The sequence below is a fragment of the Mesorhizobium sp. M0587 genome (assembly GCF_040320945.1).
Classification (GTDB): domain Bacteria; phylum Pseudomonadota; class Alphaproteobacteria; order Rhizobiales; family Rhizobiaceae; genus Mesorhizobium.
Genome location: NZ_JAMYQP010000031.1, coordinates 1 through 57,671 on the forward strand (window position 1 = coordinate 1; position 57,671 = coordinate 57,671).

The window sequence follows — 57,671 nt, forward strand, 5'->3', positions numbered from 1 at the left end:
AGCGTTTGAAGATCGCATTCCAATCGCCAAAGCCTTCCGGAAGATCACGCCAGGGGCTGTTCGTGCGCGCCTTCCACAGTACGGCTTCGACGAACAGCCGGTTGTCCTTGCCGCTACGCCCTGCGTCCGTCACCTTGCCAAGGCAATGCGGAGCCATCTTCTCCCATTGCTCGTCCGTCAGAACCGTTCGAATCATCAAAACCTCCAAAATGAGGCTTGAATCACTCAAAGGGCGAAAGTGGAATCCTGATTCTCAACAACCCCTAGGGTGTCGGCGAGAGTTTTTTGGGGCATGGCGATCTCCGTCGAAGCGGTTCGCCGCAACAAAGGATTATATTCCTGATATCGGTGGCGCTGGCAAGCGCTTCGGGACCCAATCCCCAGCTCAGCCCTACTGCTGGGGGCTGCGTGATGGCACCTGATCGAGGAGTGTGATGTCATCAGTCTCTTGGGTCGGATTTGCTGCTGGCAGTTCGCCGTCTGGCGTTAGCTTGTCGACCGCTTCGGGCAAATCTTTCGTGATCCTGGCAATCAACTCGTCGCGCGACAGGCCAGTCTGCATCGACAGAGAAGTGAGGGTGTCCTCGTCTATTGCCGTCTCGACGTCCTTCGGTTCGATCGGCTCGTTGGGTCCGGTACTAACCCACGAATCTACCTTCGACCCTACTCCTGCATTTCTGAAGCGGGCGAGGATGTCCCCAAGCGCCGTCCCGGTTACTCCCTTGGACAGCTGGTCCATGAGCCCACCTTGCGGGTTGTTTGGATCGCGATTTCCTGCACGGCGGATCAAGTCTCCAATCTGGTCGCGATTTTGGTAAGCCAGAATGCCAAGCATTGCGACAGCCAGTCTTCCCAGATTTGCCATTGGTTTCCTCCCTTGGATCACAGAGACAAGGTTTTGTGCTCCCAAAAGTTCCAACTGTTTGACCCGGTAGATTTTCCATGGGATTTTGCCGCGCTAGCCCGTCTCTTCCCGAAAATCCTGCAGTGAGGCGTGGCGCAAATCCTCCTCGCCCCGTAGGTGTTTCACCCGGCCAATCAGCCCCCGCTTGACCCATTGCGTCGCCGGGCGCTTCATGCCCCTGGGAGCCGTACCGGCGTGCTCCTGGACGCTCTTCCAGAGTCGTTCGCGCATATCGCGGTTCAAGGTGATGAAGGCCGACCCGACATAGCGCCCTGTGCCCCGCTCGGCCATCAGGGCAAAGGCTGGCTTGCCGGCCTCGCGCTCGACGCCGAGCAGCTCGTATTGATTGTTTGTGACAGCCTTCGTCTTTAGCCAGCCGAATTGCCACTCCGGTACTTGCTGTCCATTCGCTTCCAAACCATACTCTCAAGGCCGGCTTGGTCCACCAGATGGAAGATCGCTTTAGCGTCACCGGGAAGCGCCTGGCTGAATTGGATGCGCTGTCCTTCGGGGACCAACGCGCAGGATCTCGCGACGATCGTCCAGGGTCATGTTGCGCAGATCGTGGCCATTGAGGTGCATCAGATCAAACGCCACGAAATAGAGGTCATGCTGGCGCCGGGTGATCGCCTTCCGCAACTCGCCGAAGTCGGACAAGCCGGCATCGTTCAGAACGATGATCTCGCCGTCAATGATGGCGCTTTCCACATCGAGTTCGCCGGCAGCCTTTGCGAGGTCGCGATATTTCGACGTCCACTAGGACCGCGCTCGGTCCAGAGTGGCCGAAATTGATCACGTAACACCGCGAAGCATTTTATTCGGATTTCTCGTCAGTCTTGCTCCGCGGCGGCGGTAGTGTTTTGCTTTCCGGATGAACAGGCGTGCGCCATCTGTCACCGTCGCAATCCAACGCGGTAGCGCCGCCTAGTGCGTCGGTCCCAGGTGGCAGATGAGGGTAATTCTATGAACTATAACGATATCGACCTCAATCTTTTGCGAGTCTTTGACGTGATGATGCGTGAAAGGGGCGTGACGCGGGCGGCTACCGAATTAGGCAGAACACAATCAGCTGTAAGCCACTCCCTATCGAAGCTTCGGTATCTATTGCAGGATGAATTGTTCACCAGAGATGGGGGCGAGATGCGGCCAACTCCTCGGGCAGTTGAGCTGCTGTCAAATATTTCCGCCGCGCTTGCAACGATCCGCGCGTCGATCGACCGGCATCAGATCTTCAATCCAGCAACGACGCGACGTAACTTTCGCGTTGGACTTACAGATTATCACGCCATGGTTTTCATCCCAGGCCTCATTCGAGAATTTTCTAGGCAAGCTCCTGGCGCGACGCTGAACGTCATTCCCGCAAACGGACCCGAAATCGGTTCATCGGTCTATTTGAGACAAGTTGACTGTGCGCTGACGGGAGCAGCGATACGCGACGACCCAGGTCTCTTGAAGGTAGAGCTTGGCCAGGACCGATTGTTTTGCGCGGTGTGGAGCGGAAGCAAGATCGCCAGAAACGCAATGACACTGGAAACTTATTTGGCCAGTTCTCACCTCCAGATTTCCGCAGATGGCTTGGCAGAAGGCCTCGCGGATGCCGCCCTCACAGATGGGTCTTCGTCGCAAAGTCGTTGCGACCATCTCGAACTATCTGGTGCTGCCCTGGGCGCTTCGCGGCACTGAACTGATTACGCATTGCGGTGACGCCATCCTGCAAATGCTGGACGACAGGAGTGAGGTGACCTTGGTCCCGCCACCCCTTCCCGTATCGAATGTGAATGCCTGGCTTATTGTTCACCGCCAGATGGCGAATGACCCGGGGACCAAGTGGCTCCGGGAAATCATCATGGGCATCTACAACGAGTCGCGGACCAAGAGACACCAGGGTCGACCGTCGGAGCACCGGGGTCGGCCGTAAAATAGGTCGCGCGCGCTGTCGTCTGTTTCACCACTCAAGCAGCTTTTCCACCTGAGAGCGAGTGCTTCGCATTATGCGCGACGCTCATTTTCATCATGAGAACAATCGATTTGACGAATACTTAGCCTGGAGAGCACATTCCTTTCAACAAAAAAAGGGGAATGCCGAAATGAGATCAACGTTCAAGGGCCTTTTTGCCCTCGCTATCGCGTGCACCGCCTCCTCGGCGTGGTCCGCAACCCTCGACAATGTCAAGAAAAATGGCGTGCTGACCTGTGGCACAAATTCGGCCACGGCTGGCTTCAGCCTTCCCGACAATGAAGGCAAATGGACCGGATTTGTCGTCGATTATTGTCGCGCCGTGGCCGCTGCCGTGCTCGGGGATGCGCAAAAGGTCAAGTTCATCCCATTGACGCCAAAAGATCGCTTCACCGCCTTGCAGTCGGGAGAGATCGACATTCTCGCGCACAACGCAACCTGGACATCGTCCCGCGATACGTCGCTAGGCATACTGTTTGCCGGCACGTATTTCTATGACGGCCAGGGGTTCATGGTGCGCAAGCCGGACAACATCACGTCAGCCAAGGGGCTCGAGGGCGCATCGATATGCGTCACCCAGGGCACCACGACCGAGTTGAACCTTGCCGACTATTTTCGCTCGCAGTCGATCAAGTACACGACGGTTGGTTTCGCAGACGAGGAAGCTGTCGTGAAGGCTTATGAGGAGGGGCGTTGCGACGTCTTGTCCGCAGACACCTCCACTTTGAACGCGTCGCGGCTTCGCATGGCCAAGCCGGACGACAGCATTGTTCTTCCCGAGCTGATCTCCAAGGAGCCGCTTGGCCCGGCGGTGCGGCAGGGTGACGACCAGTGGTTCAATGTGGCGAAGTGGACGCTCTACGTCATGGTGGCCGCGGAGGAATACGGGGTCACCTCCAAGAACGTCGATGCTATGAAATCGTCGGACAATCCCAGCATCCGCCGCCTGCTTGGCGTGGAAGGCAGCATAGGCAAGGACATCGGGCTCGGCGATAACTGGCCAGTCGAGGTCATCAAACAGGTCGGCAACTACGGTGAAGTCTTTGATCGCAATATCGGCAAGGATTCGCCGCTGAAAATGGAGCGCGGCATGAACGCGCTCTGGAACAACGGCGGCGTTCAGTACGCTCCGCCGATCCGCTAGGCAAAGCATGGTTGCAAGGCGCTGGCGTGTTGCCACCAGCGCCCTGCACGGACCCGATAGGAACAGGCGATGTCCCATTTGTCGCTTCCCGCGCCGTCGCGCAGGAGCTTGTCGCTGCACGATACGAAAGTGCGGGGCGTTCTCTACCAGCTCTTGCTCGCTGGCTGCCTGCTGGCCTTGGCCCTGGGCATCGGCATGCAGACTGCATCGAATATGCGGGTCCGGGGGATTCCGCTCTCATTCGACTTTTGGAATGAGTCTGCCGGCTTCGACATCAATCAAACCCTGATACCGTACGATGCATTGTCCACCTACGGTCAGGCCTTCTGGGTGGGAGTGGTCAACACCCTCTACGTCAGTGTCCTCGCAATCCTGTTCGCGACCTTGCTTGGCTTCGTCATCGGCGTTGCCCGCCTGTCGCCGAACTGGATCGTTTCGAAGGTGGCGACCGCCTATGTCGAGCTTGTGCGCAATGTCCCGTTATTGCTGCAGCTGCTGTTCTGGTACAACGCCGTCCTCAAGCCGTTGCCCTCCCCGAAGGCGTCCATCGCCATTCCCGGCGGCATCTACCTCAACAATCGCGGCCTCATCATTCCGGAGATTCATTTGCATCCGGGAGCGGGGCTGGTGGGCCTGGCATTCGTGGCGGCCATTTCTTGCTGCGTTGCATTCTGGTTTCGCGCCAGGAGCGTCCAGAGACGGACGGGCGAGCAGCTGCCGGTGCTTCTGGTCAGTCTGGCGACCTTGATAGGATTTCCGCTGGTCGTGTTCCTGGCGGCTGGCGAGCCGGTCTCGTTCGTCGCGCCGCAGCTACGGGGTTTCAATTTCCAAGGCGGGCATCAGCTCTATCCGGAGTTTGCCGCTCTCCTGATCGGTCTGTCGGTCTACACCGGTTCATACATCGCCGAGATCGTCCGAGGTGGAATCCAGGCAGTGCCAAAGGGCCAGACCGAGGCTGCGTATGCGCTGGGGCTGGCGCCGGGCAAGACGCTTCGTCTGATCGTCGTTCCCCAGGCGCTGCGCATCATCATACCCCCTTTGACAAGCCAGTATCTCAATCTCATCAAGAACTCGTCGCTTGCAGTGTTCATCGGCTATCCCGACCTCGTTCAGATCTTTGCTGGGACGGTACTCAACCAGACCGGAGCCGCCGTCCAGGTCATGGCTATTACCCTGTCGGTCTATCTCGTTATCTCCCTTGCCACGTCATTGGCCATGAACGCGTGTAACCGACATTTTGCAATCGTTGAAAGGTGACGCATGAGCGATCAGTCCATGCGTTCACCAGTTGTCAGCAGCGCGCTCATACCAGCCATGGCGCCTCCCGCGGACGTTCGACCGGGTCCAGTGAGCTGGATGAAAAAGAATCTGTTTTCGACGCCGTCTTCAGGCGCGCTGACAATATGCTTTGTCCTCCTCGCCGCGTGGCTGCTGCATCACTTCCTGAGCTTTGCGATCTTCAACGCGGTCTGGAGCGGCGGCCACGAAGCTTGCCGTACGAACAGCCAAGGCGCTTGCTGGCCTTTCATCGCCGAGAAGCTCGACTACCTGCGATACGGCGCGTATCCGGTTTTCGAGCGGTGGCGCGTGGACCTTGCGCAGGCGATCGGCGCCATCCTCATCGTTTGGCTCCTGTGGACGAAGGCTCCGCGGCGCAAAGTGGCGGCGTTGCTGTTCTTCCTCGTCTACCCCGTTGCCGCGTTCGTTCTCGTGCGCGGCGTTGCCTGGCTTCATTTGCCTGTCATCGATACGACGCTCTGGGGCGGTCTCTTGATCACGTTGCTGATGTCGATCGTGGGCATCGTCTTCTCGCTTCCGATCGGGGTTATCCTGGCGCTTGGACGCAGGTCGGAACTCCCTTTCGTCAAGACGGTTTGCGTCACGTTCATCGAAGTCGTCCGCGGCGTGCCGTTTATCACAGTGTTGTTCATGGCGAACTTCATGATGCCACTCTTCGTCCCGGATTATCTGACGCCTGATCGTCTGCTGCGCCCGCTCATTGCGATAGCGTTGTTCTCGTCCGCCTATATGGCCGAGGTCGTGAGAGCCGGCCTTCAGGCGATCCCGAAGGGCCAATACGAAGCGGCCAAGGCGCTCGGGATCAGCTACTTCGACATGATGCGCCTGATCGTCCTCCCTCAGGCGTTGACGATCGTCATACCGAGCATCGTCTCGACCTTCATCGGTCTGTTCAAAGACACGACTCTGGTCGCCATCGTCGGCATCGCGGATTTCCTGAAGGCCGTCGAAACGGCGCGCGTCGATCCGAACTGGGCAGGCCCGACGATCTCATCAACCGGCTACCTCTTTGCGGGACTGGTCTACTGGGGCTTTTGCTTCGGCATGTCCCGTTACTCGCAATCGATGGAGCGCCAATTGGCGCGTGGCCACAAATCCTAGGACGCGATGATGATGCCACAAGCAATGCACGCGGCAACGAAGGCAACGCCCCATGACAAGGCGATGGCCATCGAGCCGCATGACGTCAACAAATGGTTCGGTTCATACCATGCGCTCAAGAACATCAACCTGTCGGTGACACTGGGGCAGCGCATCGTGATCTGCGGCCCCTCGGGGTCGAGCAAGTCGACGATGATCCGTTGCATCAACCATCTTGAGGAGCATCAGTCGGGCGACATCATCGTCAATGGCAAGGCGGTAACCGAGGACCTGCGCAAGACCGACGAAGTCCGCAGCAACGTCGGAATGGTTTTTCAACACTTCAATCTGTTTCCCCACCTTACCGTGCTTGGGAATTGCACGCTTGCGCCGTTTTGGGTGAGAAAGATGCCGCGGTCGGCGGCTGAGGAATTGGCGCGCCATTATCTCGAACGCGTCAGAATCGCGGAGAAGGCGGACAGCTACCCAGGGCAGTTGTCGGGTGGCCAGCAGCAACGCGCTGCAATCGCCCGGGCTCTCTGCATGAACCCAAAGATCTTCTTTTCGACGAGCCGACCTCTGCACTCGATGAACACCACGCGATCGGCCACCTCCCGCGCGAAGCCCATTTCATGCGTCACGCACAGCATCGTCATGCCTTCACTCGCGAGCGACACCATCGTGTCGAGCACCTCCTTGACCATCTCCGGATCGACCGCGGGGAGATCGTCGAGACCAACACGCCCCATCAGGACGGGCACGGCAGTTTCTGGCGCAAATCCTCAAATAGGGAGCGGCCGTAACCGTGGTGGCAACAGATTTTTAAGGTGACTAAAATGGCTTGTGCAGACACGCCCGCATCGGCGCTTGGGCAACGAAATATCGCGGGAATAGATTTCGACCAGATCCACGACCGTCAGCAATTCGGATCCGTGAAATGGGCCAACCAGTGGGACGAGTTCTCTCCTCAGGTCGAGGGCCAAGACCTGCTGTCGCTGTGGACGGCGGATATGGATTTCCGCGCTCCGGAAACCGTCATCGCGCGACTGCGCCAGGCCGCAGAGCATGGCATTTACGGCTACACACGCCGCGATCCGCGCCACTATGAGATCGTGCAATCGTGGTTCGCGCACCGGCACAACTGGTCGCCGAAACTGGAGACCTTGCTTCCCGCGCCGGCGATCATGCCGTCGGTGGCTGCGATACTGCGAACCTTCACCAAGCCCGGTGACGGCGTCATTGTGCAGTCGCCCGTGTACTCGCCCTATTTCGAAGTGGTTCAGGGAAACGGGCGGCTTCTGCTTACGAACCGGCTGAGGCTGCAGAACAACAGATATGAGCTCGATCTGGAGGATTTCGAGAAACTGGCGGCCGGCGGTGCCAAGGCATTCCTGCTGTGCAATCCTCACAACCCTGCCGGCATGGCCTGGACACTCGAAGAATTGGCGGCGCTCAACGACATCTGTGAGCGCCATGGGATCCTGGTCATATCCGACGACATTCACTGCGACATAAGGTTGTCGGATCGCCCCCACATCGTCTTCTCTTCCATCTCGGAAGATGCTGCGGAGAAATCGTTCATCTGCACCGCTCCAACGAAGACTTTCAATCTTGCCGGGGTTCCTTCGGCAACCATTTCGGTAGCCAGCAAAAAGCGCCGCGAGGCGCTTCTTGCCGCAATGCAGGCGTCATTCATGGTGAATGCGAACTTTTTCGGCCGCCTGGCCTTGGAGGTTGCTTACAGCAGCGGCGAGCCATGGCTCGACCAACTCACGCGCTACATCGCCAGCAACATCGATCTGGTTTGCGAGTTCGCCGGTGAACACCTTCCAGGCATCACGCCCATGCGGCCCGACGCATCGTTTCTGGTGTGGTTGGACGCGTGCGCGCTCGATCGCAAAGTGGGTGGAATTCAGAAGTTCTTTGTCGATCAGGCCGGGGTTAATCTCTACGATGGCCGCGTCTATGGGCCTGGCGGCGAAGGCTTCATCCGCCTGAATGTCGGCTGCCCGCGTCCTCTGTTGCGCCAAGGGCTGGAGCGGATGTCCAGCGCGCTGGCATCCCTGTGACCGAGCGGGACCAAGGCAGGATGCTCCGGATGCGAATTGCCATCATCAATCCCAACACGACCGCTTCGATGACCAGGGGGATCGTCGCGGCCGCGATGGCGGTGGCTGGTTCCAGGACCGAGATAGTGGGCATGCAGTCCACGGCTGGACCTGAAGCGATCGAAGGGCCATTTGACGGTGCACTCTCCGTACCGGGCCTGCTCAAGCAAGTGATCGCGGCGGAAATGGACAACGTCGACGCCCATATCATTGCCTGCTTCGACGATACGGGTCTCGACGCGGCCAGGGCCATCGCCACCAAACCGGTCATCGGTATAGGCGAGGCCTCGCTCCATGCCGTCAGCCTTGTCGCTCACAGCTTCTGTGTCGTGACCACTCTGTGTCGTTCCGCACCGCTGATTGAAGACAACATTCGCCGTTACGGGTTCTCCCATCGCTGCCGGCGCGTGTTTGCTTCCGACATCCCGGTCCTTGAGTTGGAGAGACCTGAGAGTGGTGCCTCCGAACGAATTTCGGAGCTCATACGCGAAGGCATCAGGCTGGGGGCGGAGGGCGTTGCGCTGGGTTGCGCCGGTATGGCCGCGTTTGCATCCGCCCTCCAGCGCAAGCACGATCTTCCCGTGGTGGACGGAGTCGGCGCCGCGGTCGGTCTTGCGGAGACCCTGATACGTTGCGGTCTTGCACCGTCCAAACGTGGCGTATGGGCCATGCCGGCGCGTCCGAAGGGGTTGGACAGGTTTGAATGACCCTGAGCGTTTCCTCGGAAGGAGTGGTCCAACCGTGGTCAGCCGTTTCCTATATCCGAACGCCTTCGTCATGGCACATAACTTGCGAGTTCACCGCGCTGATCGCCATCATGATCTACGCAATCCTGCGCCAATGTGCTATGTCATACATGGTCTGCGGCATCTTAGGACCGGTGTGATCGAGGCGGTCGACCAAATGGGGCGACACCAGCGCAGACCAGCGCTCGCGCATACGCCCCTATTGATAGCATTGGGGAAAGGAAGTGGTCGCCGTGAGCCTTTCAGTTCATCAAGGGCCGAGCGGGTCCGGAAATGTCCGCTGTTGGGGTTAAACCGGACCTACGGCGGACATCCCAAAGTCGACGCGATTGACCGTCTCGGAAGTCGGGCCAGATAGACTCCAGGCCAGATTACCAATACATTTCCGGATGCTGGGCTTGCTGAAAGTATTCAACCCACATGGCCGAGATTCGAACCCAACGCCGCCTTGCCGCGATTCTGGCTGCTGATGTCGTTGGCTTTTCGCGCCTCATGGAGCACGATGAGGCTGGCACACTGGCCGCTCTCAAAGCGCGGCGGCGCGATGTTCTGGTTCCATTGGTTGCCCAGCACCACGGCCGCGTGGTCAAGGTGATGGGCGATGGTGTGCTGGTGGAATTTGGCAGTGCGGTTGATGCCGTCCAATGCGCCGTCGAATTACAAAAGGGTTTTACCGGGGCCAACGAGAGCGTGGCGGAGGCCTACCGCATCGTCCTGCGTATCGGCATCAATCTGGGCGACGTCATCGTCGAGGGCAGCGATCTCTATGGCGACGGTGTCAACGTGGCAGCCCGGCTGGAGGGTCTGGCTGAGCCCGGCGGCATCTACGTCTCCGCCACCGTGCACGATCATGTCACTGGCAAGCTGACATTGGCGTTCGACGATCTCGGCGAGCACGCGCTCAAGAATATCGCAAAGCCGGTGCAGGTTTACCGCGCCGGAACAGGCGGGACCGGCAAACGCGCGGTGCAACCGGTGCCTCAACTCCCGGATAAACCCTCGATCGCGGTTCTGCCCTTTGTCAACATGAGTGGCGATCCCGAGCAGGAGTACTTTTCCGACGGCATCACCGAGGACATTATCACCGACCTTTCGAAGGTGTCCGGGCTCTCCGTGGTCGCGCGTAATACCGTCTTTACCTTCAAGGGCAAGGCGGTATTAATCGAGGAAGTGGCGAAGAAGCTGAATGTTGCCTACGTCCTGGAGGGAAGTGTACGCAAGGCTGGAGGACGGGTGCGCATCACGGCTCAGCTAATCAATGGTCGTGGCGATGACCATACCTGGGCCGAGCGATATGACCGGACGCTGGACGATATCTTCAAACTGCAGGACGAGATTTCCAAGACCATAGTCGATGTCCTCAAAGTGAAGCTGTTGCCCGAAGAACTGGAGACTATTACAAACCGTTCGACCGACAACCCAGAGGCTTACGAGACGCTGTTGATGGGCAGGTCGTTCCTTAACAGGGGAGTCGAGACCAAGTTTATCAAAACAGCGCAGCGACTGTTTGCTAGAGCTGTTGAAGTTGACCCAAATTATGCGCGCGCTTATGCCGCTTTGGCTGATTGTGAGTGGCTTCTGTTGACTTGCAATGATCCCGACGCCAGCTTCGAGGCAGTCCTTTCCAACAGCTCACGGGCGCTGGAACTTGAGCCAGGTCTCGCCGACGCCCACGCATCACGTGGCGGGGCCTTGTTCGTAAATGGCCGGTATGCCGAGGCGGAAGTGGAGTTCGAGCGAGCTTTAGAGTTAGACCCCAGTTCTTCCGATACCTATTTCGCTTACGGGCGGAATTGTTTCATTCAAGGTCAATACGAGAATGCAGCCGCTATGTACGAGCGTGCCGTATCGTTGTCACCCGATGACTATCGGGTCTGGACCAATCTCGGGATGGTCTATGTTTCACTTGGCCGCAGCGACGACGCCAAGGAAGCAGCAAGGCAAGGTGTGCTGCGAGTGGAAAAGGAAGTCAAAGCGCATCCCGACAATGCCACCGCGCTATGTTACGGTGCCGCAATGCTGGCGGAAATTGGCGAGATTGAACGCGCGCTGTCGTGGGCCTCTCGTGGGGAAATGTTCGCCGGAGACAACATTCCGGTTCAGTACAACTTAGGCTGTTTTTATGCAAAGCTGGGCAAGACGGAGCGGGCTATCGATTGCCTTGAACGTCAGCTAACTGCATCACATGCTTACCTCATTTTGCGCGTGCCTTGGATGCGTCAAGATAGCGACCTCGACTCGCTCCGCGCTCATCCCCGTTATGTCGCGCTTGTCAATCGGATGGAGGCCCAAATAGCCGCGACTAGGAGCCTGTCTGAGTGACTAGGAGCCTGTCTGAGTAGTGACTGGTCAAGAGGGTTCTTTGCTGGGTTATGAGCAAGGAATTTCGGCCCTGGAAGATCGATGAGGCACAGCTTCTGCCGGGAGCGTGCACCACTACGTGCCGAAGGATCACCTGTCTCGGCTGGTCGTTGCTTTGGTCCGGGAAGAGCTCGATCTTTCGGCGATGGCCGGCAGCTACCGAAGCGCGCTCGGCCAACCGCCGTTCGATCCGCGCATGATGACGGCGCTGCTTCTGCATGGCTACGCGAACGGCGTCTACTACCACGGCGGATCGCCAGAGCGGCAGTGGAGCGGGCGGACTTCATGATGATGGTGGCGGGCGATCCGCCGCACTTCCGCACCATCTCGGAGTTCCGCAGACGGCATTTGAAGGACGCCGCCCTCGAACTGGTCGAATATCGACGGGTGAACCTGTCTAAGATGCCGATGCGTCCAGTTTTGACGTGCGCCGGCGATCGTCGTGTGAAGCTTTTTTGATCATCCTATCGAGCGGTTGGATACTCGTTGGCCTCGAAAACATGGTGATGCACGCGGCCGGTGAACATCTTGAGCAGCTCTGCGGTCACGTCGCGGCTCTGAAATCTCACCTCGGATTGAAGCGCTCGGTTGCAGGCGTCCATGTCGGGATAACGGATGGCGAGCGCCATGGCATAGACGGGGGCACCGTCGTCCCGTGCCGTGCCATCCAGAACGCGCACCTCCTCGGCTCCGGGAAATTGCGTCCACAACGGCACCAGCCGCTCCCTGACGAAGTGCCGGAATTCGCTCTCGCGTCCAGCGTGGATGTCACCTTCGAAGAAGGCATAGCGAATGATCATGGCGATGGGTCCTGATGTTCTGCGTGTGAGGGGCCCGGCATAGCGGGCGCATCGCGTGATACGCCCGCGTCGGTGGGTGCCTACTTGCCCCAGATTTTCTTGTATGCGTCGCGGTAGCCGTTGCCGGGGTCGAATGCGTTGCTCGGCCCACCGTCGAATTCCACATTGTCCGCCGTCACCACATGCAGCGGCGACAAATAGCCCGACCATTTTTCGCCAGCGATGGCGCGGTTGAGTTCGTCGACCAATTGCCAGCCCTGCAAGTTGAGCGGTTCGGCGACCGTCACTTTCTGGAACTGGCCGGCGCGAATGCGCTGATAGGCCGATTCCGAACCGTCGCCGGCGGCGACATTGATCGGCGCGTCGGCTCCGGCTTTGCCGGCGGCGGCAAGCGAGGGTCCCATGAAGTCGAAATAGAGATCGTTGATCGCCAGCGAATGCGTCCAGGCATCGCCGTATTTCTGCAGCAGCGACGTGGTCAACTGCGGCATGCGCTGCGAGGTCTCGGCAATCGGCGTGTCGACATATTCGAGCACCTTGCCGCCCAACCGCTCGATCTCCGCCTTCATCTTGTCGGCCTTGGCGATGGCGATCGCGTAGGTAGAATCGGTGAAGATAACGACGCCGGGCTTGCCCTTGGCATCGGCGTAGGCCCAGTCGGCCGCGGCCGTGGAGACTTGCATGGCGTCCGTCGACACGTTGGCGAACACGCCGCTTTTCTCGTCTGGCCCGATCACCGGTCCGGCATGCCAGGAGACCAACGGAATACCTGCGGCCTTCGCTTGCTCCAGCGCCGGCGCCTGCTCGACCGCGTCAAAACCGTTGATGACGATGCCATTCGGCTTCAACGCCATAGCCTGGCCGAAGGCAGCGGTGCGGCCGCCGATCGAGCCGGCGCCGTCAATCACCTTGACCTCCCAGCCGATCGCCTTGGCTGCTTCCTCGACCCCGTTGGTGACGCCCAGAATGCCACCGTTCTTGAGGTCGCCGGCGAGCACGACGATCGTCTTGCCTTGCTGTGCCTTCGGACCGGTGGTCGGGCCATCCCACGCCGTGACCTTCTGCGCATATTTCTGGACGATCGCCATGGCGTCGGCCATCGCGTCCGCCCGCGCCTGGCCGGCCAACAGGGCCGGAGCAGCGATCGCGATCGCCATCAAGGCGACGGATGATTTCAGGAATGTTCTGCGTTGCATGTTGGTACCTCCCTTGGTTTCAAGAAATTGCATGGTCTTTCCGAACTCGGCTTTTCGATTGGATGGCGACCTGTCACTGGCTGATGTCGCCCGCCACCGGACCAACCCCGGCCGGATGTGCGTTGACGTAAATGGCGTAGAGGGATGTCTGTGCGGTGATGTAGAGGCGGTTGCGTTTGGGACCGCCGAAACAGACATTGGAAACGAGTTCGGGAACCAGGATACGGCCGATCAGGGTTCCGTCCGGTGCATGGACGCGCACCGAGTCGGCGCTGGAGGCCCAGATGTTGCCGTCGCGATCGACGCGGAAACCATCGAATAGGCCAGCCCCGCATTCGGCAAAAATGCCGCCTGCACGCGCCGACCGGCCATCAGCGGCCAGGTCATAGGCTTTGATCGCGCGCGGCAGACCAGGCACGTGGCTGGCGCCGCTGTCCGAGACATAGAGGATCGTCTCGTCGGGCGAAAAAGCCAGGCCGTTCGGCTGCACCATATCGGAGATGACGGCGCTCACCTCGCCCGAAAGCTCGTCGAAGCGGTAGACATGGGAGCCTCCGATCTCCGCTCTGGCGATCTTGCCCTCGTAGTGGCTTTCGATGCCGTAGACCGGGTCGGTGAACCAGATAGAACCATCCGATTTGACCACCACGTCATTGGGTGAATTGAACCGCTTGCCTGCAACGGTTTCGATAAGCGACTGCCAACGCCCGTCATGCTCGAGCCGGCAGACGCGGCGCCCGCCATGCTCGCAAGCAACGACGCGGCCTTCGCGGTCGAGTGTGTGGCCGTTCTGGTGGTTACAATGGGTCTCGAAGACGCTGACGGAACCATCGCCTTCGTCGTAGCGCAGCAGCCGATCGTTCGGTATGTCCGACCACAGCAAGTGCCTTGCGGCGGGGACATACACCGGTCCTTCCGCCCAACGGCTACCGGTCCATAGCCGTTCGAGCTTGGCATGCCCGATCATCAGCTTGCCGAACCGATCGTCGAGAACCTCGTAGTCGTTCATTCCAGGATCCACGGGTTTGGCTCGGCTTGTTACTTCGAGGGCTGCGCGACGGTCTTGGTCGTGGCTCTTTGCGCTGCGCCGCGCTTGCGCTGGGCGTAGCCGGCAATGCCGATGGCGACCAGCAGCGTGACGCCGTTGAACAATGGCTCGACGAAGAACGAGCCGCCGAACTGCTGGATGCCGGAAATGCCGACCGCCAGGATGATGACGCCTGTCATCGTACCCCAGACATTGACGCGTCCAGGCTTGATCGTCGTCGAGCCGAGAAATGCGCCGACGAGAGCCGGCAGAAGATATTCCAGCCCGACGCTGGCTTGGCCAATGCGGAGCTTGGAGGCGAGCAGCACGCCTGTCAGCGCCGTCAGGAAGCCCGAGGAAATGAAGGCCCCAATGACGAAACGGCGCACCGGAATGCCGTTGAGAGCGGCCGCCTTCGGGTTGGCGCCGATGGCATAGACGTAGCGACCGATCGGCAGATATTCGAGAATGATCCACAGCGCGACAGCGATGCCCAGCACGTAGAGGCCGGTGATCGGCAGCCCGAACACCATCGTGCCGTTGAGCGCGTAGAAGCCGTTGGGCAACACGCCGACAACCTGCCGGCCGCCGGTGTGCCAAAGCGCCAAGGAATAGAGCACGGTGCCGGTGCCGAGCGTGGCGATGAAAGAGTCGATGCGGGCAACTTCGACCAGCAGGCCATTGAGGAAGCCGGTCGCGGCGCCGAGAAGCAGCACTATCATCACCGCCAGCGGCCACGGAATGCCGAACATGGTCTGCAAACTGATGGCCAGGATGTGCCACAGCACAATGCCGTAGCCGACGGTGAGATCAATGCGACCCGATGCCATCGGGATCATCGCCGCCAGCGACAAAAGCGCGATGATCGCCTTATCGGAGATGATCGAGCGCAGGTTTAACGGCGTGGGGAACGTATTCGGTAGCAGGATCGAAAATAACAGGATCAGCAATACGGTGAGAATTACCAGGCCGTAGACCGGCAGCAGCCGGATGATCTTGTGCCCCAGCGGCAAATCAGCCATTTCGCCGCGGGTCGGTTCGAGTGCGCTGGATTCGATCGATTGCATGGGCTTGCTCCCAGAAAAATCAGGCGGCTTCGGAAGCCGATGCGGCGGTGATCACGGCGGATGTGGTCAGGTCGCTGCCGGTGAGTTCGCGAACGATCTGCCCACGCGAAAAGACCAACGCGCGATGGCAGATGTGGGCGATCTCCTCGAAATCGGTCGACACGACGACGACGGCGAGGCCGGCTTCGAGGGCACGTCCGATCAGCCGGTAGATCTCGGCCTTGGCGCCGACATCGACGCCGGCGGTCGGATCCTCGGCGATCAGCAACGTGCGACCGGTATGCAGCCAGCGCCCGACAACCACCTTCTGCTGGTTGCCGCCGGAAAGGGCTTCGATCGGCAGGTGTGGATCGTTGGGGCGCAAGCCGACGGAACTGCCGATCGCCTGCGCCAGCGCAGCCTCCTTGTGAGGCGTCAGGAAGGAGAACAGACCGCGCTTGCCGGCGCCGGGATTGAGGAAACTGTTCTCACGGATCGACAACGCGCCAGCGATTGATTCTTCGGTCCTGTCGCGCGCGATCAGGCCGATGCCGGACGACATCGCCACGATCGGGCTGGACAGGTCCGGCACAGCGCCGCGGATCGTCACCGTGCCGGAAAACGCCTGGCAGCCAAACAGCGCCCGGCCAACCAGTTCCTGCCCGGCGCCGCGCAGCCCCACGAGACCGAGCAACTCACCCTTGCGCACGTCGAAAGACACCGGGCCGGCACCGGCGCAGACAAGGTCGTGCACGGCGCAGATCGTCTCGCCGGCCTGCGTTTGAGCCTTGCTGAAAACCTGGCTGACCGGACGGCCGACGATCATCTCGACCAGTTCGTCCGGTTTTGTATCGGCGACCTTCTTCTCGCCGACCAGCCTGCCGTCGCGCAGCACGGCGACGCGATCGGCGATGCGGAAAATTTCATCCAGACGATGCGAGACATAGATCATACCGACGCCGCGCTGCTTGAGCGGACGGATGGCGTCGAACAGCCGCTCGACCTCGTCAGCCGGAAGGCTGGCGGTCGGCTCGTCGAGCACCAGTACATCGGCCTCGGTGGCCAGCGCCCTGGCAATGGCAACCAGCGACTTTTCCGTGCGGGTCAGATCCTGAACGCGTGTCGTCGGATCGAAATCGCAGCCGACCAGCTTCAGCGCCTCATGCGCCCTCGCCTCGGTCGATCGCCAGTCGATGAGCCCGGAGCGGAGCGAAAAGCCTTGGGCCAGGCCGACATTCTCGCCGACCGTCATCCATTCGATGAGCCCGAGATCCTGATGGATGAAGGCGACGGGCTGGCGCTGGTTCGGCCGCGGCGGGCGATGATGGTAGGGCTCGCCGCGAAACAGGATTTGGCCGCTGTCGGGCCGGTGGATGCCGGCGAGCGTCTTGATCAGTGTCGACTTGCCGGCGCCGTTCTCGCCAAGCAGCGCCAGGATCTCGCCCTGGTGCAGATCGAGCGATACATCGGAAAGCGCGCGGGTGCCGCCGAATTCCTTGGTAATCGACTTGAACTCGATCAGTTTTTCTTCAGCCACGATGCGCTCCTCCAAGATCGCAAAAATTATGTTATCGATAACATTTCTGAGCGTCAAGCGACAAAATTCGACTCGCCGCTTAGCCGGTCTTGCCGTCGAGCAGGCGCATCATCTCGGCCGAATCCTTCGCCCCCAAACCAGCGGCGCACAGCAGGCGATGGATCTCGACCACCTGCCCGGTCATCGGCATCGGCGTCTTGGTCTTCAGGGCAAAGGCCTGCAGCGAATCCAGATCCTTCAGCATGTTGTCGATGCGGCCGGTCGGCGAAAAATCGCGGGCGGCGAATTTTGCCATGAACTCCTGCATGATGCTGGAATCGGCCCGCCCGCCCTTGAGTGCCGCGGGAATTGCCTTCGGGTCTACGCCGCCGGCTTCGGCGACCTTCACGGCTTCGGCGACAGCCTGGAACAGCACGGCGCAGAACAGCTGGTTGATCAGCTTGGTCGTCTGCCCTGCCCCACTCGGCCCCATGAGCGTGTAGTTGGTGCACAGATGCCGCATCACCGTGCGCGCCTGTTCGAAGTCCTCAGCCTCGCCACCCGCCATGACGGTCAGCCTTCCGGCCAGCGCGCCGGGAACGCCGCCCGACAGCGGGCAGTCGAGCCATTTCATGCCGGTCTCGGCAGACAACTCCCTGGCCATCTGCGCGGTGTCGACGGGATCGATCGAAGACATGTCGATCAGCAGCTTTTCCGACGACGCCGCAGCCGCCACACCACCATCGCCAAACACCACCGAATGCACAATATCGGCATGGTTGAGACTGAGGATGACGAAGCTGCTCGCCCGCGTTGCTTCGGCGACCGACGCCGCGGCAGCCGCACCCTTTGCAGTCAGCGCGGCGACCTTGGCCTTGTCCAGATCGAATACCGTTACTGCTTGCCCAGTCTCGATCAGGCGGGTGGCGATCGCCGACCCCATGATGCCGGCGCCGACAACGGCGACTTTTGCTGGTTGCGTCATCTCAACGTGCCTTTTTCCTTGATCTGGCAGGGGCGACGCCAAATGCACCCAGACCCTGCAACACTCTATCGGCAATCGCGTCGACAGGCGCGTCGATATCCACTGTGACCACCAGCGGTTCGTCGCCGGGATGCTCCAGCGAGGCGAACTGGCTGTCGAGCAGCGCCGGTGGAAAGAAGTGGCCGCGGCGCTCGGCGAGCCTGGCTTGCAGCACCGCACGTGATCCGTCCAAAAATACGAAAAGCACCGGTCCGCTAGCACCATGGCGAAGGCGATCGCGATAGGATTTCTTCAGCGCCGAGCAACTCGCGACGAGACCACGGCCTTGCTCATGTGCATGGCGCAAGTCTGCGCCCAACAGGTCCAGCCAAGGCCAACGATCCTCGTCGGTAAGCGGGATGCCCGCCGACATTTTCTCGACGTTTCCGCGAGGGTGCAGCGCGTCGCCTTCGACAAAAGCGAGGCCGAGACGAGCCGCGATCTCGACGCCGATTCTGGTCTTGCCGCAACCGCTGACACCCATCACGACGATGGGCCAGGACTCAGAGGCAGGTTGTGATGCCGCCATCGACATAGAGCGTGTGTCCATTGACAAAGGATGAGGCCGGTCCGGCCAGAAAGATCGCCGCGCCGACCAGTTCGCCGACATCGCCCCAACGACCCGCCGGTGTGCGGTTGGTCAGCCAGGCTGAAAACTCGGGATTGTCGACCAGCGCCTGGTTGAGCGGCGTCTTGAAGTAACCCGGCGCAATGGAATTGACCTGCAAGCCATGCTTCGCCCAATCGGCACACATGCCGCGGGTCAGGTTGCGCACAGCGCCTTTCGTGGCCGTATAGGGCGCGATGTTCGTCCGTGCCAGTTCGCTCTGCACCGAGGCGATATTGATGATCTTGCCGCGCCGCCGCGGGATCATATGCCGCGCCACCGCTTGACCGACGAAGAACGCGCTGGAGATGTTGGTGCGCAAGAGTTCCTCCCATTTGTCAGCAGGGAAATCCTCGAGCGGCATTCGGAACTGCATGCCGGCATTGTTTATCAGGATGTCGATGACGCCGACGGTGGCCTCGATCTCGGCAACAGCATTGGCCACCGCTGCGTGATCGGTTACGTCGAAGGCCGCGACATGAACTTTGTGTCCCTTGGCCACCAGCGGAGCGGCCGCGGCCGCGAGTTTTTCGACGCTGCGTCCGTTGAGCACGATTTCGGCGCCGTGCTGCGCCAACCCCTCGGCCAGCGCAAGGCCGATCCCCTGCCCCGAGCCGGTGACCAGCGCCCGCATGCCGGTCAAATCGAACAACGAACTGCTCAAATGCTCCTCCTGAGGAATGTTTTCTGCAGCGGTACGATTTCCACCACGCCGCCGCCAGGTTCCTATTGACATGAATGTTATCGATAACATAGTCAATGGGAAAAATGAACTCGCACAGGAGACGACGCCGTGACCGACATTTTGATGACAGGCCCCTATCCGGATTGGGACATGGCAGACCTTGAGGCGAAATATCGCGTCCACAAACTTTGGCAGGCCGAGGACAAGGACGCGCTGCTCTCAAGCCACTCCGGCGCGATCCGCGCTATCGCTACGCGCGGCGAGCTTGGCGCAAGTGCGGCGCTGATGGCGAAGCTGCCGCAGCTCGAAATCGTTTCCTGCTACGGCGTCGGCACCGATGCCATCGACCTTGCCTATGCCAGGGCGAATGGCATTCGTGTCACCAATACGCCTGATGTGCTGACCGAGGACGTTGCCGATATCGGCATCGGGCTGCTGCTCGCCGTGGCGCGAAAAATCCCGCAGGCCGACGCCTATGTACGCGATGGAAGCTGGCGCAAGGGCAATATGGGGCTGGTCACGCGTGTCTGTGGAAAGAGGCTGGGCATTGTCGGCATGGGCCGCGTCGGTGCGGCGGTGGCGAAGCGCGCCGCTGCCTTCGACTGCACGATTTCGTATTTCGACACACGCAAGCGCGACGATCTTCCTTACACGTTCGTCGGCGATCTGCTTGAACTGGCGCGCGACAGCGAATTTCTGATCGTGACGCTTGCCGGCGGCGAGCGCACAAAGCACATCATCAACGCGGCGGTCCTGGCAGCGCTCGGAGCAGACGGTATCGTCATAAACATTTCGCGCGGCAGCACGGTCGACGAGATCGCATTGCTCGCGGCATTGGACGCCGGCTCGATCAAAGGTGCCGGGCTTGACGTGTTCTGGAACGAGCCGACAATCGATCAGCGCTTCCTGAACCTTTCCAACGTCGTGCTGCAACCACATCATGCCAGCGGCACGGTGGAGACCCGCAAGGCGATGGGTCAGCTCGTTCGCGACAACCTCGCCGCCCATTTCGGCGGGCAGACCTTGCTGACACAGGTCGTCTGAGAAAGGATCACATCATGAAGTCGATCGTCATCCACGCGGCAAAAGACCTGCGGATCGAGGAGACCGATCCGGGCGTTCTCGGCGCTGGGCAGGTCGAGATCGCCGTTGAAGCTGGCGGCATCTGCGGCTCGGATCTGCACTATTACAGCCATGGCGGCTTCGGCGCCATCCGCCTTCGTGAACCCATGATCCTTGGCCACGAGGTTGCCGGCACGGTGCGGGTCCTCGGCGACGGCGTCTCCGGCCTCGCTATCGGCGACCGCGTGGCGATCTCGCCCAGCCGGCCCTGCAACACCTGCCTTTACTGCCTGCAAGGCATGCACAACCAGTGTTTGAACATGCGCTTCTACGGCAGCGCCATGCCTATGCCGCATATCCAAGGTGCTTTCCGCCAGCGCTTGTTCGCCGAGGCGTGGCAATGCCACAAAATCGCCGACCACGTTTCCATCAATGAAGCCGCATTTGCGGAGCCCTTCGCGGTGACGCTGCATGCCATGAACCGCGCCGGCTCGCTGCTCGGCAAGCGGGTTCTGGTCACCGGCTGCGGGCCGATCGGCGCGCTATGCATCCTGGCCGCGCGAGCCCACGGGGCACGCGAAATCGTTGCGACGGATGTCACGGACGGCGTGCTGGCGAAGGCGCTGGAGATCGGCGCCGACCGAACGATCAATGTCGCGACCAACAGCGAAAAGCTTGCTGCCTACAATGTCGACAACGGTAGTTTCGACGTGATGTTCGAGGCCTCCGGCAACGAACGCGCGGTGCGTGCAGGGCTCGATGTCCTAAAGCCGCGCGGCGTGCTCTTGCAGCTCGGTCTCGGCGGCGATCTTTCGATCCCACAGAACCTCATCGTTGCCAAGGAGATAGAGATGCGCGGCACTTTCCGTTTCCACGAGGAGTTTGCGCTCGCCGTCGACCTGATCAATCGCCGCCGGGTGGATGTCAAACCGCTACTGACGGGCGTGTATCCCCTGGGTGAGGCGGTTGCGGCTTTCGAGATCGCCGGCGACCGGAACAGATCGATGAAGGTCCAGATTGCGTTCTGACGATCCGCCGACCTTCCGGACCGATATCAGCACACTCGCTTAAACAGCGTCCGCGCCGATCGCCGCCAGCGCGGCGCGAGCCACGTCGAAATCCTGCTCGCTGGTTCCCGAACCGACGCCGATGCCGCCCGCCAGGCGTCCGCCGAAGCGGATCGGCAATCCGCCGGGCAGATTGGTCACGCTGCCCTGTGAGGCTATCCCGGCCGAGAGTGCCGCTTCGAACGCCATGCCGCCGGTGGCAGCGTTTATGGACGCCGCCGTACCCGCCTTAGCCTGTGCAGTGCGCATACTCAGAAAACGCGCCCCGTCCATGCGGAGGCTGGCGAGGGTCTCGCCGCTCGCATCGACGACCACGAGACATTGCGGCACGCCCATGGTGACGGCGCGCGCCGCTCCGGCTGCAACGGCTTTCAACGCGCCCTCATGCGTGAGGGTGATGGTCTCTCGAAACATCGCTATAGGAATGCCCTTCTCTGTTCGAATTTGCGGCGCGAACTCAGGTGCTTTCGCGCTCGACGACGCGATAACCGGTCAGGATGATTTCCTGTTGGTGCTTCTTCTCGCCGCCGCGGATGATCTGGATAAGCCTGCGGGCAGCCTGTCGCCCGATGCCATAGCAGTCCACGTTCACAGTGGTGATCCCGGGATGGCAAAAGGCGGCAACCTCATAGTCGCCAAAGCCGGCGATGGCGATGTCCTGCGGGACCCGCATTCCACGACGCTTGCATTCCATCAGCGCGCCAAAGGCCGAGAGATCGGAAACGCAGAGCACGGCCTCGGTGTCGGGCCAGCGTTCCAGCATGCTGACAACCGCCTGGCCACCTTGTTCGATGGAGATCGGCGGCACGCCGAAGGAGACGAGCCGGCCGGTCGGAAGGCCGAGTTCCTCGATGGCTCTTACGAAGCCTTCACGCCGCTGGCTGCCGCGCGTGTCGCGCGAGGTCGTGCCGCCGATGTAACCGAATTTATGGTAACCTTTCCTGGCGAGCGTCTTGACGAGAAGACCCATAGCCTCTTCGTTGGAGAATCCGACCACCTGATCGATGGGTTTCGCGGGCAACTCCCAGGTTTCGACTACAGGGACGCCCGCGTTTTTAAGAAGGCGGCGGGCGCGCTCCGTATGGGCGCCGCCAGTCAGAATGATGCCTTCCGGCCGCCGACGGAGCATCGCTTCGATCAGCCTTTCCTCCTTCTCGACCGTATAGTCAGTGTAGCCGAGCAGAAGCTGGAGCCCCGTGCTCTCGAGTTCATCCGTAATGCCGCGCGCCGTGTCGGCGAAGTTGGAATTGTTGAGTGATGGAACCATCGCGGCAACAAATCCAGTTTTGCGCGAGGACAGGCTGCCGGCCGATTGGTCGAGCACGTAGCCGAGGTCGTTGACCGCGACCATGATCTTTTCCCGCGTGGCCTTGGAAACGCGACCGCCTTCCTTCAAGGCTCGCGAGACTGTCATGGTCGACACACCCGCCCGCAGCGCCACGTCGACCATCGTCGGGGCGTGGCTCTCGCCCGGCCTCGATGAGGTTGCCTTGGCCATCAGCGCACTCTACCGGCCGGCCGCGCCGGCCTGATCACGGCGAGCGCCAGACATTTGGGCACGAGGTTTATCTGGCGTCCGGCCGCGTTCATGCACCACCTTAGAATCGGATCGACTTCGGTAGTGTTATCGATATCACCGGGAGCTGGCAACAACCCAGGTCGTCATGTCCGCCTTTGGTTCCGGTTTCTGGAGATTTTCCTCCCAATTCGACTTCGATCAGCCCCCGGGGGGCAGGCGAAAGCGGCGGCGGTTTCGGACGCGGCGTAGCAGTGGCGGGCGATGCACGCCTGCCCGAGCATCGTCTGGAGATACACGCCTGAGGCTGGGACCGTGCGAACAGGCGTTCCGTGAGAAGGTGATCTGCCAACGCTGTCCCGTTAGCAGATCACGATGTTTCCAATCGCTCAGGCGGTCTTTGTCTTCATTTGGCTCAGAGGAGCCATAAGTGCCCCCGCTGCCTCACTCGATGATGCCGGGTTCTGACCGGTGATGAGCTGGCCATCGACGACTGTGTGCACGCCCCAGTCCTTGACCTTGGAGAAGACCGCATCGAGGCTGATGAGTTCGTCCTCGACGAGGAACGGCACGACCTGCGTGAGGCCGACAGCCTCTTCCTCGCTGTTGGTGAAGCCGGTCACGTATCGGCCTTGAACGAACAGCGTGCCGTCGGGGTTACGCGACACAGGACGCCCGGTGCATGCCACACGAGGGCGATCGGCTTGCCGGCTGCGATGAAGGATTCGATCAATCTGATCGAATTCGGGTCTTCGGCCAAATCCCATAACGGGCCGTGGCCGCCGGCGTAGAAGACCGCATCGAAGTCCTTCTGGTCGACGTCGTCCAGGCGCACAGTTTCTGCGAGGTGCGCCTTGGCAGCCTGGTCAGCGTTGAAGCGCCGCGTGAGGTCGGTCTGGAACATCGGCTCGTCGCTCTTCGCGTCGAGAGGTGGCTGGCCGGCCTTCGCGATCCAAAGCGATGCGCCCTTTAGTCGGGAAGGCCAGCCTTGTGGTAGCCTTCGACGAAGCGCTGGAGCAATTCCTCGTCGTCGAATGGCTGCGATGTTGCCCAGTACCTGATGCTGAAATGAGGATTGCTCATCATGAAGAATTCCGCCTCCTGATGGGCTTCATCCTGGCGCCCCAGCTGCGCGAGGGCTGCCGCTAGCAAGCGCCGCGACGTGGTGCGGTAGGTTTCCGGCTTGCGTAAAGCATCGACCGCGGATTGATAGTCGCCGAGCGCATAGTAGGCTTGGCCCGCCATCCAATAATACCACCCCGGTGGGCGCGGATTGAGCCGCAATGCCCGCTTCACGAATTCGACGCCTTTGACCGCGTCGCCCCTCAAGGTGATGAGATCCGAGCGCATCGCCCAAGCATCGGCATGATTGGGGTCGAGCTTGAAGGTCGCCTCGAACTCAGCATCCGATTGCGCGAAACGCCGTTCGTGACCAAGTATGATGCCCAGCACCCAGCGGTTCCCGGCATCGTTAGGGTCGAGCGCCACTGCCTGCTGCGCTTCCGCGAGCGAGCGAGGCTGGTTGGCTTCCTTCGGCTCATCCCAGAACAGCCAGCCGAGCCAAAGATTGAGAGCCAGCCAGCTATGTGCTTCGGCATAGTCGGGATCGAGACCAATCGCCTTTTCCAGGAGCATGCAGGCTTCCCGCGCCCCTAACCCGGTCTGAAAACTGACGCCGCGGGCTTGCACGCACAGGTAATAGGCTTCGAGACTCGTCGGCCGTTTGCGCGCCGGCCGTCCGGCCAATCGGCCGACAAGGGCTTCGACGATCTTGGCCGTGACCTCATCCTGCACTGCAAAGATGTCCTCAAGGCTGCTGTCGTAGCGCTCGGCCCAGATATGATCGCCGCCGATTGCGTCGATCAGCTGCGCATTAACGCGCACGCGTCCCGCGGCGCGCCGGGCGCTGCCTTCAACCACATAGCGCACGCCAAGATCACGCGCGGCCAAACGCACATCGACCGACCGCCCCTTGTAAGCAAAGGTCGAGTTGCGCGCGATAACGAAGAGGCCGGCGCAGCGAGATAGGTCGGTGATCAGGTCTTCGGTCAAGCCGTCGACAAAGGTTTCCTGCTCCGGATCGTTGCTCATGTTAGTGAAAGGCAAAACCGCGATAGAGGGCTTGTCGGGCAATTCCAGCGATGCCAGTCGACCGACCGGAGCGGCTCTCGGAAGCTGCAGGTTCACGCGATAGCAGTATATCGGCTCGGCTATATTCTTCACCCGCTGCTCGCCCATAGGCTCGAACGCAAACGCCAGCTTCTGCCTGACCTCCTTGGACACCTTCTCTGAAACGCAGATGCCACTGGGCTCGGCGAGTTGTTGGAGGCGCGAGGCCACGTTCACGCCCTCGCCGTAGCGATCGTCCCCTTCGACGATCACTTCTCCAAGGTTAATTCCGATCCTGACTTCGAAGCGCTGCTCTTCGGCGACGCTCGCGTTACGCTCCGCCATGCCGCGTTGAAGCGTGACCGCGCATTCGACCGCATCCACCACGCTGCCGAACTCCGCCAGCAGGCCGTCTCCCATAAGCTTGAAGATTCGCCCGTGTCGTGTTGCGATTTCCGGCTCGAACAGCTCTTTGCGGCCACGTTTTAGCCGATCGAAGGTGCCCGCTTCATCCGACTCCATGAGCGCCGAGTACCCGACAACATCGATGGCAAGGATGGCAGCGAGCTTCCGCTCCATGTTGGGCCTCAGTTAGGATCGCGACACGCAAGCCGCAGGTCAGAGTAGGATCGGCGCTTCCGGCGTGCTCTTACCGGCCTTTAATACCACAGATCACGGCTCTTGAGACTATGACTCGCGCGACGCTCGGCTCCCCTGCCGCAGCGGAATGCAATGTCGGTTATGGTCCGCTTCGCCGCATCCGGCACGATGAGCAGCCCGGCTGCACGATTCAGAGGCTCGTCCCACAGGCGGGCCATTATCCTTTCGCCGCGCTCGGCACAGGGCCGACGTGCATTACGCCGCCGCGCACTTTTTCCGCAGACGCCGCAACGATGCGCCTAAGCGCCGACGACCAGGAGATCGGCCGATGACAGGCAGGCGCCGACCAAAGAGAAGCGCACCGTTACCACCAAGGTACGGCCCTTCCCCAAGAGCGGCAAGACCTGGCCCGTCGAACGAGCGCGCCATTCTCGGCCTAGTCGAGCGCGGCGGCAATGTTCGCACCTTCCATGTAGTGCAAGCGACCAAAGTCAATGTGGCGGCGCGGTGACTGAGAACGTCTAGTGCAAGGTGAGGCACCCTATGGCGCCTGGCGACCGTCCAAAATACCGCGCCAAAGCCAAAAGGCTGGAAAGTTTAGTCAGCGCAATCCGAGCGGTTCAAGAAAGCCGCTCGTGAGCTAAAGGCCGATGAAAGCGGCAAGATTTCGAACGGGCTTAGGCGAATTCTGCCGAGGAAGGCAGATGGTCCGGCTACTTCAAACGGAAGCGACGCTTAAGGCAACCATAATCGGGCTTTTCGTAGGGCTGGGAGCTATTCCCTGTTGCGGGGCCAGGCTGCATTCGATTAGCCGCCTTTCACACGCAGATTGATGTCAGATTACGAACAAATAAGGAAACGTCTCCGAAGTAATTCGGATACATTTCAACAAGCTTGTCGACCTTATCGACCTCGACCAAGACAGCCTTTGGACCATTGCCCCTTAGCTCGATTTTTCGCTCTATATCTTTCAATGTCCGCGCGCCTAATATAATCGTCCAGAATGGCTTGATGTTCACGTTATGGTCTTGGCGATACTCTATTAAATAGTGTCTAGCTTTTTCCGTTGGCTGTACGAAGCTTTCTGAGTAACTGCTAAGATTATTGATTTCTTCTAGTATGCTTGTCGCACCTATACGCTTGTTGATATCTCGCAATTCTCGCACCCGGTCATTGTGATCCGGAACACCGACATCAACGGGACACTGCTCAATGTGCGCGAATTCCGCCGACATAAGCCGGAAAAGGCGTAGCCAATCCTGGTCCCCCTTTCCGTGCTTCAAATCCTGGCCCCGGAATAGCCCGACAGCCTCAACCGCGGTTGCCCATGAGTGCTGAAGTCTGGTCCGAACTTGCAATTCGATGCGTCGTCCCGCGAAAGCCTCAGTGTCGGCATCTCTGGGTCGGTACTTGAAGACAATATGGTGACTTCGATAGCCGTCCAGCTTCGGCTCATCGATATAGTTGAATTCCCGAGAGTGGATCTCATGGGGGAACTTGTCTTGTATCGATGCGAGAAGGGAACGAACACCGTTGATGTCGGCCATGATCGCTCGGCAACCGCCGATGTCGTTCATGGTGTCCAAATTGGTGGTGGACTCTCGAAGCTTTCGACGAATGGATGCCATACCCTTCGGGCGAGATGCCATGTCGCCCTTCAGTCGGAGGGCTCTCATGTGGTGACCGACAGAGAACCGAACGCTCCGCATCGGCAAAAAGTGCGAGTCGCGCCAGTTGTTGGCGATTGAGTAGATTTCGAGCGCGTCCACGTACTGGCCGACAGTGGTGGCTAGTCCGAACTGAATAGGTTTTGCCAGTCGGTCGCCTGCCTTGCGAACGGCTTTCATGCTGTAGGCAAGGCGCGGGTACTCAGTCATTGGACGCATGCAGTCAAGGTAGTCTGCCTCATTCTGGACTGGCGGGACTACCGCAAGGAATCAGATCTCATGAATCATATCCCGTACGCGAAGTACGATATACGGATCATACTCCTTGCTTGCGGCGACGCTTCAAAGGAGTTTCCCCTACCTCGAAAGACTCTCGCTGACTCCCTGGCCGCCGGCGAAAATGGGAAGCAGACAGATGAGAACTGGTCAGGCGGCTTAAGCCGAGTTCTTTCGCCGGGCCATGGTGTAGGCAAATACTTCGCCGAAAACCTTGGGCGACGGTGGTCGACTGCTTCGCGCACCGCCGCGAACATTCGAAACGATGATGTTTGACGAGCTTTAATGCAATGCGCAGCGCCAATCAGGCCGGGAGCCGCCACATTCGGACGCGACCTGTACCGCGCAATTCCGTTTCCGCGAGTGGCTCGCAGGCAAAATTTGGTCCAAGCAGTTTGCGGGTTGCATCCGAAATACGAATTTCATCGGGCTCCGCGGATGTTTGAATACGTGAGGCGAGATTAACGGTGTCGCCCCACAGGTCATAGGCGAACCGCCTTTTGCCTATGACGCCCGCGACGATTGGTCCTGAGTGAATTCCAATTCTCAGTCTCAGCGGTTCTCCTGCGAAGCGTTCGCGCTTAACGGCCTTGCGCAGCTCAAGTGCATAGCGCGCGAGGGCCTTTGCATGATCGGATCGTGCGGTGGGCAGGCCAGCGACCACCATCACACAATCGCCGATTGTCTTGATCTTTTCGCAGCCGTATCGTTCCGAGAGCCGATCCGCCGCCTTGAAGAAGTAGTTTAAAATTGCGAGCGTCGTCACGGCTCCGACGTTGCGCGCTCTTTCCGTAAAACCGACGATGTCGGCAAAAAGCACACTCACTTCTGCGTGGTTGTCAGCAATTTTTTTGTGAGCTTTTAACCGCTCCGCGATCGACGCCGGAAGAATGTTGAGGAGCAGGGTTTCGGCGCGCTGGTATTCACGCGCCAATCCCTCCTGGCTTTTCCTCAACGCCTCGTTCGTCGTTTGTAATTTCTCGTTGAGTTGACGCTCCCTCTCTTGCAGGAGTGTCATTTCATAAGCCTTTTGTTGAAGCCGCTGCCTATTGTCGCGTTCGGCAGTGGCGTCAAGAAAGAGCAGCCACACGCAGGCATTATCAGCAAAAAAATGAAGGTCCGCGACACGCCCGCTGGGCAGCTCGACCATGGCAATGTGAAACGGAAGCTCCGGGCAAGGCAGCAAACCTTCCATAAATTCAAGCTGCTCGGCAACAGCTTTGCCAATGCGAAGCGATGAGAGTCCGTAATGTTCAACATTTCCGCCCTTAGCAGCTATGCAAAGCTGGGCGTCGATTTTCAAATATGCGACAGAGCGCCCATTGTAGAAGAAATTGAAAATCCAACTTCTGACCTCTCTTGGTAATCCATCCATGGTCTATCTGGTTACCATCGAAGCAAGTTTAAGAAACGCATCATCGACATGCTCACCCGAAAGCGCGCTTGTTAGATAAACTTGCCATCCACGTTGTCTCAGTTCGTTAATTTCACTATCCGGTATTACCCACCGATCGGCCAGATCGGCTTTGTTGAACAGCAATACAAACGGCATAGCACCGAATTCGGCCTCGACCCGCTCACGCAGCGTGAGCGCAGCGGCAAGAGTAGCGGCGCGGGTTCCATCGACGACAAGGACGAGCCCTGTCGCACCTCGCACATGGCTGACGCGGAATGAGCCGATATCGTCTTCGCCGGCCAAATCCCACAAAATCAGATCCACGGTTTTGTCCGGGAGTGCGACACTCTTCTTGTCGATTTTCACTCCCACCGTGGTCAAGTAGGTTTCGGAAAAGATGCTTTGCACGAACCTGCGAACCAGGCTCGTCTTTCCGACAGAGAACCCGCCCAACATACAGATCTTTTTTTGCAACATCTTGGGCTCCGCCCTAATCCAGGTTTACCGTAACCGAAACCCGGCGATTGGTGGAACTCCCAGTTCGACTATTTTCAGGCACCGCCGGTTCAAAGGTGCCCGCGCCCCGAACCAGCAGCAGTTCCGGAGTGACGCCGCGCTTGTTGAGAAGCGCACGAACTGTCTCGGCGCGGGCGGCGCTGATCGACGCGTTGGCCGTCTCACGGCCCGTGGCGTCCGAATGGCCGGTCAACATGAACCGCGCTGTTACGCCTGACTTGCGGGCATCTTGGGCGAATTCCTTTATTTGACCCGCCAATCTGTCGAGAACCGGCATCTGCTCTGGTCCCGGCACAACTTTGCCGGAAGAGAAGAAAATATCCGTCGTCTGGATGGCCTCTCTCAAATGATTGAGTTCTGCAAGGTCCAGCTCATGCAGCTGCGAGACATCCAGAACCACTCCGTCCGCCGAAAGTTGTTCGGCGGCGGCCTGCGCCCGGTTGATCCACGCGGCAGGAGCCTCACCCACGACAGCGATGCGACCTTGGATGATCGAAAGCCGGACCGATTTCGGCGGGGTCAGCGACGCCGTCAGCCGCTTCACCACGAAATTCGGATCAAGGCTCTGATAGAATTGCCACTGTGAATGAACGCGGTCAGGATCAACCTCCGTTCCGGACAGCAGAGCCTGCGGGTCGGCGGCAAGTGGGTCTCTCAGGCCGGAAATGTAGAAATGTCCGCCCCTCGCCGTTTGTTGGGCGACGATGATTCCCGGCTGGGCCTCAAGTCGCGAGACATAATACTGCCAGTGCTCCGCCGCGCGTGCTTCGGGGCTCACATCACGAACCTTGGAGATGTCGAATTCCGGTCCGCCTGCCGAAAGCTGTCGGGCGGCTGCGCGCGCCCGATCTATCCAGGTGTCGGGAGCCTCGCCCTCGGCAACGATGCGACCATTGACGATCGAAAGCCGTACTGTATCCGGCGGATACAGCAACGCCGTCAGCCGCTTCAACACGAACTCCGGCTCAAGGCTCTGATAGAATTGCCACTGTGAATGAACGCGGGCGGGATCGACCTGCATTCCAGACAACAGCGACTGCGGGTCGGCGCCAAGCGGGTCTCTCAGGCCGGCGATATAGAATTGGCCGCCGCGTATCTTTTGTTCTGCAACGATGATGCCCGGCTGAGTCCTCAGTCGCGACACGTAGGCCTGCCAGCGCTCCGCCTCGCGTTCTTCGGGGCTTACGTCGTGGACCCTGGAGATATCGAAGACCGGCCCGCCTGCCGAAAGCTGCTGGGCGGCGGCCTGCGCCCGGTTGATCCACGTGGCAGTAGCCTCACCCTCGGCAACGATGCGATCATTGACGATCGATAGTCGTACTGACTCCGGCGCAGCCAGCGATACCGTCAGCCGCTTCACCACGAACTCCGGCTCAAGGCTCTGATAGAATTGCCATTGTGAATGAACGCGGGCGGGATCGACCTCCGTTCCGGACAGCAGAGCCTGAGGGTCGACGGCAAGCGGGTCTCTCAGGCCGGAAATATAGAATTGTCCGCCCCTCGCCATTTGTTGGGCGACGACGATTCCCGGCTGGGCCTCAAGTCGCGACACATAATCCTGCCAGTGCTCCGCTGCGCGTGCTTCGGGGCTCACATCACGAACCTTGGAGATGTCGAATTCCGGTCCGCCTGCCGAAAGCTGTCGGGCGGCTGCGCGCGCCCGATCTATCCAGGTGTCGGGAGCCTCGCCCTCGGCAACGATGAGATCATTGACGATCGAAAGCCGTACTGTATCCGGCGGATACAGCGACGCCGTCAGCCGCTTCAACACGAACTCCGGCTCAAGGCTCTGATAGAATTGCCACTGTGAATGAACGCGGGCGGGATCGACCTGCGTTGCAGACAACAGCGACTGCGGGTCGGCGCCAAGCGGGTCTCTCAGGCCGGCAATATAGAATTGGCCGCCGCGTATCTTTTGTTCTGCAACGATGATGCCCGGCTGGGTCTCCAGTAGCGACACATAGGCCTGCCAGCGCTGCCCGGATTGCCAGGAAATAAAGAACCAAACGCCTGCCGGAATCAAAACCAGCAGGGCTGCAGCCACCACCAGCCACGGAAATCCCTGGTTTGATTCTTCCTGCTTCAGTTCAACGCAGGTCTGCAACTGCGCCTCTACGCCGGCCAACTGCGAACTGTCGCCGTCAAACTGCTCTAAAGCCTGTGAGCATTCATCATGGATGCGAAGCAAGACATCGCGAACGATTTCATGCAATTCCTCTGGCGGATTTCCTCGGATCACCGAAACCAGGGTGGCAAACGGTCCAACTTCCGACCAGAGACGAAGGTCGCCAAAACGAATAGTGTCCAGGCCGCTCTGTTCTTTCTCGTTGAATGAGTCTTTCACAAAATCTTGAATTGCACTCAGCATAGAAGAAATCAGTTGAGGATCTTCGCTTGTCGCGTTGTCGGCAGTTACATGCGCTATCAAAAGTCCGGAATTTCGGTTAATGAGAAAGACATGCTCTACCCGATATATAAGAGAATGTTTAAGAACAACTTCAGAGAAGCTGGCTCCAGTTCTCCATGATTCAAATCTCCACTTGAGCCCGTGCCAGGTAAATATATGTCTTAAAGTTTCATTCAGCGACTGAAAGGTCTGGTCGATCTTTTCCCCTATCGACTTGCGAATTGCCGGCAGAAACACCGGGTATAATATATCCGTCAGCGTGCGCGGGCTCTTCTGGATAGAACGTTGCACAGCCCTTTCGACAGCTGGCGCAAGGGCCTCGCCGAGTTGCGCATGAGGCGCTCGTGCGGCCGCACTGGGAAGAACGCCGCCCACGGCTGCCGCCAGCTGCTCCGGTTCGTCCAGCAGATGCGTAACTCGTGAAAGCTCTGAAATTTCGCGGCTAACCAGCAACTGGCGCAGCGTTTCCATGCGAGGATCGGCGGTTGGAACTCCGTCGAAACGCGCACGATAATCGGGATCAACGTTCCGGGCAATTTCGATCAAAAGACGAGCCAGAGCCTCGCGATCAATCTCTGTATCGTTCGAGGCTGTTTTTGGCGGAAGGCTGATTGGGTCGACGGTCGACGTCAAGTTCCGATCAACTCACTTTCCAGCTACGCTCCGAGTTGCTCTTGCTGCCGACAGGATCCTGACTTAGACATTTTGCGACCTCGACAAACAGACCCGCCAAAAGATTTCGGTCGGTCTTGACGTTGCTGAGGTCAGCAAACATTTTCTCTATCAGCATCTGAACGCCTTCATTCTTCTGCTTGATTTCCTCACGCAGCAAATGATCGTTTCGATTGATCCGGTCCGAAACGTCGCGCTCAAGCGCGCTCAATTGATCGGACAACGCGCGCACCTGCTTTTCAAGTGCCTGGTTTTGCTCGCGAAGATTCCGGTCAATCTCCTTGTCGGCATCGGCCCGTGAATCTTTTTCGCTCCGCAATTGCGCCGCAAGCGAATCGACCTGCTTCTTTGCATTTGACTCGTACATGTCAAGATTGCGCTTGGCTTCCGATTCGACATCCTTGAAGCGCTGCAACACCCGTTCTTCAAGTTTGGAAAAGCGGCGGTCATAGTCCTGCATCTGGTTGCCGAACAGCAGATCACGTATCTTGTCAACACCTACAGCGTCGCCGGTGGCCCCGCTCTCGCGAGCCTGGCCCGCCATGAAGGCCAGCCCGTTTCCGTCTGCATTACTTGTCAGATTTCCGTCCGCTTTATTTGCCGAAGAAGCGGTACTCGAAGAATCCTTAGCCATCCTGACGCCCCATTGACCAGAACAAAACTCGAAACAAGAAATTATGTCAGACAAACATCAGGCCGGCAAGCCGGAATCCTCTTGGCACAAGTCGATTTCACGCGCCCCTTGTTCGTCTTTTGGGCATTGCGCAACCTACGATTGAGGTCGCTCTAGTATCTATTTTTGATAACGGAAATGGCCGGCAAATCCAATTGACCGCTCGACCAATCTCCGCACAAATGAGTAGTGCCTCGTTATATGTGATGAGGTGAAGATGAAGGCGCGTCATCTAAAAAATTTGAAACGCTTATCGGAGCGGCGACGCCAGCCGCGCTACCGTTTCAATGCACTGGCCTTCGCCCGCGACCGCGCAATCGCCGAGCCTGAAGCAATCGACCTCTTCCTTCACGCGGCCCGCTGCGGCCTGTTCGATATGAGCTACGTGCTCTGTCCCCAATCGGGGATGGTGCTCAATAATTTCGGCGCCCTGCGCACGCTGCAGAAGCATTACGTCGGGCCTGTGCGACGCATCGCCGGAACATACCCCTTGGCCTCTATTGGGCGACTTGGGACACTGCTGACATCAATTCCTGCGGGTTGGGGGCTCCAAACATGTATCGCCCACCCTCAGGAACCTCCGTGAAGCTCCAGCGGACGATCCCCTGCCGGTCCAGTAAGAACTGGCCTATCAGTTGTCCGTGTCCCGTTGCCATCATCTGCTCGTCGGCTTCGGTCACTTCGTAATTGTCCTTCTTGCCGAGGAATTCGCTGGCCGCAAAAGGATCCATAGGACCAGGCAACTCGCCTGGTAGGTCGACCCGCATATCCTTTGCCATTGCCATCGAGACCCTGTACGGCCAATTCGTCTCGTTCTCGGTGAATTCGAGATTGGGCAGTCCAAAAGCACGATGTGAAGCGCGTTCAGGGTCGGAGGCCGTAAGCAGATTTGGCATCGGGTGGTAGCGGAAATAGAGACGCGCCCGTTCGATCGGCGTGTTGACCACCGTCAGGCTCTGCACGCCCTTTTCACGCAGCTCCGGATCAAGCCGTGCCTGGGCGGCGATATGGCGCCGGCAAAACGCACAATGCAGACCTCGAAACAGGCCAACCAGCACCGGTTTTTGTCCGCGAAAGTCATCAAGCGCGATTTTGCCTTCCTGGGAAATGGCGTCGAGTACCACGTTTGGCGCCCGGTCGCCCGGTTGAAGCGGTACCAAGTCACTACGCGCGGACATTCCAACCTCCAACCCCGGCTAATCGAGAAAAGGCAGCACCACAAGCGCTTCCGGGTCGAGCCCGTGCTGGGCGCATATACCCTGCGCCAGGGAAAAGTAGCGTTCGGCCTCGGCCAGATTGTCGAGGTCGAGATTAAGCGTTGCAAGACCATCATAGCACGGAAACAGCAGTTGGGGTTCGGCCGTTTCGCGGGCTACGGCCAGTGCCTCGTTGAACAAGCCAACCGCCAGTTCCGGACGGCCGTTGCACTGGTGGATCTGCCCAAGCACGATCAACGGCACCGGCAGGTGCTCGCGCTGGTCGAGTGCCCGATCGATCTCGATGGCCTTCTCGGCAGCAGGCACGCCCTCCGTTGGACAGCGATCCGTGAAAGTACAACAAGCGACCGCCAAATTGGCGAGGAGGCGCGCCTGGAAGCCCAAATCACCAATATGGCGCGCCACTTCAAGACCGCGCCGACAGACCTCCATCGCCCGTGCCGGATCGATGGTCGTGTAAAGCACGCCGAGATTGGTGTAGCCGCGGCAGGCCGCGCCCAGTAGACCGGCGGCTTCGGCCAATTCAATGCTACGCTCGACCTGACGCACGGCTTCACGGTTTCGCCCAAGACGAGCCAGCGCCACTGCCTTGGTATTGAGTGCCTCGGCGGTCACAAGAGTGGCATCGCGTCCCACCTCGGAGACGTGTTCCGTCATCAGGGTGCCTACGCAATCCAGCGCCGCGTCTGCCCATTTTGCTGCGAGAGCGTGATCTCCGCTACGGAATGCCTGTCGGCCACGTTCTTGCCAGAGATGCGCCTGCTCGACCGGGGCATCCGCTCCATCGAGGAGCGCTGCCGCTTCAGCATAGCGGGATTCTGCGTGGTCCCGTTTGCCGACGTCCCAGAGCAGCCGGCCAATCTTACGCAAAACGCGCGCCGAGGCGACACGATCGGCTGCCTCGCGGTATGCCTGCAACACCGTGTCGTAATGGCTGTGCGCGACCTCGCGGCGGCCTGCCGGGCCGCTCAAATCGGCAATGCGCTCTTGAATTGCCAATTTGAGCGGTGTTTGCCCGACCGCGCCCAACGCAGTCAGTGCTCGCTCGTAGAGACGAAGGGCGTCATCGTTGGCGTATATCATGCGAGCGCGATCGCCCGCTGCCTGCAGGTAATGCGCGCCCTTCTCCCGTTCGGCGCTCTGTGCGAAATGATGACCGAGCACTGTCAAATCCTCGAGCCGTTCCGGCTTGTCGCCGCACATTTGCTCCAAGGCAGCACCGACCCGCCCGTGGATGTCGGTGCGGCGTTGCAGGAGCAGATTCTGGTAGATCACGTCCTGCAGCAACGTTTGCGTAAAGCGGTAGCTTTGCGACGAGACCGAGCCTGATCCGGCAACTTCCTCGATGATTTCCGCATCGCAAAGCAGTTCGCAGGCGGCTTCTAGCCGGCCGGGGTCGGCTGTCACGGTTTTCAGAAGTGTGGCATCGAAGCGCGGGCCGATTACCGCGGCTTCCTGGGCCAATCGGCGCACGTCTTGGGGCAGCCGGTCGACGCGAGCAAGCAACATTGCCTGGATGGTGGCGGGAATGCCGGTTGCGACTTCGCCTGCCACAGTCCGCCATCGCTGGCCCTCGCGCATCAGTACACCGCGATCGATAAGGCCGCGAACGATCTCCTCTAGAAAAAGGGGGTTGCCGCCCGCGCGCTCGAGGATTTGCTCGAGAAGCCCGCCTGCAGAGTTCGCCCAGCTCTCGCCGAAAAGCTGCGCCAGCAGGCTGCGTGCGTCATTACTGTTGAGCGGTGCAAGCCTCAGCGCTGTATGACTAACCCGACTTGAGTCGAGCTGGCCGTTGTCTGGCGCCGGACGATGCGTGACCAGCAACATCAACCGCGTGCGTTCCAACCTGTCCATCACGAAACGTAGCGCCTCGAGCGACACGGCGTCGGCCCAATGCAGGTCTTCGACGACAATCAACAGCGGCGACAGCGCAAGCCGCCGTTCGATGATTGTGCGGACGGCGTAGAGGATTTGCCGCCGCAGCTGCTCGGGCTCGACATGCTGCAACGTAGCATCGGGGTCGCCAAGGCCAAGCACATGGTAGAGCAGAGGCATCAAACGCGTCGCCTCCTCGCCCTGCAGGCCGAGATCGGTAAGCAAGGCTGCGAGCTTCCCCCGCATTTCGTCCCCATTGTCGTTTTGCATCATCCCGGCAGCGCGGCGCACCACCGCGCCCAAGGCGCCAAATGATTGTTCGCCGAGCGGTGAGCACGTGGCCTGCCGCACGACGACGTTGCGAAAACGATCCTCATCGCCGACGTGGGCGACAAACTCCTTCACCAGTCGCGATTTGCCGATACCGGCTTCTCCGACGAGGCGGACAAGTTGGGCCGAGCCGCCACACGCCTGGTCAAGGCTCGCCAGCATTCTATTGAGCTCCAGACCACGACCTATTATCGGCGCGCTGAGGCCGAGCGCCTCGAGCCCACGCGCTGCACGCGGCGCGGCAAGCGGTGCATCCAGTCGATGGACGAGCACACTGCCAGCCTTGCCGCGAAGCACGACGTCACCCAGCGGCTCGTAAGAGAAGGCATGCCGAGTCAGCCTGTGAGTGAGCTCGCCTACCAGCACCTCACCCGGTGCGGCCAGCGATTGCAGGCGTTGCGCCGTATTCACCGTGTCGCCGGTAACCGAATAGGATTTGGCGGTGCCGATGCCCAATCCGCCAGTAACAACCGGACCAGTGTTAATGCCGATGTGGAGTAACAGAGGCGAGCCGGAATGTGGGGTGCCTTCGCCGAGCCGCGCCGTCCGGGCGATCATGTCGAGAGCGGCGCGAAGCGCACGTTCCGGATCGTCCTCATGCGCGACCGGCGCACCGAACAAAGCGAGCAGTGCATCGCCGATGAATTTGTCGACGAAACCGCCAAAGTTTCGCACGGCCGCGGTCAATTCCTTGAACAGTTCGTTCTGCAGCGCTTGCATGACCTCGGGGTCGAGTTGCTCGCTGAGTGTCGTGAAGCCGCAAAGGTCGGCGAACAGGACCGTTACCGTCCGGCGATCAGCGTCAGAGACGGCATGCAGCCCTTCTTCGCGTTCGATGTTCGAAAGCAGCGACGGAGTCCGAGAAGACGGCACAATGGTCTGGCTTGGTGTCGGAGCAGGCCGTTCGACGCGTTTTGCCGGCGCACCGACGCTTGCCCCACATTTCGGACAGAACTCGAAATCAGGTGCGCAGGGAAAGCCGCAACTGGCGCAAAGCACGGGCTGGCGCCTGCCACACCTCGGACAGAAAGCGTAACCGCCCTCAACCTCGAAACCGCAGCCTGAGCAGTCCATGGAACAAGACCTCGCTAGGGGCCGTTACGGCGCGTTCACGGCCAGGATATTCACAAGGATGAACCGATAGCCGTCGACCAGCAAGCGGCATCGCAAATGGACATCGAGCGATCGGTGTAGGTCCTGCGGCAGAGCGCTGCCGATCCGGGCGCCTGGCCGTCGTTGCGAAAGCTCCCTCTTGCCTCCGTCTTCCTGCTAGCGTGGAGATGAGGAGACGGACCTTGAGCGAGAATCGTGAGCACGCCGCCATCCACGAAGACGCCGTATTCTACGAACGAAACGGCGCTTACCGCCACCGCGACGAAATCGACCGCGCCGCAGGGCGTGATCAAGGCCACTCATCCCGACTTTCAATATCCACCGCGGTGGGTGGAGGGTAGCCTTGGCAAGCCGCCAGAGTACGCCGGAACCGACTTCATAATCGCCGACGACGGCAAGATTGCTGCCGTCTCTCTCTCTCTTGTTTGACAAGCTACACTGAACGTTGCGCCGGCGACATTGGTTGAGCCGCTGCAACCAGGATTTGGCCAGCCGGTGACCCATCGCCGGCCACAAGGGCGGCCGCGCGAGGTCTTGAAGGGTGGGATCTGAACCAGCGACGTCAGCTTTGAGCCACAGAGGAGATTGCTAAGCCGCGCTGTGAGGGGCAGGTATCACAGCTTTCCTACTCCGTTGTGCTGGCTTTTTTTCTGCGCCGATTGGTGTGCGACTGCGCGACGGCCATTTGCAACTCGGGTGCGAGCTCCAATGGCGCATTCTGTGCCTCATGTGGGTTCTGTAGCCCTTGGACGTGGACGGTCGGGAATGGGAGCTCGATGCCCTGTTCCTTGAAGACTTGGCGCAGGCGCACATAGAATTTGCGTTTCATACCGAAGGCGCCTCCCGGTCTGGTCATGGCCTTGACCCTCAATACGATGCCGTATTCGCCGAACTCCTGCACGCCCTGCATCTTGATTGGGTCGAGCACCCACTGTTTGAACTCCGGATCTTCCGCCAGTTCGAGGCCGATCCGCTTGATTAGTTTGCGAGCGAAGTCGATATCGGTGTCATAGCCAACGGTGATGTTGAATTTGTCGATAACCCAGTCACGGCTCTGGTTCTGGACTGCCCCGAGTTCACCGAAAGGTATCGTGAACAGCGGACCACGATGGTGGCGCAGCTTCACCGAGCGCAGCGAAAAACTTTCCACAGTACCCTTGTAATTGCCCGAGGAAATATATTCGCCGACACGAAACGCATCATCGAGTAGAAAAAACACGCCTGAAATGACGTCCTTGACCACGGTTTGTGCGCCAAAGCCCACCGCGACCCCGACGACGCCAGCGCCAGCGATCAGCGGGCCGATCTGGATACCCATAGAGGCGAGCATCATCAGCACCGCCATCACGATGATCAATGCGAGCAGCATGTTCTGGAGGATCGGCAAGAGCGTATGGAGCCGCGCCTGCTGCGGATCGAGGATCGGGACGTCCTCGTCGCTGATCACAGGGTGCGGTATTTCGATGCCCAGCTTTCGTTCGATCAAAGCCTTGATGATCGACCAGCCGAAATCGGCTGCGAGGGCAATGACCACGACATTGATCAAGCCTCGCAAGATAAACGTCGTCGTCGTATCGCTGTCGCGCATGGATTGCATGCTTAGACCCCAGACACGCGCGAGAAAGTAAGCCGCCGCCAGGATCAAAATCATCCGGATTCCGCGATCGATGACAGCGATCGTCACCGCCGGGATCGTAGGCCGGCCGACATCTTCCGAACCCGGCCGCAGGACGAAATTAACCCCGCGCTGTGTCAGCACGATTGCTAAAGGCAGGAAGAAAGCGGCGAAGGTAACCCAGAAGTATATATAAAGGCCGGCGACGCGCTGTAGGAACAGGACGACAAAATAAGCAGTCAACAACCATGTCGCTTCCGTGTGACCGCTGTGGCGCACACCGTCTCGCTGCGTTCTTGGCCGACGCCAGATGGCAAGCAGCAACGCCAACAGCAACACGAAATCCGCGCCCAGTGACAGGACCATCATTCCGTCCTGATCGACGCCGAGACCCGGCAAGAGGATAAACGCGGCGCCGAAAAAGGCGAAGACGCCGACGATCCGGGGTAGCCAATAGGACCAATGGTCCGCCACTTCGTTGGTCATCGGCAAACCCCGAACCTCGACGGCGTTCTCGACGTTCATGAAGGAAGGGACGAGCATGGCCATGACGTACATGCGCACACCCCATGTAACGACCGCCGCCATCAGGAATGTCAATACAATCTCGCGGACAAGCATTGGCCAGTCGAACAACATGAACGCGCCAGCGCTGCCCAAGGCGAAAGAGACAATCAGCATGCTGGAATAAAGCGCGCGACCCCCAATCTTCTTGGCTCGCCCGATTGGCGTATCCTTCGGTTGCGCGATAATCCAAAGACGAAATGGACGTGTGACTTTATACGTTGCCCAAGTGAGCGCCAGGCCGGCAGCAATGAACATCGCAATCAGCATAAATACGCTTGCGGACCCCTTGCTGGACACGTCCTGCATGGTCTCTGCGCGAACGCGCGCGAACTGCCCGGGCAGCAGGGGCAAAGTTCGCACTATTCGTTCGATATGGTGCCTGATCCGATCGAGCGTCGAGGATGCCATCGTATTCATCTGGCCTGGTGCGGCCGCGGCGCCGGACGATGCGTCGGTCGGCGAAGCCCCTGCCTCGGCAGCCGCGCCGGTCGATCCGGCGTGCTGATTTCGTTGTTCAGCCACCCAGGCCTTCACTGCTGGATCGCCGAGAAGCTCGAACAGCTGTTTGACCCTTTCAGGCGGGACGGTCGCCGGCGCCTGCGCCTGTGCCTGACCAGCCAACAAGAGGGCAATCCCAAAGACGAGCGGCCTGGCAATCAGGGCAAACATCCCAGTCAGATCGCTAAGAGGTCGTGCCGGGCGCGCCAGATACCTGGCTCCCAATTGTCGAATCATGAATGGCATCGTGCTGTAACCTTCCGGTCAAATCGGCAAGCAAGGACATCTAGGTCCGCCGTTGCTCCTACCTAGAAGAAACCGATGTGGTGGTGCAAGACTTCGTCGTTCCGAGCTGGACTGCCGGGGGGGTATTCCGATCTCGGCCTAGGCCTCCGGCCGTTCTACGAACTGGACATTCGTGATGATGCTGGGCGTAGAATGTCCGGCACCAGGATCCCAAGCCCCTACTACGAAGGCATGAGCGCTTGCCATTCAGCCTGTCTTCAGGTCTTTTTGCCTGTCTCCAATTCGCCCCGATTTTGAGAGAGCAGTGCTGCCGTCCGATGCCATGACCCGTTTTGGACATTCGCCAACTCTTGCCGAAGAAAACGAAAGCTCGATGATCCAGGACAAAGCTATCGCAGGCGGTGTGGTACCGATGTTCAATGCCGATCAAACCACCGGCGCAACGCTTGCCAGCATCCGCCGGCAGACCTACCAGGTACTGGGTCTGGTCGCGGTGGACGATGGGTCGACGGACGGATCGGCGTCGATTGTCACGGCCTCCGCCGAGAAAGATCAACGCATCCAACCTCTGCGTAAGGCAAATGGTGGCGTCACGGCGGCCCGCAACCTTGGTGCGGCGGCAACGGCCGCGGAGTTCCTTTCATTTATCGACGCGGACGATCTTTGGGCTCCGTCTGAGATTGCGCTTCAGATGAAGTTTCACCGAGGGATGATGGAAGGACTGACTAAACAAATCTACTTCTGTACGCGCGGCCATTCAGCCGCATTGCTCGCCCAGCATGAGCGGACTGGCACCAAGTCGGATTTGAAACGAACTTTCAGATGCAAGCCGCTTTGGTGTCTCGGAAGAGTTCGCAGGAGACTGTTTAGACTCGGCGTCCCTGAGGACCGTCTCCTTTGGCAGGCAATCGCCGGCTATATTTCGGGGCTCTTGTTCTATCGGCGAACCAGGCGCGGGTAAGACGGCGTGACGCATAATCCCTTGGTTTCAATCGTGGTTCCTGCGCATAATGCGGAGGTAACGCTGGCGCGCGCACTCGATTGCCTTCTCGATCAGGAAGTAGTGGATTGGGAGGCGATCATCGTCGACGACGCTTCCACGGACCGCACCACCGCGATCATCGCTGGTTATGTGGAGCACGATGCCCGATTTCGGACGTTGAGCTCTTGCGCGTCTAGCGCCGCCGGGGCGCGCAACAGCGGGATTTCGACAGCGCGCGGCCACTGGCTCATGTTTCTGGATGCGGACGATTGGGTGGATGCCAGCTTCCTTGCGAAAATGCTGGCCGCACTGAAAACCGCGCCCGATGCAGTGGCCGCCTATTGCGGTTCTCGGCGCGTGATGCCCGATGGCGAACTCACCCCGTCGAGCATCTCAACGGAGGTTGCGATCCAGCCCTTCGAGACATTCGCCCGCCGGTGCGCCGTTCGCACGCACACACTGCTGGTCGACCGGGAGACAATTGTCGAGTTGGGCGGTTTCGATGTGTCGCTGCGCACCTGCGAGGACTGGGATCTATGGCAGCGCCTGGCACGTCTAGGTAGACGTTGGGTGATGGTCGACGAGCCGCTCGCTTTCTATCGGGTCAGCCCGAACTCGCTCTCCCGCAATTCAACGCAGATGATGGCAGACGCGGAAATCGTGATCGCCCGCGGCTTCTCTCCTGATCCCCGGGTCAAACACCCAGCACTGGCACACGCCAATGGAGCGATCTCGGCGAACGGCCGCACCGCTTCCGAAGCCCTCGCGTGGTTCGCGTTGTGGAACGCCGCGTCGAGTTGCGGCCGCGGCTCGCGCTCGATCAACCCGCAGTCCCTGCGCGCGCTGCCGGCAGGACGTAAATGGGCGCTTGAGATCGCCACGGTGGTCTTCGATGGCCTAATGGTTGGAAGCCTGTCGGTGCCAGCGCAATTGGCTGCCAGGTGGGACAGGTTCGACGGCTGCCTCACTGAGTTGACCATCGAACTCGGCAAGGTCTGGGACAATCCCGGCGCCGCTCGCCGCGTCCAGTATCACCTCGAGCAAATGCTTCTCGACGCCGACGATCTTGCCGCGCCGCGCAGACTGGCGCGGACACTCGGAATTCGCGTCGACGCTCGAAATCCGACCTCGATCGACCTTCCGGCAGGAATCGATCAAATCTACGCATCTCTGATGATCGATGGCCAGATTGAGGCTGTCGTGCAGTTCGGCGTACTCGGGACAGTGACAAAGGATCATTGGATTGGACTGATCCTGGATATCGTGCCGCCTGAGCGGCTTGTAGACAGTGCCGCAAGGCTTGCGAGACGATCGCCTGTACCGCAAAACGGCGCTGGTCCCGACACGTCAAACGCGATTGCAGCCGAGGCAATGTTTTCCACAGCGGAACGCGGGTCCGATCCAGACAGCCATTTCGGTAAACTCGCCCAATTGGCCGCGGAAGCGCGGAAGCTGGTTCGCTCGAGCGCCGAACCTGCGGAGCCGCCTCCAGCGCCGCGCCGCGCACGGGCCAGGCACGACAAGGATCGCACGTCGTTCTGGAATGGCTATTTCGCGACCGAGGATCCCTGGAACTACGGATCGTCCTATGAGCAGGAAAAATATCAGCGGCAGCTCGAAATTCTGCCTGACGGACCGATCGGGCGCGCACTTGAGCTGGCCTGCGCGGAGGGCCATTTTACGCGGCAGCTGGCGCCGCATGTGGGCCAACTGACCGCAACCGACATCTCCGCCATAGCCATCGAGCGAGCCCGCGCGCGATGCAGCGATCAGCCGAATGTTGAGTTCGGTGTACTGGATTTCGCTGCCGACACGCTGCCGGGTGAGATGGATCTGATCTTCTGTTCGGAAGTGCTCTACTATCTGGATGATCTCGCCGAGTTGCGGCGCATCGCCAAGAAATTCGTTGAGGCGTTGGCGCCTGGCGGCAGTTTCATCAGCGCACACGCATTCGTGCTGCGTGACAATGTTGAAAGGACGGGCTTCGACTGGAACACGTTCGGTGCGCAAGCCATCTCGGAGACGCTGGCAGCGACCGAAGGCCTTGTCCTTGAGCAGTCGATCCAGACCGAGCTCTACCGCATAGACCGCTTCCGCCGCCTGTCGCCGGACGATGTGGCGACGGAACCGGTGATCGATCATGTGCCAATCCGCGCGCGCATCGAAATCGGGGGCGCGCGAAATATCGTCTGGGGCGGGGCGCGGGCCTTGCGCCGCGACGTCGCGCGGAGCGAGCGGCGGCAGCGTATCCCTGTCCTGATGTATCACAGCGTCGCCGATGATGGCCCGGCCGCGCTCGCCCGTTTTCGGCTCGCGCCCGCCGCATTCGCCAGCCAGATGGCGTGGCTGCGCGCCAATGGCTTTCACGCGATTGGGTCCGAGCAGTTGGAACAGTCCATCGCCAACCGTCAGCCTTTCGTTGGCCGCCCGGTGCTCATCAGCTTCGACGACGGCTTTCAGAACTTTGCCGAGCGTGCCTGGCCAACCTTGCGCGCGAACGACCTGACCGCGGAAGTGTTCCTGGTGACGGACTTGGTGGGTGAAAGTGCACAGTGGGACGCCTACAGCGGGCCGCCGACGCAGCTTATGGACGCCGCGACGGTGCGACGCCTCTCGGCCGAAGGTGCGTTCTTCGGCAGCCATCTGGCGACGCATCGCGCGATCGATGGTTTGTCGAGCTCTGACCTGGCCGCCGAGCTCCTGCGCTCTCGTATGTTCATCGAACGGTGGACCGGTCGGCCAACCACGGCGTTCGCCGCACCCTTCTCTGTCACCGACCGACGGCTTGGCAGGCTGGCCAAGGAGTGTGGCTATCGGATCGGCTTCGGCGGCAGACACGGGCCGGCGGACCTCAATTGCGACCCCATCGACCTTCCGCGCATCGAGATTCGTGGGGATCGCGCGCTCGATGACTTTGTTGCCATTGTCGAGGCGGTGCTCGAATGAAGCGGTCGGACCAGGGTCAGAGACTCACCGCCGTTGCTTGAGCACCAGAAAATCAACCTGAAACAAGGTCTGAAGCGAGGCTCAAGACGCCTTGATCTCCGCCTGGCCGATCTTGCGCCATCGGGCATTTTCGCGAACCAATCTCAGGTCGTCGGTCGTTTCGGCAAATGTGCGCGATCGATATTGCCGGAGCAGGTCCGGGAAGAGCGCCCCTTCGGGCAGGCCGGCAAGCTGCTTGCGAACCGAGATCTTTTCATCGATGACCCGCGTGCCCCAGGCATTTTCCCGAACCTGCAGCTCCGCAGCCAGATCGCGCTCGTCCGGTGCGTCTTCGTCCAGCGCAGCCAGCAGAATTGAGTGGAAAAGCGCTACATAGCCAATCTGTCTCAGGCCGCCCACAACCCGCACCCGCGGCAATATGGCAAGGACAAGGAACGTCAGGAACAAGTTGGGCAGCAGCGCGCCATCCAGCAGCGCCTGCTTGAGATGCGGCCGCTCGAACGGGATGGAAAGACCATGCGGCCTGTCAGGCTCGATCAGACGCCCGTTCTCGAGGACGAGCTTGCGCACGCGCTCCTCGCGGATGCCCCAGAAATAGGCCGTGGCGTTGGGCAGGAATCTGCCAAATGGGCTCGATGCGGCCTCTTGCAAGGCACGGTCGAGACGCTGGCGCCTTGCGGGCTCAATGAGCAGTCTGGAAAGAAGGCTGCCGTCATGTTCTAGATGCCTCGCCATGGCAGAAGCGGCGAGCCGGTCATCGATGAAAACCGGCAGGGCCATGCCGGACCGATCCCAATCGGCGACCAGATCCTCATTGAGGGCTGTCAGCGCATCGGCGGCTGTTCCAAACACCTTATCCTGGCTGGCAAGCAATGTCCCCAGCCAGCGGCTGGCATCCGTTTCATCGCCCACCGCTGCGAGCGCGTGCTTGTTGAGGGAGACGGGACCGGCCACGCAGGCGCTTTTGCGGCACAGTTTGTGCCGCCCCATGCCAAACAGGTTGACCTTGTCGTTGCCGACATCGAGCCATCCCGGCCCCTCCCGGCCAATTGTCTCCATGGTCATCGTCGTTCCCATGAAGCCGAAAAAGGCCGACAGCCCGTTTTCGACCGCGCCGAGCCAGGCAAGCAGGAGGGCATCGAAGGTGATCCTGTCCATCAGAAGCAGGCAGTGCAGGCCGGACTGAATCACCGGTGCGTGCTCGAACTCTTCGAGAGCCTTGCCGATCTCCTCAGGCTGCATAATCCCACCGAGGCGCTGATGCAGGACCTCGCGTAGGATCGAGCGGGCAGCGATCGCCGGCCCCGATGCAGGCCTTGCCACCGGCCGCCACAGATGGCGGGCGTAATCGGAAACCGGCGCGTTCCAGTTCTGCTCGATGTCACGCACGACTTCCGGGCAGAGCAGCGACAGCACAGCCAGGAGTTCCGCCGGAGGCGTGGGGGTTGGATCAAAGACGGCGGTCATTGATCCCGTCTAGCCGCTTGCGGTGCAAACGCCAAGGGAGACCAAACTTGGATTCGGTCGGCCAGATGGCAACCCGATCACATGGTGTGAGACGAAACTGACCGTATGCTGTGCAGTTCTCCATGAGCAGTCACCTGTTCGCCGACTCGGCAGGAATTGTCAGCTTGGCTAAACAGCGGATCTTAGAACCGCAGCCGGGCCATGCTCAGGAGGTCGTGGTACTGCCCGTCAGTAAAACCGGCCTTCACATGCCGACCTTCGACCTCGAAGCCGTGGCTTGTGTAGAGACGGAGGGCCGGTTCGTTGTCGGCATAGACGGTCAATTCGACCCGCTTCAGGGCCCGCCAGTTGTCGGCCACGTCAAGCAACGCGCCAAGTATGGCAGAGCCGATGCCCTTCCCGACAAAGGCATCGTCAAGGCCGATATTGATCTCGCCGATATGCGAACGGCGCGGCGAACCCTGCACAACCAAGCTGCCATGGCCGACGACCTTGCCGTCCAACTCCGCAACGATCCAAGTGGTTTCCTTGCCGGACTTGGCGATGCGTCGCTCCACCTGCTCCACCATCTCGAAGGGCATCCTGAACGTGCCCGAGCGGAAGCCCGGCATGTTGAAGATAGCGCAAAGCGCCTCCGCATCGCTTGGCCGGACGGATCGGAGCTGCGGCTGGATTTTGTCGGAGGATGGCAAGATCGTGCTGGTCATGGCGTTCCCGGCGAAGGCAATCGGTCCGCCACGATGCACCGGACGTCACTTGAAAATCTAGCCGTCTCTGCAGCCTATGATGCCGATTGCGGGCCAAAATACCGGGAGGCGACGTAGACTTTGAAGACGCCGCTGATCCCGATCCAGCCAAAAAGGGCGAGCCAGAACAATGTCCCGGTCGCCGTCCAGTCGATCCGGTGCACCGCAGCGTCGGTGATGGCGAGGCCAACGACGGCAAGCAGGCCAACCAGAAACTGCGCCAAGCCGAGGACCAGCAGTTCCTCGCGCGGCGCACTCCTCCAGACGAGGCATATGCCGCCCGCACCAGCCAGGAAGATGGCGCTGTAGACCTGAGCGTGGAAGGCATCGACCGGCCATGGCCAGATGCTGCTGAATGTCAGGGGAAACAGCAATAGGCCGAGGCCATAGAGCCCAAGGAGCGCCGATTCCATCGGCACGTAGCCGCGCCATGCGGGGCTTAAGGTCACGCCTTTTGCAGAAGGACGGGCCCTGGCCCGCCACAGGAACAGCCCGGATACCGCGGCCGCGGCAAGATAGACAAAAAACCAGAGCCAGGGCGCTTTGCGCTCGAAGTTGAAATAGCCGAGATTGATGAACGAAGCCATCGACACGATGACGGTGAAGATAAAGGCCATGACGAGCACGAGCCTGCCGGGCGACCAGCGATTCCAGAACAGCAGCGCCGCCATCACGATCATTTCGGCGGTGTAGAAGCCGCCAAGAAAGCGGGCATTGAACGGCGTGACGGCCCAAGGCCAGCGCGGCTGGACAAACACAGGCGCGAAAAACAGGCCGGCGCCTACGATCAGGACGACGATAACCACCACAGAGAAAAGGCGCAGGGCCGCGGGAAATGGCGGGTTGTTGGATGTCGGCATGGGAGAGAGCCCCAAACATGAATGCCCCATGGGCCATCATAGTGCCGCTTGCCGCCGATGAAAATCCGCCGAATGGAAATTGAATTGTCCCTAGGCTTATCCATTCGATGGCCGTACCGTCGGTTTCGAAGTAAGATGGAGCGCTCGGACCAAAGACCGGTCCGGTCAACACGCCTCGGGGTGCAACTTCCGGAGCCTGCACGATGAACGAAGCTCAGGATCTGTTCTCGCTTCTGCGACAATCGACCGATGTCGATCCACAGGCGATCGACGCGATCAAGCGAACCATCGCGGAGGGCGACGACCGCGAACTTTGCCGCATCAATGCCCCAGCCTTCGCCAGCAAGCATGGCCTGGACGAGGAGCGCGCAATAAGCGCCTTTCTGCATGCGGCGCGGGTGGGCATCTTCGACATTTCCTGGAATGTTCTGTGCCCCGGCTGTGGCGGCGTGCTCGACACCAACGCCACGCTGAAAACCTTGCAGAAGGACGAATACACCTGCGCGCTGTGCTCCGAGGGCTATGCGCCGACCCTCGATGAGATGGTCGAGGTGACATTCACCGTCAGTCCCCGCATGCGCAGGATTGCCGCCCACAATCCGCACGAGCTGCCGGTGGCGGAATATTTCCGCCAGATCTACTGGGGGTCCGGCGTCGATCTGCCGGAACAGGATTTCGCGAAACAGATGGAAGCGTTCTCGCTGGAGGATATCGAGCTTGCGCCGGGTGAAAAGGCGGTTCTGCCCATACAGCTTCCGTCCGAATTCATCATCGTCTTCGAGCCGGTCACCCATTCAGCGCAGTTCATCGACGTGAAGGGCGAACCAACAAAGGAGCGCCGAAGCCTCTCTTTGGTCTTCGACCGCGACCATGTCCAGAACCAGACTCTGGAGATGCAACCCGGCCCGGTGCGCATTTCGCTGGAAAACAGGACCGACACCCGCGTGCTGCCGACGGTCTTCATCGCCGGCGAAGCGTTGCATGGTTTCCTGGGTAAAAGCCGGCCCTTCCTGACCGCCAAGCGGCTGCTCACCAACCAGACGTTTCGCGATCTCTATCGCACGGATACGCTCGACATTAACCAGCGCCTGAAGATCACCAGCCTGACCTTCCTGTTCACCGACCTGCGCGGATCGACCGAGCTTTACGAGCGGGTGGGCGACCTTTCCGCCTTCGATCTCGTGCGCTTGCATTTCCAGGTTCTGCACGAGATCGTCGCGGCGGAGGCAGGCGCGGTGGTGAAGACGATCGGTGATGCGGTGATGGCGACCTTCGCGACGCCTGATCGTGCGATTGCTGCGGCCCTCAGGATGCGCGATGCCATGCGTGAGCTCAACGACAAGAGCGGGCGCGAGGACCTGCTGCTCAAGATCGGCATCCATGCCGGCCCCTGCATCGCCGTGTCCATGAACGAGCGACAGGACTATTTCGGTCAGACGGTCAACATTGCTTCGCGGGTCCAGAACCTTGCCAACGCACAGGCAATCTTCGCCACGCGTGCGGTAGTCGACGACAATCTCACCGCCGATCTGTTGCACCGGAACGCGCTGACGCCCGTGCCCCACGAGGTTTCGCTGCGCGGCATCGAGCGGGAAATAGCAGTATATACGATCCCCTGAAGACTTGGCCCCCGAAGATCTGGTCCCGAAGGGTTGGGTCGTCTTGGCCCCTCACACGCGCCGGCAGACAAAATACCGATCGACGGGCACCGAAGGCGGCGGCGCGAGGCGCTGCAACTGCGGGTGATCGAGCGGCGTGCCGCTGACCGCGATGCCACCGACGCGAAGCAGGCGCGCGGTCAGATCGGGAAGCCAGGTAGAGGTCACTGCATCGCGATCTTCATAGCCGGTTCCGATGTCGGCATGAACAAGAGCGGCCTCGATGCCAATGAACCTGCTCGCCGTCTCGCGTATTTCGCCGAGCACGAGGTTTTCAGCTTCGGGAATTGAGCTGGAGTGGGCGGCCAGCGTGCGGTCGAACGCTACGATTCGGCGTCCGGGCAGGCGCTCGCGCAGATGGTGGAACGTCCGGCCATTGCCGAGGCCGAGCTCGAGCACGGGGCCCTCGATCTTCGCTACCTCCGCGCAGATTTGATCGAGAATGTCGCGCTGTGCGGTCAGCCTGCGGATGAAACTCTCGAGGCGACTCATATGCGTTTGTGTGTCCTGAACCTGCTCAAGAGATCGGCAATGCCTGCGATTGAACCCCGATCGAGCCTCGTCGCATATAGAGGCCAACGATGAACACTGCAACAACCGAACAGGCTGCCGACGAGGATGCTACCGGGTGGACTTGGCGGCCGGGAGCGCTGCGGAATGGCGATGTCATTTGTATGGGTCTGCGGCATCCCGCAACCCGTCGCCGAGGAAGTTGAACGCCAAGATGACGAGAATGACAGGGAGCATCGGCAAAAGCAGCCATGGATAGAACGCGATGACGCTGACGCTGCGCGCCTCGGTGAGCAGGATGCCCCAGCTGGTTGTCGGCGGCCTCAGGCCAAGCCCAAGGAAGCTCAGCGCCGTCTCGCCCAGGATCATGCCGGGTATGGAGATCGTCGCCGTCGCGATCAGATGCGACATGAAGCCGGGAATGAGGTGCCGCCGGATAATGCGGCTGCTGCTGGCGCCCATCAATTGCGCGGCCAGAACGTAATCCTCCTCGCGCAAGGCTAGAAGCTTTGACCGCACGGCCCGCGCCAGCCCGGTCCAGTGGATCAGCCCGAGGATGACGGTGATGCCGAAATAGATCAGGATTGGACTCCAGGTTATCGGCATGATCGCCGCCAGAGCCAGCCATAGCGGAATGCTGGGGATCGATTGCAGAACTTCGATTATCCGTTGAACGATCAGGTCGAAGATACCGCCGTGATAGCCAGCCATTCCACCTATGACAATGCCGAGCAGGAAGCTGAAACTGATGCCGACAAGGCCGATGGTCAGTGAAATGCGTGCGCCATAGATGATGCGCGAGAGCACATCGCGCCCCAGCCTGTCGGTGCCGGCCAGGAAGAGCTGGCCGTTTTCGGCAGGACAGACAAAATGCCTGTCACCTTCGACGAGGCCCCAAAACTGGTAACTGTCGCCCTTGCAGAAGAAACGAATCCGCTGAACATCATCCTGTTTGTCGATGTAGTTCCGTTTGAGTGAGTCCATATCCAGCGTCATCTGGCGACCATAGACGAACGGCCCGACAAGCTTGCCGTTATGGAACAGGTGCACCCGCTGCGGCGGCGAATAGATGTAGTCCATGTTGCGCGTGTGCAGATTGTAGGGCGCCAGAAACTCGCAGATCAGTATCCCGAAATAGAGCGCTGCCAGGAATATGCCGGACACAAGGGCAAGCCGGTGCCGTCGGAATTTCCACCACATCAGGCGCAACTGCGACGCCTGAAAGACCTTCGACTGCTCCGCCGTCATCGCCTCTACCGATTGCAGGTCAAAGGGCGCGATGGAAACGTAGTGTTGCAGTGGGGCACCCGGAGCGGGCAGCGGCGATTGCGTGTTCATTTGGTGCTGCCGCCTTGCAAACGAATTCGCGGATCAAGGAGCGCCAGCGCCAAGTCGGAAATCAGGACACCGATGACCGTCAGGAAGGCGAGGAACATCAGGAACGACCCTGCCAGATACATATCCTGGCTTTGCAGCGCTCTGATCAGCATCGGCCCGGTGGTTTCCAAAGACAGCACTATCGCGGTGATTTCGGCGCCGGAGATGATGGCCGGCAGGATAGAGCCGATGTCGGAAATGAAGAAATTGAGCGCCATGCGCAGCGGATATTTGACGAGCGCCCTGAAGGGATGAAGGCCTTTGGCGCGCGCGGTCACGACATATTGCTTATGAAGCTCATCGAGCAGATTGGCGCGCAGCCGCCGGATCATGCTTGCCGTGCCGCCGGTGCCGATGATCAAGACCGGGATCCAGAGATGGGCGAGGATCGACTTCGCCTTGGCCAAGCTCATCGGCTCACTGAGATATTGCGGGTCCATGAGATGGCCGATGGAGGTGCCGAACCAGATATTGGCGAAATACATCAGGATCAGCGCCAGCATGAAATTCGGAATGGCAAGGCCGAGAAGGCCGAAGAGAGTAAGGCCGTAGTCGCCCCAACTGTATTGACGCGTGGCGGAGTACATGCCGATCGGAAAGGCGATGAGCCAGGTGAAGATGATCGTGACGAAGGAAACCAGCACGGTCAGCCACATTCGGTCGCCGACGACGTCGCGAACCGGCAGCTCATACTCGAAGGAATAGCCGAAATCACCGCGCAGCATCCCGCCGACCCAGTAGAAGTAGCGAATGACCGGCGGCTGGTCGAAACCATATTCCTTCCGCATCATTTGGATGCGATCGGAATCCACCGCTTCGCCCTGAGCCCGAAGCTCGGAAACATAGCTGTCGAAATAATCGCCTGGGGGAAGTTCGATGATCGTGAACACCAGCGCCGATATGATCAGCAGCGTTGGAACCATCACAGCGATGCGCCAGACAATATATCGAAACACGCTCAGGACTCTCCAAGCCAGAATGTATCCGGCATGTAGACACCGAAATAGGCGGTCGGGTCATAGCCGTAGAGCGCCTTGTCAGGCAGATTGCGCAGCCGTGAGGACGCCAGAACCGGCTGATGCGTTCCGTTCACCGTGCCGATCGAAAACACCTGATCGGTGTAGATCGACAGCATTGAATTCCAGATCTCGGCGCGCGACGTGGCATCGGTCGACGCGTTCCAGCGCTTGAGCAAAGCCATCAACTCGACCACAGGCGGAAGATCGGGCGCCTCACCGAGCGTGCCACGAGACAGGTAGTGGGCACCCCAGAGCGGCCATTGCAGCTGATCGTCGATGGTGGGGGCCAACTGGTACGGATTCATGTCGGGGGTCGGCACGCCATTGTCGATGCCCGACCACATCGACATTATGATCTGGCCGCCAAGCGCGCGGCTGCGGAAGATGTCGCGCTGCGAAGTCCGGACGAACAGGGCGATGCCGATCTGGCGCCAGTGATCCGTGATGAGTTCGAGCGCGTCGGTTTCCAGCGTGCTTTCGCCGGCCGTTTCCACGATGATCTGCGCCGGGCGTCCATCGGGAAGAACCCGCAGGCCATCATCGTCGCGCGTTTGAAGCCCGACCTCGTCGAGCAGGGCGTTGGCCTGGCCGGGATCATGGGCGACCCAGGCCTTCGCGAATTCCGGCCGGTAGAGCGGGCTCTCCGGCAGGACCGTATCGGCACTTTCCTGCGCCAATCCGTAGAACACGGCCAAATTGATCTCGCGCCTGTCCACAGCGAGGGAAAGCGCGCGGCGCACGCGCACGTCACGAAAAAGGCTACGCCACACCTGGTCGGCACAATTCAGATTGGGCAGCAGCGCCAGCCGCGAACCCTGTGTGCGTTTCCAAAGATGCATCTTCACCGGGTAACGCTTCTCCGCATCCTTTAGGAAAGAGTAATCGGCGAAGTCAATTCCCATGGTTTGCAGGTCGCTCTCACCCGCACCGGTCTTGGCGGAAATGATCGCCGACGAGCTGACATTCATGACAATTCGGTCAACATAGGGCAGTTGCCGGCCATTCTCGTCTATTCTATGGAAGAACGGGTTTCGCTCGAAGATGAACTGCTCAGCCGGCGGCTTGGTCCGGTTCTGCCAGGGATCGAGCGTCGGCAGCTCCGGGTTCTCCGGGCGATACTGCCGCGACATGCGGATATGCAGGAGCGTCCATTTCTGGACCCGGTTCTCCGTCATCAGGCCGGCGAGCCGGAATGCATCTTGGTATTTCTTGTGGAACTGCTTGAGATAGGCGGCCGGCAGAACAAGCGATAGCGGCGAGGCAGCAGCGAGCTTGGGCAGGAAGTCGGGATTTGGCGCCTCCCAACTGTAGCGGACCGTCAACGGGTCGACGATCTCGAAGCGTGGCGCCTTGCCATCCGCCAGCAGGCCCGGGGCAAGGCCGCCTTGCGAAAGCTCATCGTTCAGCCAGACATCTTCCCAGCAATAGCGAAAGTCCTCCGGCGTCAACAGGCTGCCGTCAGACCATTTATGTCCTTCCCGTATCTTGAAAGTGAAGACTCGATCATGCGCTACGTCGAAACTTTCGAGGATGTCGGGTTGCATGTTAAGCTTTTCGTCATAGCCGACCAGGCGAGCATACCCATAGATCGTCATCATCCGGATATCTTTCTGGCTGCCGATGATCGTGCGCAGCGTGCCGCCATACTGGCCGGGCTGCCGGCCCATCGCAGCGAGATTCAAAACGCGCGGGCTCTTGGGAAGGCGGTCGGCGAGTGCCGGCAGCGCCCTAGCCTTCAGCTGCGGCTGAAGAAATTCCGGCTCCAGATCGCCTGCGTGCAGCGTGCCCGGCAGAAATGCCGAAGTCATGAGCCCAAGGACGGTGCGCCGGCTGATCAAGGGCGTAGCTCGCTGACATCGGCCGAACGTCGGGCCAGCACGAGGTGGCCGCCGCCAAGATCGAGCGCCGACAGCCTATCCTCGTCACCCTCGTCGCGGAATTGCGGTCCCCATGCGCTGGTGTCGGAAGCGCCGCTGAGCTTCAACGTCTTGAAATCCATCGGCCGGTCGAGATCGGGAAAAGGGACTGCGGCGACCAGTGAGCGCGTGTAGGGGTGGACCGGTTTCCTAAGCAGAATTTCGCGCGGGGCAAGCTCGACGATACGCCCGCCGCACATCACCGCGATGCGGTCTGCCATGTAGTCCACCACCGCTAGGTTGTGGGATATGAAAAGGTAGGTCAGGCCCAGTTCCTTCTGCAGGTCCTTCAAGAGGTTCAGGATCTGCGCCTGGACAGAGACATCGAGCGCCGAAACCGGCTCGTCGCAGATCAGGAGTTCAGGCCCCAGCGCCAACGCGCGCGCGATGCCGATACGCTGACGCTGCCCGCCGGAGAAACTGTGCGGATAACGCTTGATGAAGCGCGGATCGAGCCCGATTGCCTGCATAAGGCTCTTGACCGTGGCTAGTCGGGACGCGGCATTGCCCCGTTGATGGATTTCCAACGGCTCGCTCAAGATGTTCTCCACCGTCATTCGAGGTGAAAGCGACGAAACCGGATCCTGAAAGACCATCTGGATTTTCGCGCGCAGCAGGCGCAGGGCGTCTGTGTCGCCTCCCAATACGTCGATCGGTCCATCGCGGCCGCTGAAGATCACAGAGCCGCCGCTCGGGGTGACAGCCCGCATGAGGATCTTGCTGACGGTGGTTTTGCCGGAGCCGCTTTCGCCGACCAAGCCCAGGCACTCACCCCGCCTGATATCGAAGCTCACGCCGTCTACGGCGCGAACAGAGGTTTGATGTTTCCCGCCGAACCATCCGGACTTGCGGATGGTGAAGGTCTTTGTCAGATCCCTGACCGATAGCAGGATGTCGTCCGGTCCCTTCGATGCTGGCGCCGTCTGTTTGCCGAGCAGATTCTCGACATTCACAGGCACCTCGCGGAGCGCCTTTAGCCGTTCACCAGGCTTCAGGTCGAAATGCGGAACGGCTGCCATCAGGCCCCTCAGGTAGGGGTGACCTGGCCGGCGGAATATCGCCTCGACAGGTCCCGCTTCCATGATCTCGCCATGGTAGATGACCACCACCTCGTCGGCGACATTGGCGACCACACCGAGGTCGTGCGTGATCAGCAGCATCGCCATGTTCAGCTTGCTCTGAAGCCCGCGCAGCAATTGCAGGATTTGCGCCTGGATGGTGACGTCCAACGCCGTCGTCGGCTCGTCCGCGATCAACAGGGCGGGCCGGCAGATAAGCGCCATGGCGATCATGGCACGCTGACGCAATCCTCCCGAAAGTTCAAACGGATACATGTCATAGGCGCGCTTGGGATTGGGAAAGCCGACCAGGCTGAGCATTTCCTCGGTCCGCGCCTTGCGCTCTGCCCGAGCCATGGGCGTATGAATTTGCAGGGATTCGCTGACCTGGTTGCCGATCGTGTGCAGCGGCGACAGCGATATCATCGGCTCCTGAAAAATCTTGCCGATGCGGCTGCCTCTCAACGCCCGGATTTCGGGTCCGTCACGCGGCATCTGCAGGATATCCTGCGTCGTGCCGGGCTTTTCAGGATCGGAAAATAGGATACGGCCACGAACATGGGCTGTGTTCGGCAAAATGCCCATCACTGCCTGGCTAAGAACCGATTTTCCGGAACCGGACTCGCCCACAAGCGCGGTAACCTTGCCGGGAAGGACGCGAAGATTTGCACGCCTGACGGCATGCAACGGTCCCCCGATAATGGCAAAAGAGATGCCAACGTCTTCGACCCGCAGTAGATCAACGCCCGAATTCATTCTTATACCAGCCCACTCCTGCCGGCCTGCCGGGCGGCAGACCCAGAAAGCGAGACTAGCGCATTGCCAGCCTAGAGCAACTTGGATTCGAAACGGTCGCCACTGGCGAATCCGGCGACCGGACTGCCTACCAAAGGCGTTCGGATCAGATTGGCCGGGCTACTGGAGCTTCCTCGCGTCGCCCGCCGACAGCCGTGCGGCATCGCGATGAAGCAGCATGACCTGCTCGGCCTCCGATCTGCGGTCGTAAATCGGCTCCAGCGCACCGTCTTCATCGAGTGCGAGAGCGCCCGACAGATCGGGTGAAAGCACCGTCAGCTTCTGCTTGATCCCCGCCAGTTCCTCGTTGCCGAGCGTCAGCCAGCTGTTGGCGCCGCAATAGCTGGCGAAGTCTTTGCTGGCGAGAACGCGGTGCGGATATTTCTTGGTCAGCGTCTGGAGGCGCTGGACCTCGTTTACAGCCGAGCCGAAGACAGAGAATGTGAGCCGGTCGGTAAGCCCGACATTGCCGAACATCACATTGCCGACATGCAGGCCGATGCCAAATTTTATGTCGGACAATCCCTTTTCTTTCCTTCGCAGATTGAGATCCATCATGCGCGCAGTGGCCTTGTGCGCTGCCGCCAGAGCAGACTGGCAGGCGATCTCGGACTGCGAGCGATGCCTTTCGCAAGGGTAGACGGCAATGAAGCCATCCCCGATGAAACTCATGATCTGCCCGCCTTTGCGATTGAAAGGTGCAGCAATGGCATCGAAAAACTGATTCAGCGTATCGATGTAGATTTCACGGCCGGAAGTTTCGGCAAGCTTTGTCGACCCGCGCATATCGGCCATGACCAGTGCGGCCCGGATTGTGTCGCCCTCGCCGCGCTTGATCTGGCCGTCCAGCACGCGTCTGCCGGCGTCGCCGCCGAGATAAGTGGTCATCATGTTGTCGGCCAGCTTGGTGAGCACCGCCATTTTGGTTGCGATGGCGAGATGGTTTTGGATACGCAGCAGCGCCGAAATCATGCTGTCGGTGAAACCTGAAGCACTGTCGGTGGACCAGGACCCGATCATACCCTGACTGGTATTGCCGTTGAAAGGATGGACGAAAGCCAGGTAATCGGTCACGCCCATAAGCCTGAGCTCATCGAAAACGGGAAATTCCGACGGGACCGACGGGTCGAGCCGACGCCGCAGATGGTCGAGCTTGTTGTTGAGCAGATGGTAGTATGGGCTGGTCAGGAATCTGTCAGAATGAACGCCGTCCTTTTTGCGGAAGCCTTCCACTTCCATGCCTTGGCCGCGAAGCCAGGTGAAGCCAAGCGCGTCATAAAGCGGATGCAGCATCGAAAAGCTCAAATGCACCCGCTTCAGCGGCAGGCCGGCAGCAGCCAGCCGTTCGCAAAACCCCTTTACCAAGGTTTCCAGGTCGTTGCCCGCCAGCGCCGACTGAGTCAGCCAATCGGCAA

46 protein-coding genes and 5 pseudogenes (1 of these 51 running past the window's edge) are annotated in these 57,671 nt (G+C 60.0%); 18 read left to right on the top strand and 33 right to left on the bottom strand.

Annotated features, from left to right (window positions below; all coding sequences use genetic code 11):
• The 4 genes and pseudogenes from NKI49_RS23980 to NKI49_RS23995 all read right to left on the bottom strand — a co-directional run.
• On the bottom strand, positions 1-196 hold a 196-nt coding region (locus NKI49_RS23980), incomplete at its 3' end, for a transposase (RefSeq protein ID WP_352695661.1).
• A gap of 195 nt (positions 197-391) precedes the next feature.
• On the bottom strand, positions 392-865 hold the full coding sequence (locus tag NKI49_RS23985; protein ID WP_352604587.1) for a YidB family protein: 474 nt from the start codon (positions 863-865) through the stop codon (positions 392-394).
• Between the two features lie 93 nt (positions 866-958).
• Positions 959-1,321: a hypothetical protein gene (locus NKI49_RS23990; RefSeq protein ID WP_352604585.1), complete on the bottom strand. Its 363-nt coding sequence runs from the start codon at positions 1,319-1,321 to the stop codon at positions 959-961.
• 51 nt (positions 1,322-1,372) lie between these two features.
• Positions 1,373-1,639 (bottom strand): annotated as a pseudogene (locus NKI49_RS23995) (ATP-dependent DNA ligase); the annotation flags it as partial.
• 228 nt (positions 1,640-1,867) lie between these two features.
• On the opposite strand from NKI49_RS23995, the gene NKI49_RS24000 reads away from it, so the two are divergent.
• From NKI49_RS24000 to NKI49_RS24045, 10 genes and pseudogenes are all read left to right on the top strand, one after another.
• A complete protein-coding gene (locus NKI49_RS24000) occupies positions 1,868-2,587 on the top strand; it encodes a LysR family transcriptional regulator (RefSeq protein ID WP_352604583.1) in 720 nt (239 codons plus the stop codon).
• Between the two features lie 404 nt (positions 2,588-2,991).
• Positions 2,992-4,005, top strand: a complete 1,014-nt coding sequence (locus NKI49_RS24005; RefSeq protein ID WP_352604602.1) for an amino acid ABC transporter substrate-binding protein — start codon at positions 2,992-2,994, stop codon at positions 4,003-4,005.
• A gap of 69 nt (positions 4,006-4,074) precedes the next feature.
• Positions 4,075-5,262 (top strand): amino acid ABC transporter permease, encoded by a 1,188-nt coding sequence (locus NKI49_RS24010; RefSeq protein WP_352604581.1) that lies wholly within the window; start codon positions 4,075-4,077, stop codon positions 5,260-5,262.
• Positions 5,263-5,280: 18 nt separating this feature from the next.
• The gene (locus NKI49_RS24015; RefSeq protein ID WP_502899557.1) at positions 5,281-6,405 is read left to right on the top strand and encodes an amino acid ABC transporter permease; all 1,125 of its coding nucleotides are present in this window, start codon (positions 5,281-5,283) and stop codon (positions 6,403-6,405) included.
• A gap of 24 nt (positions 6,406-6,429) precedes the next feature.
• Positions 6,430-7,174 (top strand): annotated as a pseudogene (locus NKI49_RS24020) (amino acid ABC transporter ATP-binding protein).
• A 46-nt stretch (positions 7,175-7,220) separates the two neighbouring features.
• Positions 7,221-8,453 carry a MalY/PatB family protein gene (locus tag NKI49_RS24025; protein WP_352604577.1) on the top strand — a complete coding sequence of 411 codons (1,233 nt, stop codon included), beginning with the start codon at positions 7,221-7,223 and terminating at the stop codon, positions 8,451-8,453.
• A gap of 29 nt (positions 8,454-8,482) precedes the next feature.
• A complete protein-coding gene (locus NKI49_RS24030) occupies positions 8,483-9,199 on the top strand; it encodes an aspartate/glutamate racemase family protein (protein WP_352604574.1) in 717 nt (238 codons plus the stop codon).
• A 459-nt stretch (positions 9,200-9,658) separates the two neighbouring features.
• On the top strand, positions 9,659-11,560 hold the full coding sequence (locus tag NKI49_RS24035) for a tetratricopeptide repeat protein (RefSeq protein ID WP_352604572.1): 1,902 nt from the start codon (positions 9,659-9,661) through the stop codon (positions 11,558-11,560).
• Between the two features lie 118 nt (positions 11,561-11,678).
• On the top strand, positions 11,679-11,888 hold the full coding sequence (locus tag NKI49_RS24040; protein WP_352604570.1) for a transposase: 210 nt from the start codon (positions 11,679-11,681) through the stop codon (positions 11,886-11,888).
• Positions 11,885-12,058: a hypothetical protein gene (locus NKI49_RS24045; protein WP_352604568.1), complete on the top strand. Its 174-nt coding sequence runs from the start codon at positions 11,885-11,887 to the stop codon at positions 12,056-12,058. Before NKI49_RS24040 ends, NKI49_RS24045 begins: the two co-directional genes overlap by 4 nt.
• Before the next feature lie 5 nt (positions 12,059-12,063).
• Here NKI49_RS24045 and NKI49_RS24050 read toward each other — a convergent pair whose 3' ends face one another.
• The 8 genes from NKI49_RS24050 to NKI49_RS24085 form a co-directional block, all read right to left on the bottom strand.
• Positions 12,064-12,399, bottom strand: a complete 336-nt coding sequence (locus NKI49_RS24050; protein WP_352604566.1) for a hypothetical protein — start codon at positions 12,397-12,399, stop codon at positions 12,064-12,066.
• A gap of 80 nt (positions 12,400-12,479) precedes the next feature.
• A complete protein-coding gene (locus tag NKI49_RS24055) occupies positions 12,480-13,595 on the bottom strand; it encodes an ABC transporter substrate-binding protein (protein WP_352604564.1) in 1,116 nt (371 codons plus the stop codon).
• A 73-nt stretch (positions 13,596-13,668) separates the two neighbouring features.
• Complete coding sequence (locus tag NKI49_RS24060) at positions 13,669-14,604, bottom strand: SMP-30/gluconolactonase/LRE family protein (protein WP_352604562.1); 936 nt, start codon at positions 14,602-14,604, stop codon at positions 13,669-13,671.
• 29 nt (positions 14,605-14,633) lie between these two features.
• Positions 14,634-15,689: an ABC transporter permease gene (locus NKI49_RS24065; protein ID WP_352604560.1), complete on the bottom strand. Its 1,056-nt coding sequence runs from the start codon at positions 15,687-15,689 to the stop codon at positions 14,634-14,636.
• A gap of 19 nt (positions 15,690-15,708) precedes the next feature.
• On the bottom strand, positions 15,709-17,205 hold the full coding sequence (locus NKI49_RS24070) for a sugar ABC transporter ATP-binding protein (protein WP_352604558.1): 1,497 nt from the start codon (positions 17,203-17,205) through the stop codon (positions 15,709-15,711).
• Between the two features lie 79 nt (positions 17,206-17,284).
• Positions 17,285-18,169, bottom strand: a complete 885-nt coding sequence (locus NKI49_RS24075; protein WP_352604556.1) for an NAD(P)-dependent oxidoreductase — start codon at positions 18,167-18,169, stop codon at positions 17,285-17,287.
• A gap of 1 nt (position 18,170) precedes the next feature.
• The gene (locus NKI49_RS24080; protein ID WP_352695791.1) at positions 18,171-18,743 is read right to left on the bottom strand and encodes a gluconokinase; all 573 of its coding nucleotides are present in this window, start codon (positions 18,741-18,743) and stop codon (positions 18,171-18,173) included.
• Entirely contained in the window at positions 18,712-19,449 is a 738-nt protein-coding gene (locus NKI49_RS24085; RefSeq protein ID WP_352604598.1) for an SDR family oxidoreductase, read from the bottom strand. The genes NKI49_RS24080 and NKI49_RS24085 overlap by 32 nt, the downstream gene beginning before the upstream one ends.
• A gap of 174 nt (positions 19,450-19,623) precedes the next feature.
• Here NKI49_RS24085 and NKI49_RS24090 point away from each other — a divergent pair, with 174 nt between their 5' ends.
• Both NKI49_RS24090 and NKI49_RS24095 read left to right on the top strand, forming a co-directional pair.
• Entirely contained in the window at positions 19,624-20,544 is a 921-nt protein-coding gene (locus NKI49_RS24090) for a 2-hydroxyacid dehydrogenase (RefSeq protein WP_352604596.1), read from the top strand.
• A gap of 14 nt (positions 20,545-20,558) precedes the next feature.
• Entirely contained in the window at positions 20,559-21,590 is a 1,032-nt protein-coding gene (locus tag NKI49_RS24095) for an L-idonate 5-dehydrogenase (RefSeq protein ID WP_352604554.1), read from the top strand.
• A 39-nt stretch (positions 21,591-21,629) separates the two neighbouring features.
• On the opposite strand, the gene NKI49_RS24100 is transcribed toward NKI49_RS24095, so the two are convergent.
• The 4 genes and pseudogenes from NKI49_RS24100 to NKI49_RS24115 all read right to left on the bottom strand — a co-directional run bounded on the left by NKI49_RS24100 (position 21,630) and on the right by NKI49_RS24115 (position 25,833).
• Positions 21,630-22,049 (bottom strand): GlcG/HbpS family heme-binding protein, encoded by a 420-nt coding sequence (locus NKI49_RS24100; RefSeq protein WP_352604595.1) that lies wholly within the window; start codon positions 22,047-22,049, stop codon positions 21,630-21,632.
• Between the two features lie 37 nt (positions 22,050-22,086).
• Complete coding sequence (locus NKI49_RS24105) at positions 22,087-23,079, bottom strand: LacI family DNA-binding transcriptional regulator (protein WP_352604593.1); 993 nt, start codon at positions 23,077-23,079, stop codon at positions 22,087-22,089.
• 455 nt (positions 23,080-23,534) lie between these two features.
• Positions 23,535-24,091 (bottom strand): annotated as a pseudogene (locus tag NKI49_RS24110) (type 1 glutamine amidotransferase domain-containing protein); the annotation flags it as partial.
• A 23-nt stretch (positions 24,092-24,114) separates the two neighbouring features.
• On the bottom strand, positions 24,115-25,833 hold the full coding sequence (locus NKI49_RS24115) for an adenylate/guanylate cyclase domain-containing protein (protein WP_352604552.1): 1,719 nt from the start codon (positions 25,831-25,833) through the stop codon (positions 24,115-24,117).
• Between the two features lie 363 nt (positions 25,834-26,196).
• On the opposite strand from NKI49_RS24115, the pseudogene NKI49_RS33450 reads away from it, so the two are divergent.
• Positions 26,197-26,376: pseudogene (locus NKI49_RS33450) on the top strand (IS1595 family transposase); the annotation flags it as partial.
• Between the two features lie 296 nt (positions 26,377-26,672).
• On the opposite strand, the gene NKI49_RS24125 reads toward NKI49_RS33450, so the two are convergent.
• The 5 genes from NKI49_RS24125 to NKI49_RS24145 all read right to left on the bottom strand — a co-directional run bounded on the left by NKI49_RS24125 (position 26,673) and on the right by NKI49_RS24145 (position 33,422).
• Complete coding sequence (locus NKI49_RS24125) at positions 26,673-27,731, bottom strand: RelA/SpoT domain-containing protein (RefSeq protein WP_352604550.1); 1,059 nt, start codon at positions 27,729-27,731, stop codon at positions 26,673-26,675.
• Between the two features lie 370 nt (positions 27,732-28,101).
• Positions 28,102-29,172 carry an adenylate/guanylate cyclase domain-containing protein gene (locus NKI49_RS24130; RefSeq protein ID WP_352604548.1) on the bottom strand — a complete coding sequence of 357 codons (1,071 nt, stop codon included), beginning with the start codon at positions 29,170-29,172 and terminating at the stop codon, positions 28,102-28,104.
• Positions 29,173-29,175: 3 nt separating this feature from the next.
• Entirely contained in the window at positions 29,176-29,670 is a 495-nt protein-coding gene (locus NKI49_RS24135; protein ID WP_352604546.1) for a Rab family GTPase, read from the bottom strand.
• Positions 29,671-29,683: 13 nt separating this feature from the next.
• A complete protein-coding gene (locus tag NKI49_RS24140) occupies positions 29,684-32,749 on the bottom strand; it encodes an OmpA family protein (RefSeq protein WP_352604544.1) in 3,066 nt (1,021 codons plus the stop codon).
• 7 nt (positions 32,750-32,756) lie between these two features.
• Positions 32,757-33,422, bottom strand: coding sequence for a hypothetical protein (locus NKI49_RS24145; RefSeq protein WP_352604542.1), 666 nt, complete (start codon positions 33,420-33,422; stop codon positions 32,757-32,759).
• Positions 33,423-33,738: 316 nt separating this feature from the next.
• On the opposite strand from NKI49_RS24145, the pseudogene NKI49_RS24150 reads away from it, so the two are divergent.
• A pseudogene (locus tag NKI49_RS24150) lies at positions 33,739-33,943 on the top strand (DUF5939 domain-containing protein); the annotation flags it as partial.
• Between the two features lie 15 nt (positions 33,944-33,958).
• On the opposite strand, the gene NKI49_RS24155 reads toward NKI49_RS24150, so the two are convergent.
• Both NKI49_RS24155 and NKI49_RS24160 read right to left on the bottom strand, forming a co-directional pair.
• The gene (locus NKI49_RS24155) at positions 33,959-34,639 is read right to left on the bottom strand and encodes a redoxin domain-containing protein (protein WP_352604540.1); all 681 of its coding nucleotides are present in this window, start codon (positions 34,637-34,639) and stop codon (positions 33,959-33,961) included.
• A gap of 18 nt (positions 34,640-34,657) precedes the next feature.
• Positions 34,658-37,957 (bottom strand): ATP-binding protein, encoded by a 3,300-nt coding sequence (locus NKI49_RS24160; protein WP_352604538.1) that lies wholly within the window; start codon positions 37,955-37,957, stop codon positions 34,658-34,660.
• 234 nt (positions 37,958-38,191) lie between these two features.
• On the opposite strand from NKI49_RS24160, the gene NKI49_RS24165 reads away from it, so the two are divergent.
• Complete coding sequence (locus NKI49_RS24165; protein WP_352604536.1) at positions 38,192-38,425, top strand: hypothetical protein; 234 nt, start codon at positions 38,192-38,194, stop codon at positions 38,423-38,425.
• Positions 38,426-38,621: 196 nt separating this feature from the next.
• Here NKI49_RS24165 and NKI49_RS24170 read toward each other — a convergent pair whose 3' ends face one another.
• Positions 38,622-40,847 (bottom strand): mechanosensitive ion channel family protein, encoded by a 2,226-nt coding sequence (locus NKI49_RS24170; protein ID WP_352604534.1) that lies wholly within the window; start codon positions 40,845-40,847, stop codon positions 38,622-38,624.
• Positions 40,848-41,226: 379 nt separating this feature from the next.
• On the opposite strand from NKI49_RS24170, the gene NKI49_RS24175 reads away from it, so the two are divergent.
• Together NKI49_RS24175 and NKI49_RS24180 are read left to right on the top strand one after the other, a co-directional pair.
• Positions 41,227-41,883 carry a glycosyltransferase family 2 protein gene (locus NKI49_RS24175; protein ID WP_352604532.1) on the top strand — a complete coding sequence of 219 codons (657 nt, stop codon included), beginning with the start codon at positions 41,227-41,229 and terminating at the stop codon, positions 41,881-41,883.
• Positions 41,884-41,889: 6 nt separating this feature from the next.
• A complete protein-coding gene (locus NKI49_RS24180) occupies positions 41,890-44,850 on the top strand; it encodes a trifunctional glycosyltransferase/class I SAM-dependent methyltransferase/polysaccharide deacetylase (protein WP_352604530.1) in 2,961 nt (986 codons plus the stop codon).
• Positions 44,851-44,931: 81 nt separating this feature from the next.
• On the opposite strand, the gene NKI49_RS24185 is transcribed toward NKI49_RS24180, so the two are convergent.
• The 3 genes from NKI49_RS24185 to NKI49_RS24195 form a co-directional block, all read right to left on the bottom strand.
• Positions 44,932-46,317: a hypothetical protein gene (locus tag NKI49_RS24185; RefSeq protein ID WP_352604528.1), complete on the bottom strand. Its 1,386-nt coding sequence runs from the start codon at positions 46,315-46,317 to the stop codon at positions 44,932-44,934.
• A 182-nt stretch (positions 46,318-46,499) separates the two neighbouring features.
• Entirely contained in the window at positions 46,500-47,024 is a 525-nt protein-coding gene (locus NKI49_RS24190) for a GNAT family N-acetyltransferase (protein ID WP_352604526.1), read from the bottom strand.
• Positions 47,025-47,098: 74 nt separating this feature from the next.
• Entirely contained in the window at positions 47,099-47,923 is an 825-nt protein-coding gene (locus tag NKI49_RS24195; RefSeq protein ID WP_352604524.1) for a hypothetical protein, read from the bottom strand.
• Between the two features lie 203 nt (positions 47,924-48,126).
• On the opposite strand from NKI49_RS24195, the gene NKI49_RS24200 reads away from it, so the two are divergent.
• The gene (locus NKI49_RS24200; RefSeq protein WP_352604522.1) at positions 48,127-49,542 is read left to right on the top strand and encodes an adenylate/guanylate cyclase domain-containing protein; all 1,416 of its coding nucleotides are present in this window, start codon (positions 48,127-48,129) and stop codon (positions 49,540-49,542) included.
• 51 nt (positions 49,543-49,593) lie between these two features.
• Here NKI49_RS24200 and NKI49_RS24205 read toward each other — a convergent pair whose 3' ends face one another.
• From NKI49_RS24205 to NKI49_RS24230, 6 genes are all read right to left on the bottom strand, one after another.
• Positions 49,594-50,073, bottom strand: a complete 480-nt coding sequence (locus NKI49_RS24205; protein WP_352604520.1) for a class I SAM-dependent methyltransferase — start codon at positions 50,071-50,073, stop codon at positions 49,594-49,596.
• Between the two features lie 174 nt (positions 50,074-50,247).
• Positions 50,248-51,429: an ABC transporter permease gene (locus NKI49_RS24210; RefSeq protein WP_352604518.1), complete on the bottom strand. Its 1,182-nt coding sequence runs from the start codon at positions 51,427-51,429 to the stop codon at positions 50,248-50,250.
• Positions 51,426-52,424, bottom strand: a complete 999-nt coding sequence (locus NKI49_RS24215) for an ABC transporter permease (protein ID WP_352604516.1) — start codon at positions 52,422-52,424, stop codon at positions 51,426-51,428. The genes NKI49_RS24210 and NKI49_RS24215 overlap by 4 nt, the downstream gene beginning before the upstream one ends.
• Positions 52,425-52,426: 2 nt before the next feature.
• Positions 52,427-54,325: an ABC transporter substrate-binding protein gene (locus tag NKI49_RS24220; RefSeq protein WP_352604515.1), complete on the bottom strand. Its 1,899-nt coding sequence runs from the start codon at positions 54,323-54,325 to the stop codon at positions 52,427-52,429.
• Positions 54,322-56,217, bottom strand: coding sequence for an ABC transporter ATP-binding protein (locus NKI49_RS24225; RefSeq protein WP_352604513.1), 1,896 nt, complete (start codon positions 56,215-56,217; stop codon positions 54,322-54,324). The genes NKI49_RS24220 and NKI49_RS24225 overlap by 4 nt, the downstream gene beginning before the upstream one ends.
• 159 nt (positions 56,218-56,376) lie before the next feature.
• Positions 56,377-57,671, bottom strand: the 3' portion of a protein-coding gene (locus NKI49_RS24230) for an adenylate/guanylate cyclase domain-containing protein (protein WP_352604511.1). The gene runs 46 nt beyond the window's last position; the window shows 1,295 of its 1,341 coding nt (coding positions 47-1,341); the start codon falls outside the window, past its right edge; its stop codon occupies positions 56,377-56,379.

Bases quoted from the DNA above. Each gene is read 5' to 3' on its own strand.
- NKI49_RS24105 (WP_352604593.1), bottom strand. From the start codon at position 23,079: ATGGTCGACGTGGCGCTGCGGGCGGGTGTGTCGACCATGACAGTCTCG.
- NKI49_RS24015 (WP_502899557.1), top strand. From the start codon at position 5,281: ATGCGTTCACCAGTTGTCAGCAGCGCGCTCATACCAGCCATGGCGCCT.
- NKI49_RS24060 (WP_352604562.1), bottom strand. From the start codon at position 14,604: ATGAACGACTACGAGGTTCTCGACGATCGGTTCGGCAAGCTGATGATC.
- NKI49_RS24155 (WP_352604540.1), bottom strand. From the start codon at position 34,639: ATGTCCGCGCGTAGTGACTTGGTACCGCTTCAACCGGGCGACCGGGCG.
- NKI49_RS24115 (WP_352604552.1), bottom strand. From the start codon at position 25,833: ATGGAGCGGAAGCTCGCTGCCATCCTTGCCATCGATGTTGTCGGGTAC.
- NKI49_RS24125 (WP_352604550.1), bottom strand. From the start codon at position 27,731: ATGACTGAGTACCCGCGCCTTGCCTACAGCATGAAAGCCGTTCGCAAG.
- NKI49_RS24000 (WP_352604583.1), top strand. From the start codon at position 1,868: ATGAACTATAACGATATCGACCTCAATCTTTTGCGAGTCTTTGACGTG.
- NKI49_RS24130 (WP_352604548.1), bottom strand. From the start codon at position 29,172: ATGGATGGATTACCAAGAGAGGTCAGAAGTTGGATTTTCAATTTCTTC.
- NKI49_RS24050 (WP_352604566.1), bottom strand. From the start codon at position 12,399: ATGATCATTCGCTATGCCTTCTTCGAAGGTGACATCCACGCTGGACGC.
- NKI49_RS24080 (WP_352695791.1), bottom strand. From the start codon at position 18,743: ATGTCGATGGCGGCATCACAACCTGCCTCTGAGTCCTGGCCCATCGTC.
- NKI49_RS24005 (WP_352604602.1), top strand. From the start codon at position 2,992: ATGAGATCAACGTTCAAGGGCCTTTTTGCCCTCGCTATCGCGTGCACC.
- NKI49_RS24035 (WP_352604572.1), top strand. From the start codon at position 9,659: ATGGCCGAGATTCGAACCCAACGCCGCCTTGCCGCGATTCTGGCTGCT.
- NKI49_RS24085 (WP_352604598.1), bottom strand. From the start codon at position 19,449: ATGCGGGCGCTGGTCACCGGCTCGGGGCAGGGGATCGGCCTTGCGCTG.
- NKI49_RS24225 (WP_352604513.1), bottom strand. From the start codon at position 56,217: ATGAATTCGGGCGTTGATCTACTGCGGGTCGAAGACGTTGGCATCTCT.
- NKI49_RS24065 (WP_352604560.1), bottom strand. From the start codon at position 15,689: ATGCAATCGATCGAATCCAGCGCACTCGAACCGACCCGCGGCGAAATG.
- NKI49_RS24010 (WP_352604581.1), top strand. From the start codon at position 4,075: ATGTCCCATTTGTCGCTTCCCGCGCCGTCGCGCAGGAGCTTGTCGCTG.
- NKI49_RS24095 (WP_352604554.1), top strand. From the start codon at position 20,559: ATGAAGTCGATCGTCATCCACGCGGCAAAAGACCTGCGGATCGAGGAG.
- NKI49_RS24195 (WP_352604524.1), bottom strand. From the start codon at position 47,923: ATGCCGACATCCAACAACCCGCCATTTCCCGCGGCCCTGCGCCTTTTC.
- NKI49_RS24025 (WP_352604577.1), top strand. From the start codon at position 7,221: ATGGCTTGTGCAGACACGCCCGCATCGGCGCTTGGGCAACGAAATATC.
- NKI49_RS24030 (WP_352604574.1), top strand. From the start codon at position 8,483: ATGCGAATTGCCATCATCAATCCCAACACGACCGCTTCGATGACCAGG.
- NKI49_RS24190 (WP_352604526.1), bottom strand. From the start codon at position 47,024: ATGACCAGCACGATCTTGCCATCCTCCGACAAAATCCAGCCGCAGCTC.
- NKI49_RS24090 (WP_352604596.1), top strand. From the start codon at position 19,624: ATGACAGGCCCCTATCCGGATTGGGACATGGCAGACCTTGAGGCGAAA.
- NKI49_RS24185 (WP_352604528.1), bottom strand. From the start codon at position 46,317: ATGACCGCCGTCTTTGATCCAACCCCCACGCCTCCGGCGGAACTCCTG.
- NKI49_RS24210 (WP_352604518.1), bottom strand. From the start codon at position 51,429: ATGAACACGCAATCGCCGCTGCCCGCTCCGGGTGCCCCACTGCAACAC.
- NKI49_RS24145 (WP_352604542.1), bottom strand. From the start codon at position 33,422: ATGGCTAAGGATTCTTCGAGTACCGCTTCTTCGGCAAATAAAGCGGAC.
- NKI49_RS24160 (WP_352604538.1), bottom strand. From the start codon at position 37,957: ATGGACTGCTCAGGCTGCGGTTTCGAGGTTGAGGGCGGTTACGCTTTC.
- NKI49_RS23985 (WP_352604587.1), bottom strand. From the start codon at position 865: ATGGCAAATCTGGGAAGACTGGCTGTCGCAATGCTTGGCATTCTGGCT.
- NKI49_RS24075 (WP_352604556.1), bottom strand. From the start codon at position 18,169: ATGACGCAACCAGCAAAAGTCGCCGTTGTCGGCGCCGGCATCATGGGG.
- NKI49_RS24205 (WP_352604520.1), bottom strand. From the start codon at position 50,073: ATGAGTCGCCTCGAGAGTTTCATCCGCAGGCTGACCGCACAGCGCGAC.
- NKI49_RS24055 (WP_352604564.1), bottom strand. From the start codon at position 13,595: ATGCAACGCAGAACATTCCTGAAATCATCCGTCGCCTTGATGGCGATC.
- NKI49_RS24200 (WP_352604522.1), top strand. From the start codon at position 48,127: ATGAACGAAGCTCAGGATCTGTTCTCGCTTCTGCGACAATCGACCGAT.
- NKI49_RS24135 (WP_352604546.1), bottom strand. From the start codon at position 29,670: ATGTTGCAAAAAAAGATCTGTATGTTGGGCGGGTTCTCTGTCGGAAAG.
- NKI49_RS24170 (WP_352604534.1), bottom strand. From the start codon at position 40,847: ATGTTTGCCCTGATTGCCAGGCCGCTCGTCTTTGGGATTGCCCTCTTG.
- NKI49_RS24045 (WP_352604568.1), top strand. From the start codon at position 11,885: ATGATGATGGTGGCGGGCGATCCGCCGCACTTCCGCACCATCTCGGAG.